The 56,530-nt window shown below is 65.8% G+C and carries 51 protein-coding genes and 1 tRNA gene (2 of these 52 running past the window's edge); 30 read left to right on the top strand and 22 right to left on the bottom strand.

The features are described 5' to 3' along the window. The 5 genes from DTS01S_RS03855 to DTS01S_RS03875 form a co-directional block, all read right to left on the bottom strand. Positions 1–423: the beginning of a prepilin peptidase gene (locus DTS01S_RS03855; RefSeq protein ID WP_016445609.1), read on the bottom strand. Its footprint begins 471 nt before the window's first position; the window shows 423 of its 894 coding nt (coding positions 1–423); the start codon lies at positions 421–423; the stop codon falls past the left edge of the window. After that, on the bottom strand, positions 423–1,640 hold the full coding sequence (locus DTS01S_RS03860) for a type II secretion system F family protein (protein ID WP_017405526.1): 1,218 nt from the start codon (positions 1,638–1,640) through the stop codon (positions 423–425). Before DTS01S_RS03860 ends, DTS01S_RS03855 begins: the two co-directional genes overlap by 1 nt. Before the next feature lie 38 nt (positions 1,641–1,678). After that, the gene (pilB, locus tag DTS01S_RS03865; RefSeq protein ID WP_017405527.1) at positions 1,679–3,421 is read right to left on the bottom strand and encodes a type IV-A pilus assembly ATPase PilB; all 1,743 of its coding nucleotides are present in this window, start codon (positions 3,419–3,421) and stop codon (positions 1,679–1,681) included. Between the two features lie 128 nt (positions 3,422–3,549). After that, positions 3,550–3,626 (bottom strand) — tRNA-Pro (locus tag DTS01S_RS03870). A gap of 31 nt (positions 3,627–3,657) precedes the next feature. After that, a complete protein-coding gene (locus DTS01S_RS03875; RefSeq protein ID WP_016451025.1) occupies positions 3,658–4,587 on the bottom strand; it encodes a polyprenyl synthetase family protein in 930 nt (309 codons plus the stop codon). Positions 4,588–4,817: 230 nt separating this feature from the next. Here DTS01S_RS03875 and rplU point away from each other — a divergent pair, with 230 nt between their 5' ends. From rplU to proB, 4 genes are all read left to right on the top strand, one after another. Next, a complete protein-coding gene (gene rplU, locus DTS01S_RS03880; protein WP_012207284.1) occupies positions 4,818–5,129 on the top strand; it encodes a 50S ribosomal protein L21 in 312 nt (103 codons plus the stop codon). Positions 5,130–5,144: 15 nt separating this feature from the next. Then, positions 5,145–5,402, top strand: a complete 258-nt coding sequence (rpmA, locus tag DTS01S_RS03885) for a 50S ribosomal protein L27 (RefSeq protein ID WP_012207283.1) — start codon at positions 5,145–5,147, stop codon at positions 5,400–5,402. Between the two features lie 149 nt (positions 5,403–5,551). Further along, the gene (cgtA, locus tag DTS01S_RS03890; RefSeq protein WP_016451026.1) at positions 5,552–6,667 is read left to right on the top strand and encodes an Obg family GTPase CgtA; all 1,116 of its coding nucleotides are present in this window, start codon (positions 5,552–5,554) and stop codon (positions 6,665–6,667) included. Between the two features lie 83 nt (positions 6,668–6,750). Further along, positions 6,751–7,899: a glutamate 5-kinase gene (gene proB / locus DTS01S_RS03895; RefSeq protein WP_016445651.1), complete on the top strand. Its 1,149-nt coding sequence runs from the start codon at positions 6,751–6,753 to the stop codon at positions 7,897–7,899. Positions 7,900–7,970: 71 nt separating this feature from the next. Here proB and DTS01S_RS03900 read toward each other — a convergent pair whose 3' ends face one another. After that, positions 7,971–8,657 (bottom strand): RNA pyrophosphohydrolase, encoded by a 687-nt coding sequence (locus tag DTS01S_RS03900; RefSeq protein WP_017405529.1) that lies wholly within the window; start codon positions 8,655–8,657, stop codon positions 7,971–7,973. Between the two features lie 93 nt (positions 8,658–8,750). Between DTS01S_RS03900 and DTS01S_RS03905 the strand changes: the two genes are divergently transcribed. Both DTS01S_RS03905 and DTS01S_RS03910 read left to right on the top strand, forming a co-directional pair. After that, complete coding sequence (locus DTS01S_RS03905; RefSeq protein WP_061287370.1) at positions 8,751–10,496, top strand: proline--tRNA ligase; 1,746 nt, start codon at positions 8,751–8,753, stop codon at positions 10,494–10,496. Next, complete coding sequence (locus DTS01S_RS03910; protein WP_016445654.1) at positions 10,493–11,146, top strand: lytic transglycosylase domain-containing protein; 654 nt, start codon at positions 10,493–10,495, stop codon at positions 11,144–11,146. Before DTS01S_RS03905 ends, DTS01S_RS03910 begins: the two co-directional genes overlap by 4 nt. Before the next feature lie 52 nt (positions 11,147–11,198). Here DTS01S_RS03910 and DTS01S_RS03915 read toward each other — a convergent pair whose 3' ends face one another. The 5 genes from DTS01S_RS03915 to hemA all read right to left on the bottom strand — a co-directional run bounded on the left by DTS01S_RS03915 (position 11,199) and on the right by hemA (position 16,626). After that, on the bottom strand, positions 11,199–12,572 hold the full coding sequence (locus tag DTS01S_RS03915) for a hemolysin family protein (protein ID WP_016445655.1): 1,374 nt from the start codon (positions 12,570–12,572) through the stop codon (positions 11,199–11,201). Between the two features lie 212 nt (positions 12,573–12,784). Then, complete coding sequence (grxD, locus tag DTS01S_RS03920) at positions 12,785–13,108, bottom strand: Grx4 family monothiol glutaredoxin (protein ID WP_012207276.1); 324 nt, start codon at positions 13,106–13,108, stop codon at positions 12,785–12,787. A gap of 116 nt (positions 13,109–13,224) precedes the next feature. Then, positions 13,225–14,082: a peptide chain release factor N(5)-glutamine methyltransferase gene (gene prmC, locus DTS01S_RS03925; protein ID WP_016445656.1), complete on the bottom strand. Its 858-nt coding sequence runs from the start codon at positions 14,080–14,082 to the stop codon at positions 13,225–13,227. Between the two features lie 10 nt (positions 14,083–14,092). Beyond that, positions 14,093–15,175 (bottom strand): peptide chain release factor 1, encoded by a 1,083-nt coding sequence (gene prfA / locus DTS01S_RS03930; protein ID WP_016445657.1) that lies wholly within the window; start codon positions 15,173–15,175, stop codon positions 14,093–14,095. A gap of 125 nt (positions 15,176–15,300) precedes the next feature. Further along, positions 15,301–16,626, bottom strand: a complete 1,326-nt coding sequence (gene hemA, locus DTS01S_RS03935; protein ID WP_061287371.1) for a glutamyl-tRNA reductase — start codon at positions 16,624–16,626, stop codon at positions 15,301–15,303. Between the two features lie 72 nt (positions 16,627–16,698). Here hemA and DTS01S_RS03940 point away from each other — a divergent pair, with 72 nt between their 5' ends. After that, entirely contained in the window at positions 16,699–16,974 is a 276-nt protein-coding gene (locus tag DTS01S_RS03940; protein WP_034364044.1) for a hypothetical protein, read from the top strand. Between the two features lie 55 nt (positions 16,975–17,029). On the opposite strand, the gene DTS01S_RS03945 is transcribed toward DTS01S_RS03940, so the two are convergent. Continuing rightward, positions 17,030–17,953, bottom strand: coding sequence for a LysR substrate-binding domain-containing protein (locus tag DTS01S_RS03945; protein WP_016445660.1), 924 nt, complete (start codon positions 17,951–17,953; stop codon positions 17,030–17,032). A 140-nt stretch (positions 17,954–18,093) separates the two neighbouring features. Between DTS01S_RS03945 and DTS01S_RS03950 the strand changes: the two genes are divergently transcribed. Then, a complete protein-coding gene (locus DTS01S_RS03950) occupies positions 18,094–19,086 on the top strand; it encodes a tripartite tricarboxylate transporter substrate binding protein BugE (protein ID WP_016445661.1) in 993 nt (330 codons plus the stop codon). Further along, positions 19,086–19,991: an N-formylglutamate amidohydrolase gene (locus DTS01S_RS03955; protein ID WP_061287372.1), complete on the top strand. Its 906-nt coding sequence runs from the start codon at positions 19,086–19,088 to the stop codon at positions 19,989–19,991. Before DTS01S_RS03950 ends, DTS01S_RS03955 begins: the two co-directional genes overlap by 1 nt. On the opposite strand, the gene DTS01S_RS03960 is transcribed toward DTS01S_RS03955, so the two are convergent. The 6 genes from DTS01S_RS03960 to ugpB all read right to left on the bottom strand — a co-directional run bounded on the left by DTS01S_RS03960 (position 19,988) and on the right by ugpB (position 27,676). Then, on the bottom strand, positions 19,988–22,414 hold the full coding sequence (locus tag DTS01S_RS03960; RefSeq protein WP_061287373.1) for a DUF3772 domain-containing protein: 2,427 nt from the start codon (positions 22,412–22,414) through the stop codon (positions 19,988–19,990). The genes DTS01S_RS03955 and DTS01S_RS03960 overlap by 4 nt on opposite strands. A 150-nt stretch (positions 22,415–22,564) precedes the next feature. Further along, positions 22,565–23,329: a glycerophosphodiester phosphodiesterase gene (gene ugpQ, locus DTS01S_RS03965; RefSeq protein ID WP_016445664.1), complete on the bottom strand. Its 765-nt coding sequence runs from the start codon at positions 23,327–23,329 to the stop codon at positions 22,565–22,567. Positions 23,330–23,419: 90 nt separating this feature from the next. After that, complete coding sequence (ugpC, locus tag DTS01S_RS03970) at positions 23,420–24,430, bottom strand: sn-glycerol-3-phosphate ABC transporter ATP-binding protein UgpC (RefSeq protein ID WP_034364052.1); 1,011 nt, start codon at positions 24,428–24,430, stop codon at positions 23,420–23,422. 85 nt (positions 24,431–24,515) lie between these two features. Next, on the bottom strand, positions 24,516–25,364 hold the full coding sequence (gene ugpE, locus DTS01S_RS03975; protein WP_016445666.1) for a sn-glycerol-3-phosphate ABC transporter permease UgpE: 849 nt from the start codon (positions 25,362–25,364) through the stop codon (positions 24,516–24,518). 2 nt (positions 25,365–25,366) lie between these two features. After that, positions 25,367–26,248, bottom strand: coding sequence for a sn-glycerol-3-phosphate ABC transporter permease UgpA (ugpA, locus tag DTS01S_RS03980; protein WP_016445667.1), 882 nt, complete (start codon positions 26,246–26,248; stop codon positions 25,367–25,369). A 123-nt stretch (positions 26,249–26,371) separates the two neighbouring features. Then, positions 26,372–27,676 carry a sn-glycerol-3-phosphate ABC transporter substrate-binding protein UgpB gene (gene ugpB / locus DTS01S_RS03985; RefSeq protein ID WP_012207263.1) on the bottom strand — a complete coding sequence of 435 codons (1,305 nt, stop codon included), beginning with the start codon at positions 27,674–27,676 and terminating at the stop codon, positions 26,372–26,374. A 421-nt stretch (positions 27,677–28,097) separates the two neighbouring features. Here ugpB and DTS01S_RS03990 point away from each other — a divergent pair, with 421 nt between their 5' ends. The 21 genes from DTS01S_RS03990 (at position 28,098) to DTS01S_RS04085 (ending at position 52,091) form a co-directional block, all read left to right on the top strand. Continuing rightward, on the top strand, positions 28,098–32,012 hold the full coding sequence (locus tag DTS01S_RS03990) for a DUF3683 domain-containing protein (RefSeq protein WP_061287374.1): 3,915 nt from the start codon (positions 28,098–28,100) through the stop codon (positions 32,010–32,012). Continuing rightward, entirely contained in the window at positions 32,012–32,467 is a 456-nt protein-coding gene (locus DTS01S_RS03995) for an HIT family protein (protein ID WP_017407144.1), read from the top strand. The genes DTS01S_RS03990 and DTS01S_RS03995 overlap by 1 nt, the downstream gene beginning before the upstream one ends. 10 nt (positions 32,468–32,477) lie before the next feature. Continuing rightward, positions 32,478–32,900, top strand: a complete 423-nt coding sequence (locus tag DTS01S_RS04000) for a gamma-butyrobetaine hydroxylase-like domain-containing protein (RefSeq protein WP_016445670.1) — start codon at positions 32,478–32,480, stop codon at positions 32,898–32,900. A 239-nt stretch (positions 32,901–33,139) separates the two neighbouring features. Beyond that, positions 33,140–33,871: a bifunctional demethylmenaquinone methyltransferase/2-methoxy-6-polyprenyl-1,4-benzoquinol methylase UbiE gene (gene ubiE, locus DTS01S_RS04005; RefSeq protein ID WP_012207259.1), complete on the top strand. Its 732-nt coding sequence runs from the start codon at positions 33,140–33,142 to the stop codon at positions 33,869–33,871. A 53-nt stretch (positions 33,872–33,924) separates the two neighbouring features. Beyond that, a complete protein-coding gene (locus DTS01S_RS04010) occupies positions 33,925–34,947 on the top strand; it encodes a Tim44 domain-containing protein (RefSeq protein ID WP_061287375.1) in 1,023 nt (340 codons plus the stop codon). A 30-nt stretch (positions 34,948–34,977) separates the two neighbouring features. Next, on the top strand, positions 34,978–35,616 hold the full coding sequence (locus DTS01S_RS04015) for a ubiquinone biosynthesis accessory factor UbiJ (RefSeq protein WP_026062830.1): 639 nt from the start codon (positions 34,978–34,980) through the stop codon (positions 35,614–35,616). Next, positions 35,613–37,178 carry a ubiquinone biosynthesis regulatory protein kinase UbiB gene (gene ubiB, locus DTS01S_RS04020; RefSeq protein WP_016445674.1) on the top strand — a complete coding sequence of 522 codons (1,566 nt, stop codon included), beginning with the start codon at positions 35,613–35,615 and terminating at the stop codon, positions 37,176–37,178. Before DTS01S_RS04015 ends, ubiB begins: the two co-directional genes overlap by 4 nt. Before the next feature lie 58 nt (positions 37,179–37,236). Further along, positions 37,237–38,685 carry a sodium:solute symporter family protein gene (locus DTS01S_RS04025; RefSeq protein WP_016445675.1) on the top strand — a complete coding sequence of 483 codons (1,449 nt, stop codon included), beginning with the start codon at positions 37,237–37,239 and terminating at the stop codon, positions 38,683–38,685. Between the two features lie 176 nt (positions 38,686–38,861). Then, positions 38,862–41,213 (top strand): DUF7933 domain-containing protein, encoded by a 2,352-nt coding sequence (locus DTS01S_RS04030; RefSeq protein WP_254787886.1) that lies wholly within the window; start codon positions 38,862–38,864, stop codon positions 41,211–41,213. 219 nt (positions 41,214–41,432) lie between these two features. Next, complete coding sequence (locus tag DTS01S_RS29400) at positions 41,433–41,750, top strand: FmdB family zinc ribbon protein (RefSeq protein WP_016445677.1); 318 nt, start codon at positions 41,433–41,435, stop codon at positions 41,748–41,750. Between the two features lie 16 nt (positions 41,751–41,766). Continuing rightward, positions 41,767–42,390, top strand: a complete 624-nt coding sequence (locus tag DTS01S_RS04035; RefSeq protein WP_047326753.1) for a DUF502 domain-containing protein — start codon at positions 41,767–41,769, stop codon at positions 42,388–42,390. Positions 42,391–42,431: 41 nt separating this feature from the next. Next, positions 42,432–44,234, top strand: coding sequence for an aspartate--tRNA ligase (aspS, locus tag DTS01S_RS04040; protein WP_016445679.1), 1,803 nt, complete (start codon positions 42,432–42,434; stop codon positions 44,232–44,234). 78 nt (positions 44,235–44,312) lie between these two features. Further along, positions 44,313–45,134: a CsgG/HfaB family protein gene (locus DTS01S_RS04045; RefSeq protein WP_046241038.1), complete on the top strand. Its 822-nt coding sequence runs from the start codon at positions 44,313–44,315 to the stop codon at positions 45,132–45,134. 8 nt (positions 45,135–45,142) lie between these two features. Next, positions 45,143–45,619, top strand: a complete 477-nt coding sequence (gene nudB / locus DTS01S_RS04050) for a dihydroneopterin triphosphate diphosphatase (RefSeq protein WP_046241037.1) — start codon at positions 45,143–45,145, stop codon at positions 45,617–45,619. 27 nt (positions 45,620–45,646) lie between these two features. Beyond that, positions 45,647–46,417 carry an endonuclease/exonuclease/phosphatase family protein gene (locus tag DTS01S_RS04055; RefSeq protein WP_016445682.1) on the top strand — a complete coding sequence of 257 codons (771 nt, stop codon included), beginning with the start codon at positions 45,647–45,649 and terminating at the stop codon, positions 46,415–46,417. A 129-nt stretch (positions 46,418–46,546) separates the two neighbouring features. Next, complete coding sequence (gene folE / locus DTS01S_RS04060; RefSeq protein ID WP_016445683.1) at positions 46,547–47,269, top strand: GTP cyclohydrolase I; 723 nt, start codon at positions 46,547–46,549, stop codon at positions 47,267–47,269. A 105-nt stretch (positions 47,270–47,374) separates the two neighbouring features. Next, positions 47,375–48,256, top strand: coding sequence for an EamA family transporter (locus tag DTS01S_RS04065; protein ID WP_016451038.1), 882 nt, complete (start codon positions 47,375–47,377; stop codon positions 48,254–48,256). 14 nt (positions 48,257–48,270) lie between these two features. Further along, positions 48,271–49,125: a DUF429 domain-containing protein gene (locus DTS01S_RS04070; protein WP_017406292.1), complete on the top strand. Its 855-nt coding sequence runs from the start codon at positions 48,271–48,273 to the stop codon at positions 49,123–49,125. 42 nt (positions 49,126–49,167) lie between these two features. Next, positions 49,168–49,812 (top strand): LysE family translocator, encoded by a 645-nt coding sequence (locus tag DTS01S_RS04075; protein ID WP_016445686.1) that lies wholly within the window; start codon positions 49,168–49,170, stop codon positions 49,810–49,812. Between the two features lie 97 nt (positions 49,813–49,909). After that, a complete protein-coding gene (locus tag DTS01S_RS04080; protein WP_026062612.1) occupies positions 49,910–50,935 on the top strand; it encodes an AraC family transcriptional regulator in 1,026 nt (341 codons plus the stop codon). A gap of 142 nt (positions 50,936–51,077) precedes the next feature. Further along, on the top strand, positions 51,078–52,091 hold the full coding sequence (locus DTS01S_RS04085) for a Bug family tripartite tricarboxylate transporter substrate binding protein (protein WP_016445688.1): 1,014 nt from the start codon (positions 51,078–51,080) through the stop codon (positions 52,089–52,091). Here the strand turns inward: DTS01S_RS04085 and DTS01S_RS04090 are convergent. The 4 genes from DTS01S_RS04090 to DTS01S_RS04105 all read right to left on the bottom strand — a co-directional run. Beyond that, positions 52,078–53,529 (bottom strand): amidase, encoded by a 1,452-nt coding sequence (locus DTS01S_RS04090; protein ID WP_016445689.1) that lies wholly within the window; start codon positions 53,527–53,529, stop codon positions 52,078–52,080. The genes DTS01S_RS04085 and DTS01S_RS04090 overlap by 14 nt on opposite strands. Before the next feature lie 100 nt (positions 53,530–53,629). Then, complete coding sequence (locus tag DTS01S_RS04095) at positions 53,630–55,123, bottom strand: ABC transporter substrate-binding protein (protein ID WP_017406290.1); 1,494 nt, start codon at positions 55,121–55,123, stop codon at positions 53,630–53,632. 136 nt (positions 55,124–55,259) lie between these two features. Further along, positions 55,260–56,102 carry an ATP-binding cassette domain-containing protein gene (locus tag DTS01S_RS04100; RefSeq protein WP_017406289.1) on the bottom strand — a complete coding sequence of 281 codons (843 nt, stop codon included), beginning with the start codon at positions 56,100–56,102 and terminating at the stop codon, positions 55,260–55,262. After that, positions 56,099–56,530, bottom strand: partial view of an ABC transporter ATP-binding protein gene (locus tag DTS01S_RS04105; RefSeq protein WP_061287376.1) — the 3' end only. It continues 624 nt past the right edge of the window; the window shows 432 of its 1,056 coding nt (coding positions 625–1,056); its start codon lies off the right edge, out of view; it ends in the stop codon at positions 56,099–56,101. The genes DTS01S_RS04100 and DTS01S_RS04105 overlap by 4 nt, the downstream gene beginning before the upstream one ends.

A 56,530-nucleotide genomic window follows, 5' to 3' on the forward strand; every position in this document is an offset into this window, starting at 1 on the left:
CCAGGCAGCGCCTGTGGGCGTGATGCCCCATTGCGCCGCACAGTAGGCAAACAGCGCGGCGCAGGCCAATTCCACCAGCGGATAGCGGATGCTGATCGACGCCTTGCATTCGGAGCACCGGCCCCGCAGCGCCAGATAACTGAGCACGGGAATATTCTCGTACCAGTGGATGGCATGGCCGCAATGCGGGCAGCGCGAGCGGGGGCGGCTCAGGCTCAGGGGCGCCTCGGCAGGCGGTGGCGCTGTGGCGGGCGATGGCGTGGCGGAGGATGAAGATTGCTCTTGCGCCCATTGGGCGCATTCCGCATTCCATTGCTGCTCCATCATGCGGGGCAGCCTATGCACCACCACGTTGAGAAAGCTGCCAACCAACAGGCCCAGCAGGCCGCCCAATGCAGCCTGCATCCAGAGTTCCAAAACCATCAGACCACCTGGCCCAGCTTGAAGATGGGTAGATACATCGAAACCACGATGCCGCCGATGAGGGTGCCCAGGAAAACAATGATGATGGGCTCCATCAGGCTGGACAGGCCAGCCACCATGTCATCGACCTCTTCTTCATAGAAATCGGCCGCCTTGCCCAGCATATGGTCGATGGAGCCGGATTCCTCGCCGATGGCGCACATCTGCAGCACCATGGAGGGAAAGACATTGGCATTGGTCATGGCCACGGTGAGACTGGTGCCGGTGGAGACCTCCTGCTGGATCTTTTCCGTGGCATTGGCATACACGGCATTGCCGGATGCGCCGCCGACAGAATCCAGTGCCTCGACCAATGGGACACCCGCGGCAAACATGGTCGATAGCGTGCGCGTCCAGCGTGCGACGCAGGATTTCTCGATCAGCACGCCAAAGACCGGCACCTTCAGCAGCGTACGGTCCATGAATTGCTGCATGCGCTCGTTGCGCTTCCAGGCCTGCATGAAGAAGTAGAGACCGCCGCCAATCACGCCGAAGATCAACCACCACCATTGGACAAAGACATCGCTGATGCCCATCACGAACAGCGTCGGCGCCGGCAGGTCGGCGCCGAATGAACTGAACACTTCCTTGAAGGCCGGGATCACGAAAATCATGATGATGGTCACGACGATGAAGGCCACGACGATGACCGAGATCGGGTACATCAGCGCCGATTTGATCTTGGACTTGATGGCCTCGGTCTTCTCCATGTACGTGGCCAGGCGGTCCAGCAGGGCTTCCAGGATACCGGCCGCTTCGCCCGCCTCCACCAGATTGCAGTAGAGGCTATCGAAGTACATGGGGTGCTTGCGATAGGCCGCGTTCAGCGAGGTGCCGGTCTCCACGTCGGCGCGAATATCGGCCAGAAGGCGCGTCACGCTGGGGTTGGTGTTGCCCCGTCCGACAATGTCGAAGGCCTGAAGCAGCGGGACGCCCGCCTTCATCATCGTTGCCATCTGGCGGGTGAACAGCGCAATGTCCTTGGGCTTGATCCTCTTGCCGCCGCGTGTGCGGCGCTTCTTGATCTTGCTGGGCAGCACGCCCTGGCGGCGCAGCATGGCCTGGACCTGGTTGATGCCCCCGGCCCGGGTCTCGCCTCGGATGATCTTGCCGTTGCGATCCTTACCTTCCCATTCGAAGACAAATTCCTTGATTCCCTTGGACGCGGCTGTGGCCATCGTGCTCCCTCGTTTGTTGTCTGCGCTGTCCGCGCTATTTACTCATTGGTGACTGCCAGCACTTCTTCGAGCGAGGTCAGTCCCTGTCTGGCCTTGTGCAAACCCGATCCACGCAGCGACCGCACGCCTTCGCGCTTGGCCTGTGCGGCGATCTCCAGTGCACTGCCGTCCTGCAGGATGATGCGCTGGATTTCCTCGCTGATAGGCATCACCTGATAGATGCCTACGCGGCCCTTGTAGCCGTTGTTGCATGCCGGACAGCCGACGGGCCTGTAGGTGACCCAGCTGCCGTCAATGTCCGCATCGTCGTAGCCTGCATCGATCAGGGCCTCCCGCGGAATGTCAGCCGGCTCCTTGCATTGAGGGCACAGGCGCCTGGCCAGGCGCTGGGCGGTGATCAGGATCACGCTCGATGCGATGTTGAAGGGCGCAATGCCCATGTTGCGCATGCGCGTCAACGTGGTCGGTGCGTCATTGGTGTGCAGGGTGGACAGCACCAAGTGGCCGGTTTGCGCTGCCTTGATCGAGATGTCGGCCGTTTCCAGATCGCGGATTTCACCGACCATGATGATGTCGGGATCCTGGCGCAGAAAAGCCTTGAGCGCAGTTGCAAAGGTGAGGCCGGCCTTTTCGTTCACATTGACCTGGTTGACGCCGGGCAGGTTGATTTCCGAAGGATCTTCCGCCGTGGCGATGTTCACGCCGGCCTTGTTCAGTAGGTTCAGGCAGGTGTACAGCGACACTGTCTTGCCCGAGCCGGTGGGGCCTGTGACCAGAATCATTCCGTAGGGGCGGCTGATGGCTTCAAGCAGGCGTGCCTTCTCCTCGGGTTCATAGCCCAGGGCGTCGATGCCCATCCTGGCCGAGCTCGGGTCCAGGATACGGATCACGATCTTCTCGCCGAAAAGCGTGGGCAGCGTGCTGACGCGAAAGTCGATGACGCGGTCCGGGCCGACCTTGAGCTTCATGCGCCCGTCCTGCGGGACACGCTTTTCCGAGATGTCCATGCGCGAGATCACCTTGATGCGCGAGGCCAGCTTCTCCTTGATGGCAATGGGCGGCGATGCAATTTCACGCAGCTCGCCGTCAATGCGAAAGCGCACGCGGTACTGGTGCTCGTAGGGTTCGAAATGCAAGTCAGACGCGCGCATGTTGAAGGCGTCGAGCAGCATTTTGTGCAGGAACTTGACGATGGGCGCATCTTCGACGTCTGCTGCGGCCGAGTTGTCCTTTTCCTCTGCCACCTCATCAGGCTTGAGGTCGCCGAACTCGAAGTCGCCGCTGCCGCCATAGCTGTCCATGGCCTCGCTGGCGCTTTTGTTCTGCTGCGTGATCAGCCGCTCCAGCTTGTCGGCCTCGACGATGATCCAGTCCACGCCCAACTGGGTGGTGAACTTGATCTGCTCGGCGGCTTCCTGCTGCGTCGGGTCGGCGGTGGCCACCGTGAGGCGGTTGCCGCGCTTGCTCAGAGGCAGGACGCGATAGGTGCTGATGATCTTGGCGTCCAGCAGATCCTGCGGCAGGCGCATGGCGTCGACCGCATCAAGATCGAGCAGCGGCGCGCTGAACATGGTGGAAACCGTCTCCGCCACTTCCAGGGCAGAGAGGGTGCCGGCGACGCTCAGTTCTGCAATGAACGAGGTGCGATTGGTGGCGGCCTTGCCGGCAGCCGCTTCCGCTGCCTGTTGCGATACCTTGCCTGCTGAAATCAGGGCCCGCCCGATGCCGGGAAGCGATGCGACAGCGGATGCATTCTTGAGCGAGGAGTCAGCAACAGCCATGTAGCAAGACGTGTGAGAGGAAAGGACATTTATCCTATCATCACTGAGCACTTGGAATGCCAGACACACTGTTACACGCCTGGGTCTTGAACCTGGCGCAAGGGTGTGATGGAGATGGAATGACCAGGTGGTCGGGGTGAGAGGATTCGAACCTCCGGCCTCTACGTCCCGAACGTAGCGCTCTACCAGGCTAAGCTACACCCCGTTGCTTTTGTAGAAAAAGCGAGCAGCCTGAATCAGGTGCGTCGCTCCAAAAGCTGAGACGCCAATTGTAGCAAACTTGCCGTATGCAAATTGCTTGGGAGCACATTTATTGCGTCGATGGCGCGGCGTGCCTCGGCATGTGCGGCCTCGCGTGCCACGTCCAGCGCACCTGTGCTGCGCACGATATCCACTACGGCGGTCAGTTGCTCGGTGGAGCCCTGTTCGATGGCGGCGCGCACGATGGCGGCCTGCTCAGGCGTGCCGCGTTGCATTGCGGCAATCAGGGGGAGGGTGCATTTGCCTTCGCGCAGGTCATCGCCCAGGTTCTTGCCCATTTCCTGGGCATCGCCTGCATAGTCGAGTACGTCGTCAATGATCTGGAAGGCCGTGCCCAGCGCCTGGCCATAGCTGGCGCAGGCCTGCTCGATTTCGCGGGGCGCGTCGGCCAGCACGGCGCCCAGCTGGGCGCTGGCCTCGAAGAGCTGGGCGGTCTTGGAGCGGATGACGTGCAGGTAGCCGGCTTCGTCCAGCGAGGCATCGTGCGTGTTGATCAGCTGCTGGACCTCACCCTCGGCGATCACGTTGGTGGCATCCGAGAGAATCTTGAGCACGCGCATGCTGCCGACTTCCACCATCATCTGGAAGGAGCGCGAGTGCAGGAAGTCGCCGACCAGCACGCTGGCCGGATTGCCGAAGGTCTCGTTGGCCGTCGGGCGGCCACGGCGCAGGGTGGACTCGTCCACCACGTCGTCGTGCAGCAGGGTGGCGGTGTGAATCAGCTCGACCACGGCCGCCAGGACATGCCTGTCCCTGCCTTCGTAGCCCAGCGCATTGCAGACCATGAGCAGCAGGGCCGGGCGAAGGCGCTTGCCGCCTGCAGCGATGATGTACTGGGAGATCTGGGCAATCAGCGGGACGGTGGTCGTCAGGCGCTGGGCAATCACATGATCCACCTCGCGCATGTCGTCAGTGATCAGGGCAAGCGGATTGGGGGTGGAGAGAGCTGTGGTCAAGGTACTGCGGGCGCCAAGTGGATCGTCAATTATAGGAAGAGCGACCCTGCCTGCGACCCGCTCTGGCGGTTGTTTGGGCGAAGGAGGGGAGCGCTTCATGCAAGGAATGTGAGTGCGTGCTAGAATCTCCGGCTTCCGTGGAAATTCGTTCGCGGAACTCTCAAATTCAAGAGGTTTAAATGTACGCAGTCATAAAAACCGGCGGCAAGCAGTATCGCGTTGCAGCTGGCGAAAAGATCAAGGTAGAACAGATTGCTGCGGACGTAGGCCAAGAAGTTGTGATCGATCAGGTTCTGGCAGTCGGCAACGGCGCTGAAATCAAGGTCGGCACACCTCTGGTGTCCGGTGCGTCTGTCAAGGCAACCGTGGTTGCTCACGGCAAGCACGACAAAGTGCACATCTTCAAGATGCGCCGTCGTAAGCATTATCAGAAGCGCCAAGGCCATCGCCAGCAGTTCACCGAGCTGCAGATCGTGGCGATCGCTGCTTAATCCAGGAGCTGAGTCATGGCACAGAAAAAAGGCGGCGGCTCTACGCGAAACGGGCGCGATTCCAAGCCCAAAATGCTCGGCGTGAAGGCTTTTGGTGGTGAGTTGATCACCGCCGGCTCGATCATCGTGCGCCAACGTGGCACCAAGTTCCACCCCGGCGACAACGTCGGCGTGGGCAAGGACCACACCCTGTACGCTCTGGTGGACGGCCACGTGTCGTTTGCTGTCAAGGGTGCACTGTCCAAGCACACGGTCAACGTGACGGCTGCCTAAGCTCTGTCACTTCGACGCTCGAAGCCCCGACCTGTCGGGGCTTTGTCGTTTCAGGAGGGCGGTGCATCGTGCGCTCGTCCCCTTTTCCGTCTCTGAGGTGTGGCCTGGGGCTGTCTGGTGCACACTGCTTTTTGTAAACTGGATGCCTCATGAAGTTCGTCGACGAAGCTTATATCGACATTGCTGCCGGTGATGGCGGCAATGGCTGCGTGTCATTCCGGCACGAAAAATACAAGGAATTCGGTGGTCCCGATGGAGGAGATGGCGGCCGTGGAGGCCATGTCTACGCGGTGGCCGACGTCAATCTCAACACCCTGGTGGACTACCGCTTCTCGCGTCGCCACGATGCCACGCGCGGCGAGCACGGCAAGGGCTCGGACATGTTCGGTGCCGCAGGCAACGACATCACGCTGCGCATGCCGGTTGGCACCATCATCAGCGATGCCGAAACCGGGGAGGTGCTCTACGAGCTGTTGACGCCCGGCGAGGTGGTGACCATTGCCAAGGGCGGGGATGGCGGCTACGGCAACCTGCGCTTCAAGAGCGCCATCAACCGCGCGCCACGGCAAAAGACGCCTGGCTGGCCCGGTGAGCGCAAGAACCTCAAGCTGGAGCTCAAGGTTCTGGCCGACGTGGGTCTGCTGGGCATGCCCAATGCGGGCAAATCCACCTTCATCGCCGCAGTCTCCAATGCGCGTCCCAAGATTGCCGACTATCCGTTCACCACGCTGCATCCCAATCTGGGCGTGGTTCGTGTTGCCGCCGAGCAAAGCTTTGTGGTGGCCGATATCCCCGGGCTGATCGAAGGCGCGTCGGAAGGTGCCGGCCTGGGCCACCAGTTCCTGCGTCACCTGCAGCGCACCCGATTGCTGCTGCATGTGGTGGACCTGGCGCCGTTCGATGACAGCGTGGATCCCGTGGCCCAGGCCAAGGCCATCGTGGGCGAGTTGCAGAAGTACGATGCCGAGCTGTACAACAAGCCGCGCTGGCTGGTGCTCAACAAGCTGGACATGGTGCCGGCCGAGGAGCGCGCCGCACGCGTCAAGGACTTCGTCAAGCGCTTCAAGTGGAAGGGTCCGGTGTTCGAGATTTCCGCCCTGACGCGCGAAGGCTGCGAAGTGCTGATCCGCACCATCTACAAGCATGTGCATGAACAGCAGCAGATCGAGGCCGGTCCCAAGGAAATCGACCCACGCTTCGTCGAAGTCGAGGGTGATGGCGTGGATCTCACCGACCCGCGTTTTGCTCCCCGCGATTCCGAGTAAGAGCGGCCTGTCCCACCCATTGCCTTGATCACAACAGCGGCGGGGTCTGCCTCGGCCTGCGCTGCAAGAATCACTATCCATCCATGTCTTCCAACTTGTTGCGTGATGCCCATCGCATCGTGGTCAAGGTCGGCTCCAGCCTGGTGACCAATGAAGGTCGCGGTCTTGATGAGGCCGCGATCCAGGAATGGAGCCGCCAGCTGGCGGCCCTGGTGCGCGGGGATGAAAGCCATGGAGGCCGGCGGCGCGAGGTGATCATGGTCTCCAGCGGCGCGGTGGCCGAAGGCATGAAGCGTCTGGGCTGGATTGCACGGCCCAAGGAGATTCATGAACTGCAGGCCGCTGCGGCCGTGGGGCAGATGGGCCTGATACAGATGTACGAGTCCAAGTTGCGCGAACAGGGCATGGGCAGTGCGCAGGTGCTGCTCACGCATGCCGACCTCGCGGACCGCGAGCGCTATCTCAACGCGCGCAACACCTTGCTGACGCTGCTGGAGCTGGGCATCGTGCCGGTGATCAACGAGAACGACACCGTGGTCAACGACGAGATCAAGTTCGGTGACAACGATACCTTGGGCGCTTTGGTTGCCAATCTGATCGAGGCCGATGCCCTGGTCATCCTGACCGATCAGCGAGGCCTTTACAGCGCCGACCCGCGCAGCAATCCCGATGCGCGTTTCATCGATGTGGCCAATGCCGGCGACCCGGCGCTGGAGGAGATGGCCGGAGGCGCGGGCTCGTCCATTGGCAAGGGTGGGATGATCACCAAGATCCTCGCGGCCAAGCGCGCGGCGGGCTCGGGTGCTTCAACCGTCATCGCCTGGGGGCGTGAGCAGGACGTGCTGGTGCGTCTGGCGGCAGGCGAGTCCATCGGCACGCTGCTCCTGGCGCAGACGCACAAGAACCAGGCGCGCAAGCAGTGGATTGCAGACCATCTGCAACTGCGCGGCTCCGTGTCCGTGGATGCCGGCGCCGTGGCCAAGCTGCGCGACGAAGGCAAGAGCCTGCTGCCCATCGGCATGGTGAATGTGGATGGCGAGTTCGCCCGTGGCGATGTGATCGCGGTGCGCGATGCCCTGGGTATCGAGGTGGCGCGCGGGCTGGCCAACTATGCAAGTGCCGAGGCGCGGCTGCTGTGTCGCAAAAGCTCGGTGGAGATCGAGCGCCTGCTGGGCTATTCCGCAGGCCCGGAGATGGTGCACCGCGACAACATGGTGATTGCGGGGCACTGAGGCGCCAGACCCTCAAGGCCAAGAAAAAGCGCACCCTCGGGTGCGCTTTTGCGTATGGCTCTGGCCCGGTTTCAGACCTTGCCTGGATCGGGTTGCAGGGCTTGCTGCCCCGACTGTGGATCAGGATCGAAACAGGCGCCAGGCGGCAACTCCATGCCGGGATTGACGCGAAAGCTGCCTGAGCGTGCTGGATGCAAACCCGGCGCAGTGTATGTCTCAGGACCCTGTTCATGGGCTTCCCTGGGGCGCATGCCGCTGCGCAGATAACGGTTGCGTTGCTGTTCGCCGCGGGGCAGGAACCGGGCCAGCTCGGTCAGGGCCATCTCATAGACGCCGCGCTTGAACTCCACCACCACGTCCAATGGCACCCAGTAGTCATTCCAGCGCCAGGCGTCGAATTCGGGGTGGTCGGTGGCACGCAGGTTCAAATCCCAGTCGTGACCCATGAGCTGCAGCAAATACCAGATCTGCTTCTGGCCTTTGTAGTGTCCGCGCGCATCGCGGCGGATGTACCGGTCTGGCACCTCGTAGCGCAACCAGTCCCGGGTGCGGGCGACCACGCGAACGTGGTTGGGCATCAACCCCACTTCCTCATGCAGTTCCCGGAACATGGCCTGTTCGGGTGTCTCCCCCCGGTCAATGCCGCCCTGTGGAAACTGCCAGCTGTGGGTGCGGATGCGTTTGCCCCAGAACACCTGGTTCTTTTGGTTGAGCAGGATGATGCCGACGTTCGGGCGAAATCCGTCCCGGTCAAGCATAATCGAACCCCAATTTTCTGAATTGTGTCCATTATGCACGGTGCCTTGCCAGCGGCAAGCACGCTGCCCCGATTCCCGCGAAGCCCCTGATCCATGAAAGCCTCCCAATTTTTCATCTCCACCCTCAAGGAAGCTCCGGCCGACGCCGAAGTGGTCAGCCACAAGCTCATGACGCGGGCCGGCCTGATCAAGAAGCTGGGTGCAGGCATCTACAACTACATGCCCATGGGGCTGCGGGTGATCCGCAAGGTCGAGGCCATCGTGCGCGAGGAAATGAACCGTGCCGGTGCCGTGGAGGTGACCATGCCCGTGGTCCAGCCTGCAGAGATGTGGGAGGAGACCGGCCGCTTCGAGAAGATGGGCCCCGAGCTGCTGCGCATCAAGGACCGCCATGGCCGTGACTTCGTGATCCAGCCCACCAGCGAAGAGGTGGTGACGGACATTGCGCGCCAGGAGCTCAAGAGCTACAAGCAGCTGCCCAAGAATTTCTACCAGATCCAGACCAAGTTCCGCGACGAGCGCCGCCCGCGCTTTGGCCTGATGCGTGGCCGCGAGTTCATCATGAAGGACGCCTATTCCTTCGACAAGGACCGTGATGCGGCCCAGGTCAGCTACCAGACCATGCGCGCGGCCTACAAGCGCATCTTCGACCGCTTCGGCCTGCAGTACCGTGCCGTGCGTGCAGACAGTGGTGCCATCGGCGGCGATCTGAGCGAGGAATTCCAGGTCATCGCTTCCACGGGCGAGGACGCCATCGTCTACTGCCCAAGCAGCGACTATGCCGCCAATATCGAAAAGGCCGAGGCCCTGGCGCCTGCGGACCCCCGTCCCGCTGCGGCCCAGGCGATGACCAAGGTGGCGACGCCCGGCAACAGCACCTGCGAATCTGTCGCAGCCCAGCTGGGCCTGCCGCTGTCGCAGACGGTGAAGTCCCTGGTGCTGGCCACCGACAAGCTCGACGACAAGGGCGAGGTGGCAGGCAGCCAGATCTGGCTGCTGCTGCTGCGCGGTGATCATGAAATGAACGAGATCAAGGTGGCCAAGGTGCCGGGCCTGGACGTGGGCTTCCGCTTTGCCACTGTGGCCGAGATCGAGGAGCACTTCGGTTGCCAGCCCGGCTACCTGGGCCCGATCGGCCTGAAGCAGCCCGTGAAGCTGGTCGTGGACCGCGAGGTCGCCGTGATGGCCGACTGGGTCTGCGGCGCGAACGAGGCCGACTTCCACATCACCGGCGTGAACTTCGGCCGCGACCTGCCCGAGCCTGATGTGGTGGCCGACCTGCGCAACGTGGTGGCTGGCGACAAGTCTCCTGATGGCGCAGGCGAGCTGGCCATTGAGCGCGGAATTGAAGTCGGCCATGTGTTCTACCTGGGTACCAAGTACTCCCAGGCCATGAACGCCACCTTCCTGGCCGAGAACGGCAAGCCCTCGCTGTTTGAAATGGGCTGCTACGGCATTGGCGTGACGCGCCTGCCCGCTGCAGCCATCGAACAGAACCATGACGAGCGCGGCATCATCTGGCCCGACGCGATTGCGCCCTTCACCGTGGTGGTCTGCCCCATTGGCATGGACCGCAGCGAACCCGTGAAGGAAGCTGCCGAGAAGCTGCATGCCGAGCTGCTGGCACTGGGTGTGGACGTGATCCTGGACGATCGTGGCGAACGTCCGGGCGCCATGTTTGCCGACTGGGAGCTGATTGGCGTGCCGCACCGCGTGGTGCTGTCCGACCGGGGCCTCAAGGAAGGCCAGGTCGAGTACCAGCATCGCCGCGACACGGAAGCGACCAAGCTGGCCGCCGCCGATGTGCTGGGCCATCTCAAGCAAAGGCTGGGCCTGTGAGCCAGGCGCCCGTGGTGACGCGACGCGATTGCCTGCGCCTGGCGGCTTCGCTGGGCTCGGCACCGCTGCTCGGCGGGCTGGCCGCGCCCGCCTGGGCCGGTGGCCAGCTGGAGGAGCCGCTGGCCGATTCGGTGCGCACTGCGCTGAGTTCCGCCGTCACGGGATCGGCGCCGCCCGAGCTGCGCTTTGCCTCCACCGAGGCCCGGCTGGACTACCTGCGCTGGCTCACGGCCAGCAGCGAGCGCCTGCGTTCGCGCAAGCCGGAGCTGGCGACGAGGCTGGAGTTCCTGCAAACCGTCTGGTACGAGTCCAAGCGTGCCGGCCTGGAAGTCTCTCTGGTGATGGGGCTGGTGCAGGTGGAGAGCGCGTTCCGCAAGTTCGCCATCTCCAGCGTGGGTGCACGCGGCTACATGCAGATCATGCCGTTCTGGATGCGGCTGATCGGCGATGGAGACATCGGCAAGCTGTTTCACATGCAGACCAATCTGCGCTTTGGCTGCGTGATCCTGCGCCACTATCTGGACCGCGAAAAAGGCGATGCCTACATGGCGCTGGGCCGCTACAACGGCAGCCGGGGACAGCCCCAGTACCCGAATGCGGTGTTCGCTGCGCAGCGGCGCTGGGAGATAGAGCCCTCGCGCTCGGCTTGAGGGCCGCGCAGCGCCGCCGAGCGGCTTCGCGGCTGCTGTTCTGCGTTGTCCGTCAGGACGACGTCTCCGACGACATGCTGGACACCTTGGCCACGGCCGCTGCCGTGTCGCCGGCGTTGGGCGGCGCGGCCGGGCTGCTGGCGGACATGCGCGTGACCAGCACCTGGTCGATGCGGTAGCTGTCCACGTCCATGACCTCGAAACGGTAGCCGCCCCATTGCACGGTGTCGGTGCGCCTGGGAATGCGGCGCAGCATCACCATGAGGAAGCCGCCCAGGGTCTCGTAGTCCTCGGCGTGGGGCAGCTCGTCGAGTTCCAGGGCCTGCATCACATCCTCGACCGGCGTGACGCCGTCGATCAGCCAGGAGTTCTCGTCGCGGCGCAGGATCTGCTCCTCGTCGCCCGGGCTGACCAGGCCGCCCATCACCGTGCTCATCACGTCATTGAGCGTGACCACGCCGACCACCAGGCTGTATTCGTTGACGATGACGGCAAAGTCCTCATGCACCTGGCGAAACTGCTCCAGCACCTCGGCCAGCGTCAGGCGGTCCGGCACGACCAGCACCTTGTGGACCAGGGAGTCGTCCATAAGCGACAGGGGCTGGTTGTTCAGCGCGCGCTGGAACAGGTCCTTGGCATCGACATAGCCGACGATGTGGTCGATGTCGCCATCGCAGACGGGGTAGGTGGAAAAAGGTTCTTCGGCAATGCGGACCCGGATCAGTTCGTCGGGGTCGTCACGGTGGAAGTAGGCGATGCGGTCGCGCTGCGTCATGGCCGAGCCGATGGTGCGCGAGTCCAGCTCGAACAGGTTGGCGATCACCTGCTGCTCCTTCGCGGCCAGCACGCCGGCGCGCGCGCCAGCTTCGGTCATGGCCAGGATGTCTTCGTGCGTGATGCGGTCGTCGCGCACCGTGGGCAGGCCTAAGAGCTTGGCAACGGCGTCCGCCAGGTGGTTGAAGCACCAGACCAGGGGCTTGAGCACGGCCATGCACCAGAGCATGGGGCGCAGCACGCGGATGGCCAGGGCTTCGGGCTCGGCCATGCTCAGGCGCTTGGGCAGCAGGTCGGCAAAGAGGATGAACAGCGAGGTGACGGTGGCGAACGAGAGCAGAAAGCCCACGGTCTGTGCCCGGCTCTCGGGCAGCCAGAGCATGAGCAATTCGGCCAGATAGGGCGTCAATGCCCCTTCGCCCACCACGCCGCCCAGGATGGCGACGGCATTCAGCCCAATCTGCGTGACCGTGAAGTACTCGCCCGGCTGGGCCTGCATCTTCATGACCTGTTCGGCGCGTGGCTCCCCGTCCTCCGCCATCTGCCGAAGCCGCAGGCGCCGCGAGGCGGCCAGCGAGATCTCGGCCACGGAGAAGAAGGCACTGGTCAGTATCAGTGCGACGATCAACAGCAGACTTTGGGACAGACTCATAGGCAAGGCGGAGAAGCGGGCGCAGGCGCGGTTTTCCGGATGTGAAAGATGTGTCCATTCGACCACACATCACATGCCCCTGGCCTTGTGGCAAGCCCGGGCAGTGCGCTGGCAGTCCGCCACGGGCGAAAAAAAGCCACCCAAGGGTGGCTTGATTCTGCGCAGCAGCGGGCGCAGGCGGGTTGCTGCGCGCGAGTCGCAAGCCTGCGAACTCAGGCCTTGGGTGCCAGCAGCTGCTGCAACTCGCCGGATTCGTACATCTCCATCATGATGTCCGAGCCGCCGATGAACTCGCCCTGCACGTAGAGCTGGGGGATCGTGGGCCAGTTGCTGTAGTCCTTGATGCCCTGGCGGATTTCCTGGTCCTCGAGCACGTTGACGGTGGAGATGTCCTTGGTCTCCACGCCGCAGGCCTTGAGAATCTGGATGGCGCGGCCCGAGAAACCGCACATGGGAAAGCTGGCGCTGCCCTTCATGAACAGCAGGATGTTGTTGCTTTTGACCAGTTGGTCGATGCGTTGCTGGGTGTCGCTCATCTGTGTGGTGCTCCGGGGTCGTGGTGGGCGCCGCAGGCGCGGCGGCATGGATGGGATTATTTCACTCTCGGCGCGGACTTTGAAAGCATGCGGGAATGCTGCGCCCGGACCCGAGCTCAGGCTTGCGCTGTCCATTGCCCGCCCGTGCAGCGGGCGATGCCGCCCAGGTCGTGGCGGTGTTGCACGCTCTCAAAGCCGGCGCTGCGCAGCAGGGTGGCCACGGCATCGGCCTGGTCCCAGCCATGCTCGAGCAGCAGCCAGCCGCCGCTGGCCAGCAGCGCAGGCGCCTGCGCGACGATGGCGCGGATGTCGGACAGGCCATCGGCGCCGCTGGCCAGAGCCGACAGCGGCTCATGCTCCAACGCCAGCAAGTGCGGATCGTCGTCGCGGATATAGGGCGGATTGCTGACGATGAGGTTGAACGGCGCCTGGCCTGCCAGCGGCTCCAGCCAGCTGCCATGCGCAAACCGCACGCCCAGCTGCAGGCGCGTGGCATTGGCGCTGGCCACGGCCAGCGCGTCGGCACTGGCATCCACGGCCCACACGGTGGCGCCGGGGCGCTGGCTCTGCAGGGCCAGGGCAATCGCTCCGCTGCCGGTGCCCAGATCCGCCACACGGCATGCGGGGCCGCTCGGGGCCTGGGCGGGTATCAGCTCCAGCGCCCAGTCCACCAGGGTTTCGGTATCGGGGCGAGGGTCGAGCACGCGTGCGTCCACGGCCAGATCCAGCCCGTAGAACTCCTTGTGGCCCACCAGGTAGGCGACGGGCTCCCCGCTCAGTCGGCGTGTGCACAGCGCGGCATAGACGCCGGCCTGGGGCGCGGTCAGCGCGTCCCCGTCGTGGGTGAGCAGCCAGGCGCGGCCGCCGGCCTGGCGTCCGAGCACATGCAGCAGCAGCATTTGCGCGTCGATGCGCGCAAGCCCCTGGGCCTGGGAGTGCTGCAGAGCCTCTTTGATGGTGGGTAGGTTGGCCATGGCCCGCGCCTCAGCTGTTGACCTGCAGCTCGGCCAGCAGTTCGGCCTCGCGTGCGGCCTGCAGCGCGTCGAGCACGTCGCCCAGGTCGCCTTCCATCACGGCCAGCAGCTTGTAGATGGTGAGGTTGATGCGGTGGTCGGTGAGCCGGCCCTGGGGGAAGTTGTAGGTGCGGATGCGGTCGCTGCGGTCGCCGCTGCCGATCAGGCCCTTGCGCAGCGCGGCCTCCTTGGCCTCGCGCTCGCTGCGCTCCTTTTCCTGCAGGCGCGCCTGCAGCACCTGCAGGGCCTTGGCCTTGTTGCTGTGCTGGCTGCGGCCGTCCTGGCACTCGGCGACGATGCCCGTGGGCAGGTGGACCACGCGCACGGCCGAGTCGGTCTTGTTGATGTGCTGGCCTCCGGCGCCGCTGGCGCGGAAGGTGTCGATGCGCAGGTCGGCCGGGTTGAGCGTGATGGCCTGGGTTTCGTCAGGCTCGGGCATGACGGCCACGGTGCAGGCACTGGTGTGGATGCGGCCCTGGGTCTCGGTGGCAGGCACGCGCTGCACGCGGTGGCCACCGGATTCGAAGCGCAGGCGGCCATAGACGTCGGTGCCTTCCACGCGCAGCACCACTTCCTTGTAGCCGCCCAGCTCGCTTTCGTTGGCGCTCATGATCTCGACCTTCCAGCCCACGGCGTCGCAGTGGCGCGTGTACATGCGTGCCAGATCGCCTGCGAACAGGGCAGATTCATCGCCACCCGTGCCCGCGCGGATTTCCAGGTAGGCGTTGCGCGCGTCGTCGGGGTCCTTGGGCAGGAGCAGGCGCTGCAGTTCATCTTCCAGCTGCACCAGCTCGATCTCTGCGCCGGAGATTTCCTCGCGCGCCATTTCCTCCATGTCGGGATCGTCCAGCATGTCCCTGGCAGAGGCCAGATCGGCCTCGCGCTGGCGGTAGCGTGCATAGCGGCCGGCAATGGCCGTCACATCTGCATGCTCGCGCGAGATGGCACGGTACTGCTTCATGTCGCCCATGATGTCTTCGCGCGAGAGCAGGAAGTCGAGTTCTTCAAGGCGCTGGGCGTAGCGCTCCAGTTGTTGGCGCAGAAAGTCTTGCATGGTGTGAGGCGATGGTGCGAAGGGCTGCGCGGGGCAGCGCTGCGGCGGGGGAACGAGGTGGCCGGAAGTGGGCCGAGGCGCCAGAGACCCGCGGGCGCGCGGCTCTCTGAAGGGGGCGAGCGTCGCTAGAGCGCCTTGTCGGGAGTCGTGCCGCGCGGACCGCCTGGCGCGGAGCGCAGGAACAGGCGCGAGACCGTGTCCATGGTCTGGGTGCGCTGGTCGGCGTCACCCTTGTGCAGCTCGGCCAGGGTGCCGTGCAGCATTTTCTGCGTGAGGCCGCGCGACAGGGCCTCCAGCACGGTGTCTATGTCCTCGCCCTTGGCCAGCAGCTTCTTGGCCCGTGCAATCTCCAGCGCACGCCATTCGTCGGTCTGGGTGTTGAGCTGCCGGATCAGCGGGACGACGCCGGCCTGCGGGCGGCGCTGGTCCAGCCAGTGCATGAAACTTTGCACGCCGTGGTCGATGATGACTTCGGCCTGCTCGACCGCTGCCTGGCGCTGGGCCTGGCCCGTGCGCACCACCGTGGCCAGATCGTCCACGGTGTAGAGGTAGACGTCGCGCAGGTCCTTGACCTCGGATTCGATATCGCGGGGCACGGCCAGATCGACCATGAACATGGGCCGGTGCTTGCGCCTCTTGAGCGCGCTTTCGACGGCGCCCAGGCCGATGATGGGCAGGCTGGAGGCCGTGCAACTGATCACGGCATCGTATTCATGCAGATGCTCGGGCAAGTCGGCCAGCCGCATGGTGCCGGCGCCAAACTGGGCGGCCAGCTTTTCGCCGCGCTCCAGCGTGCGGTTGGCGATCATGATCTGCTTGGGGTGGCGGGCCGCGAAATGGGTGGAGACCAGCTCGATCATCTCGCCCGCGCCCACGAACAGCACGCGGATCTGGGAGAGGTCTTCGAACAGCTGGCCGGCCAGCCGCACGGCGGCAGCGGCCATGCTGATGCTGTGGGCACCGATTTCGGTGGAGCTGCGCACTTCCTTGGCCACCGCGAAGCTGCGCTGGAACAGCTGGTTCAGCGTGCTGCCCAGGGCGCCTGCGTTCTCTGCGGCGCGCACGGCATTCTTCATCTGGCCCAGGATCTGGGCCTCGCCCAGCACCATGGAATCGAGCCCGCTGGCCACGCGGAAGGCATGGCGCGCCACATGGCCGTCTTCCAGCAGATAGGAGTGCGAGCGCAGCAGTTCGGACGAGATGCCGCCGCTGTTGGCCAGCCAGTGCAGCGTATGGTCCATGGCCGGCATTTCGGCCGCGCAGTAGATCTCGGTACGGTTGCAGGTGGAGAGAATGGCGGTCTCTATCGCACTGTGCTGGCGGCCCGGGCCGGTCAGCGATTCGCGCAGACCCTGCAGCGTGGGCACGATCTGGTCGAGCGCGAACGCGAAACGTCCCCGCATATCAAGCGGAGCCGTGTGGTGGTTGATGCCGAGTGCCCAGACTGCCATAACCCGGGATTATAAAATTTCGCGCAGTTTCAGGCATCCCTGAACACAACACCCTGGAATCGGAGCCCGCACATGGGATGGATTGCGAGTACGAATCATTGGCTGAACTTCCTGGCGCCTGCACTTTTCCTGTCGCCGGCCCTGATGTTGTGCGCGCTTTTGATCTATGGGAAATCGCAGCAATCCATGGCCTGGTGGTCACAGGTTGCTATCAATTTAATTGTTGGTGCACTGGTGCTGCTGGCGGGGCTGTGGTGGTTCGGGCGCGATGCAAAGATGGCCACCTATGCTGCGCTGGTCGTGGTGATGGCGCTTTGCCAGTGGGTGTTTTCACGCGGCTGGCGCTGATGGCTGACAGCAAAGATTGATGCAGATCAACGGAAGAGGGCGTTTCTCCTGGCGATCAGGGGCCTGAGACTGCGGCTGGAGGCACGGCGCCCGGCGCGGCCTGCTCCAGCAGCCATTCGCGGAACTGCGCAAAGGCTTCGGAAGGTGCCCGCGTGGCGGGACGGCACAGAAAGTAGCCGCGTTCGATGTGGACGGGCGCAGGCAAGGCAAGGGCCACGCGGCCGGCGGCCAGGTCTTCCTCGACCAGGCAGCGCTGCACCAGGGCCACGCCCATGCCGGCGGCCACGGCCTGTACCAGCAGGGCCACCAGCTCGAAGTCGGCTGCCGGTGCGGGGCAGGGTCCGGGCAGGTTCAGGTGGGACATCCAGCGGGCCCAGTTGCCCGGATAGTTGGTGTGGAACAGCAGCGGGCGTGCTAGCACGTCCCGGGGGCTGCGGATGGGCCGCGGGCCCTGCAGTTCTCTCGGATGGCAGATGGGCACCAGATCGCGGCCCACCACATAGTCGGCCACCACATGGGCGGGCCAGGGCTCGCTGCCCACGCGCAGCCAGCCGTCTATCTCGGCGGCCGACAGCGGATCGTCGCGCCGATAGGGCGCGAACGACAGGGCGATGCCCGGATGCAGGGCGTTGAAGTGCGGCAGGCGCGGAATCAGCCAATGGCTGAACAGCGTGGGCACCACCGACAGGCGCAGTTGCGGGCCGAAGTGGCGCCTGCGTGCGGCCGCGGATGCCGATTCGATGGCGTGTACGGCGGGCTCCACGGCCTGCAGGTATTCGCGGCCGGCTTCGGTCAGCACGCTGCGCCGGCCCTGGCGCTCGAACAGCGCAAAGCCCAAGTGCTCTTCCAGCCGGGCGATGGCGCGGCTGATGCCGCCCTGGGTGACATACAGCTCCCGGGCCGCCAGCGAGTAGCTGCCCAGGCGCGCCGCCGCCGCGAAGGCGTGCAGCTCGGAAAGCGAGGGGGAGTGCATGCGCATGACGGGCGCAATTATGACGGTTGGTCATGGTTGCTTGCCGTCTTGTCTCTTTTCGCGCGTGCGGCGGCTGTCCAGAATCAGCGCCTGTTCCGCAGAGCCCGTGCTTTGCCGCCACCCCCAACCAAGATAGGAAACATCCCATGGCAATGCGCCGCACCCTGTTGTCCAGCCTGGCCGCCTGCGCCGCCACCGCTCTTCTGGCTCCCGCCGCTTGGGCCCAGGGCCCGGCGGCCGACTATCCCAGCCGTCCGATCCGCCTGGTCGTGCCGTTCGGAGCCGGTGGCTCCACCGACATGGTGGCGCGCCTGCTGGCCGAGAAGATGAGCGTGATCCTCGGCAAGTCCGTGGTGGTGGACAACCGCGGCGGGGCCGGCGGCTCCATCGGCGCTTCCGAAATCGCGCGTGCCGCGCCGGACGGCTACACCATCGGCATGGCCACGGTGAGCACGCACGGCTCCAACCCGGCGATCTTCCGCAAGCTGCCCTATGACCCGATCAAGGACTTCGCGCCCATCACCAATGTGATGTCGGTGCCCAGCGTGTTCGTGGTCAACGCCAGCGTGCCCGCCAAGACCATGAAGGAGTTCATCGCCCTGGCCAAGGCCAACCCGGGCAAGTACAGCTTTGCATCGCCGGGCACGGGTTCGCTGGGCCACGCCAATATCGAGAACTTCATGAACCTGGCGGGCATCGACCTGCTGCACATCCCCTACAAGGGCGCGGGCCAGGCCATCACCGATGCGCTGGGCGGCCAGGTCAATGCCATGACGGACAACCTGCCCTCCACGCTGCCTCACATCAAGGACGGCAAGCTGCGACCTCTGGCGGTGCTGGCCTTCAAGCGCGCCGATGTGCTGCCCGACGTGCCCACGTACACCGAGCTGGGCTTTGCGCAGATGGGCGATGGCGGCTGGTTCGGCCTGGTTGCGCCGGCCGGCACGCCGCGCCCCATCATCGACAAGCTCAATGCCGCCGCGCACAAGGCCATGGCCATGCCTGACTACCTGGAAAAGCAAAAATCCATCTCGGGCGAATCCATGGGCAACACGCCCGAGGAATTCGCCAAGCAGATCAAGGCCGCCATCGAGCGCTACACGGCCGTGGCCAAGCGCGCCAACATCAAGCTCGACTGATGGACCGCATGGCACAGTCGGATTTTCTGCGCCCCCGGCCGGACACCCCGGTCGTGGTGCATCCCGCCACCGGCGAGGTGCTGCCCATCGTCTGCGACTCGCCGCACAGCGGCACCTCCTATCCCGAGGATTTCGGCCATGCCGTGCCCATGTCCCTGCTGCGCCGTGGCGAGGACACGCATGTGGCCGCGCTCTGGGACCGGTGGCCCGCGCATGGCGCGACGCTGATCGAGGCCACCTTTCCGCGCACCTACATCGACCCCAACCGCAGCGAGGCCGACCTGGACCCGGCCCAGATCGACGGCCAGTGGCCCGTGCCCCTGGCGCCCAGCGTCAAGACGCGCCAGGGCCTGGGCCTGATCTGGCAGCGCATCAGCCGCGACGGCGTGGCAACGCCGCTGTATGACCGTCCGCGCACGGTGGCCGAGGTGGAGCACCGCATCGCGCGCTACTGGCGCCCCTACCATGCGGCGCTGGCGCAGGCCATCAATGGCAGCGTGCAGCGCTTTGGCGGCGTCTGGCACCTGAACCTGCACTCCATGCCCAACGATGTCTACAAGCGCCTGGGCCGTACCGACGCGCCGCCGCTGGCCGACTTTGTGCTGGGCGACCGCGACGGCACGACCTGCGCGCCCGAGTTCATCCAGCTGGTGGGCGAGACGTTGGCGGGCTTTGGCTATAGCGTGGCCTACAACGAGCCCTACAAGGGCGTGGAGCTGATCGGGCGCATAGGCCAGCCGCACCTGGGCCGGCACAGCCTGCAGATCGAGATCCGCCGCCCGGTCTACATGGACGAGGACACGCGCGAGCCCAATGCGGGATTCGAGCCGCTGCGCGGCCATCTGCGTGAACTGATGGCCGTGGTCGCGGCGCATGTGCGATCGGAAATGGCAAGGCGCGGCTAGCCCGGGCTGGCCGGATCACCGGGCATGGTCGGCGTGCCCGGCGTGCTCGGCGTACCTGTCACCACGGGTGCCGCCACCGAGGTGGTGGCCGGTGGTGACAGGTACAGGCCTGCGCCCTTGAGCGAGGCCAGGATGCTGAACAGAACATCGCTGCGCACGCCACCCGCATTGCGCGGATTGCCGACGTAGCCGATGGCCAGGAAGGTCAGCGTGCCGTTGGCGATGCCTTCGAGCTGCACCAGGGGCTCGGGCGTGTCCAGGATGCCTTCATGCGCGCGAAAGGCTTCCAGGATCAGGGTGCGCATGCGCTCGGCATCGGTGTCCAGCGGTGCGGGAAGGCGCAGCAGCACCCGCCCGGGCGCGCCGGCCAGCGTCATGTTGCGCACGGTCTTGGTGATGAATTCCGAGTTGGGCACGATGACGGTGGAGCGGTCGCCCAGCTGGATCTCGGTCGCGCGCACGTTGACGCGGCGCACGTCGCCCTCGGTATCGCCCAGCACCACCCAGTCGCCCACCTTGACGGGCCGCTCGGCCAGCAGGATCAGGCCCGAGATGAAGTTCTGCACGATGGCCTGCAGGCCGAAGCCAATGCCCACCGACAGCGCGCTGGCCACCCAGGCGATGCGCTCCACGCTGATGCCCAGCCCCGCCAGCGCCACAGCCACCACGAAGATGCCGCCCACATAGCCCAGCAGCGTGGTGATGGAGCTGCGCATGCCAGGCTCCAGCGAGGTGTTGGGGAAGTAGCGGTCCGTCAGCCAGCGCTTGATCACGCGGATCACGATCAGGCCCGTGACGATCACGGCGAATGCGGTGAACAGGGCCTGCGGCGCCATGGTGAAGTCGCCCACCTTGAGGCTGTGGTTCACCGTGCTGCCGCGGCGAAACACCTCGTCCGGCCCCGTGCCCAGCGGGGCCAGCAAGGCGATCACCATGTAGAACAGCAGGGCCACGCGCAACAGTCCCGAGACCAGGACCGAGGCCTGGTCCAGCAGCCGGCCCTCGATGCCCAGGCCCTGGTTCAGCCGGGTGCCGAAGCTGCCCTTGGACGACAGAAGGGCCTCGCACAGATCGTCGCCGAGCTGGAACAGCAGGTAGGTGGTGGCAAAGACCACGCCGGTCCACACCATCTGGCGTGCCAGCGTGCCGGCAAGCGCCACATAGCCGGTCACGGCCAGTGCAATGGTGGCAATGCTGGCCACCGCCGCGCAGGCCACGAGCAGTCCCACCCACAAGGGCCGGGGCGGCGCGGGCTCCGCCTGGGCGCCGTCTTCCTGCGCCACTGGCGCCGGCGCGCGCAGATGCCGCAGGGCCAGCATGACCACGGCCGAAATCAGCAGGGCCGACAGGGCGTGCACCGTGACCTCGGCGGCCAGGCTGGCGCCGATGATGGCGTTGACCTCGGTCACCAGGCCGTTGATCGCGGCACCTGCCGCAATCCACCAGGGGTAGGGGCTGAGCCGCTCGGCCAGCTCGTCCGACACGCCGGGCAGGCGCCATGAGCTGCGCTTGCGCGACAGCAGGGTCTGGCCCAGCGACACCACGAAGGCGCCGAACAGCGTGACCTGCACGCTGGCCTTGGCCAGCGCGTCCAGCGATTCGCTGAAGCCATCGCCGGCCTTGAGCACGCTCCAGGCCAGCTGCGCCGCCAGGCCGATCAGCAGCGTGTTGATCACCACCGTGGCTGCCGCGCGCAGCGAGCGGCGCAGGCGGCCGCTGGGCAGGCGTGCGGGCGCGGCGCGCACCAGCAGGCGCTCGGCCAGCCAGGGGCCGAGCAGGGCGATCAGCAAGGCAGCGGCCAGGCTGGCGATAAAGCCGCCCCGGCGATCGGAGGCCAAGGTGGAGCTCACCGATTGGCGCAGCTCGCGCCCCAGCCCCTGCAGGCGCGCCGCGTCCAGGGGCGCGGCGGTGCTCAGATTGCGCCAGAAGGGGCGGCCCAGCGGTGAATCGGTGCGGGCCGTCAGCGCGGCCTGGAATTGTTCGCGGCGCTGGCGTATCAGCTCGTTGCCGCGCTGGTCGGCATCGACCGACACCAGCCGCGCGAGTTTGAGTTCGGAATCCACGGCACTGCGTTGCTTGGCCAGGCTGGCGCGCTGCTCGGCCACATCGGGCGCATCGGCGGGGGCGCCTTTTTCGGGCGCCGGTCCCAGGCCGGCCAGGCGCGAATCGATATCGGCCAGTTCCTCGGTGCGGCGGGCCGCCACCTGGTCGGCTGCCGTGCCAATGGCTGCAGCCTCGTCCAGCAGCTTGCGGCCGTCATCGTCCTCGGCCAGCTTGCGGGGAATGGCGTCCAGCTGCTTGCGCAGATCGTCTACGCTGGGAAGGGCGGGCCGGCCGTCTTCTGCGGTCGCGCCCGCGGCTGTGGCGCCGTCCTGGGCCTGGGCCGGGCCGGGTGCAGACAGGAGCAGCATCGCCAGAGCCATCAGCCAGATGGCCAGGCATGGGCGAAGGGCCTGTGCCCACGTGGGGCGCTGCGGAAGAGGGCTGCAGGGCGGTGTCATGGACGCACATTGTGCGGCGGGCCGCTGCAGCGGTTGTTTCCAAAGGTCCGGCCCCGCCAGCCGGCAGCCGTCTCAGCGCGATGCGGGACTGAACATATCGACACGGTCGGTGATGACGCCGTCCGTGCCCAGGTCGATCAGGCGCTGTGCGGCCCATTCGTCGTTGACCGTGTAGCTGCTGCAGCGCAGGCCCGCGCCATGCACCTTGGCGACCAGGGCTGCATCCCACAGCGCGTGGTTGAGCACCATGGCTGCGCAGCCCAATTCCAGCGCGGTGCGCAGGTCGGCGTCGCCCGTGGCGTCTGCCAGCCTGTCCACCAGCAGGCCGCGCGGAATGTGGGGCGCCGTGTCGCGTGCGCCCTTGAGGGCATCGGTCTTGAACGAGGTGAACAGCGGCGGGACCCGGTCCTGGGGCCAGATGCGGTTCATCAGCTCGCCCGTGGCGCGGCCCGTGGCCTCTTCCTGGCCGGGCGTGGGCTTGATCTCCACGTTCAGGAAAAAGTGGTTGGCCAGGCACCAGCGCGCCAGGGCTTCCAGCGTAGGCAGGGCCTCGCCCGCATATGCGCGCGAGTGCCAGCTGCCGGCGTCGAGCTGGGCGATCTCGCCCATGGACAGGTCGCCACCCGTGCCGTGGCCGTTGGTGGTGCGCTCCAGCGTGGCGTCGTGCATCAGGAACAGCACGCCGTCGGCAGACAGCTTGGCATCGCACTCGAACATGCGATAGCCGTGCGCGGCGCCCAGGCGGAAAGCGGCCATGGTGTTTTCGGGCGCCAGCTTGCCGGCGCCACGGTGGGCCACCCACAGGGGGTAGGGCCAGGATTTCAGGTTCTCGGTCATGGCGAGTCCGTCAAAAGAAGGGAGATTGGATGGAAAAAGAGAGCCTCTGGGGCTCTCTTGGAAAAGGTCGGAGAGCCGGCCTTCAGGGGATCAGATCCGCTTGCCGCTTTCTGCGTCGAACCAGTGCAGGCGACGCTCTTCGGAAGGACGCACGCGCATGGTCTCGCCGGACTTGGGGAAGGGCGCGCCTTCGTCGATGCGTACCGTCATCGTCTCGCCATTGAGCGAACCATAGACCAGGCGCTCGGCGCCCAGCATTTCCACGGTGTCCACCTTGATTTCCCAGCCGCCTTCGTTGACGACGACCAGGTGCTCGGGGCGGATGCCCAGGATGCGGCCGGTCGTGCCGCCGGGCGCGTTCTTGAGCAGGTTCATCGGGGGCGAGCCGATGAAGCTGGCCACGAAGGTGGAGGCGGGCGTGTGGTAGACCTCTTCGGGCGTGCCGAACTGCTCCATCACGCCGCCGTTCATGACGATCATGCGCTGGGCCAGGGTCATGGCCTCGACCTGGTCGTGGGTCACGAACAGGCTGGTGATGCCCAGCTCGGCGTGCAGCTTCTGGATCTCGATGCGGGTCTGGCCGCGCAGCTTGGCGTCCAGGTTGGACAGCGGCTCGTCGAACAGGAAGACCTTGGGCTGGCGCACGATGGCACGGCCCATGGCCACGCGCTGGCGCTGGCCGCCCGACAGCTGGCGCGGCTTGCGGTCCAGCAGGTGCGACAGCTCCAGGATCTTGGCGGCCTTGTCCACGCGGCGCTTGATCTCCTCGGGCGGCACCTTGGCGATCTTCAGGCCGTAGGCCATGTTCTCGTAGTTCGACATATGCGGGTACAGCGCATAGTTCTGGAACACCATGGCGATGTCGCGCTTGGCCGGTTCCACGTCGTTGACGACCTTGTCGCCGATCAGCAGCTGGCCGTCGGAGATCTCTTCCAGGCCCGCCACCATGCGCAGCAGGGTGGACTTGCCGCAGCCCGAAGGGCCGACGATGACGACGAACTCGCCGTCCTGGATTTCGGCGTTGACGCCGTGCAGTACCTGGTTGGCCGACGGGCCGTGGCCGTAGCGCTTGATCAGGTTGCGAAAGGAAATGGATGCCATACGAAGATTCTGGTTGAGTCGCAGAGCGAAGGGCGCTGGCGCTTGCTCTGCGGGGTTCTATACGGTGGGTGGGGCGGTGGACGGCTTACTTTTCGGTGTCCACCAGGCCCTTGACGAACCAGCGCTGCATCAGGATCACCACGGCAGCGGGCGGCAGCATGGCCAGCAGGGCCGTCGCCATCACCACGTTCCAGTCGTTGCCGGTATCGCCGCTGGCCACCATGCGCTTGATGCCGATGACCACGGGGTACATGTCTTCCGAGGTGGTCACGAGCAGCGGCCACAGGTACTGGTTCCAGCCGTAGATGAACTGGATCACGAACAGCGCCGCGATCGAGGTCTTGGACAGAGGCACCAGCACATCCTTGAAGAAGCGCATGGGGCCGGCGCCATCGATGCGGGCGGCCTCCACCAGCTCGTCCGGCACCGTCAGGAAGAACTGGCGGAACAGGAAGGTGGCCGTGGCCGAGGCGATCAGCGGAATCGTCAGGCCGGCGTAGCTGTTGAGCATGCCCAGCGTGGAGACGACTTCGTAGGTGGGGCCGATGCGCACTTCCACGGGCAGCATCAGGGTCACGAAGATCAGCCAGAAGCAGATCTTCTTGAACGGGAAGCGGAAGTACACCAGTGCGAAGGCCGACAGCAGCGAGATCGCGATCTTGCCCACGGTGATCACCATGGCCGAGACGAAGCTGATCCACATCATGCGTGCCACGGGCGCGCTGGAGCCAGGGCCCGAGCCGCCGAACAGCGCGGCCTTGTAGGTTTCCCAGAAGTTGCTGCCGGGCACCAGGGGCATGGGCACCTGGATGATGTCCTGCGGCGTGTGCGTGGAGGCCACGAAGGCCAGGTACAGCGGAAAGCCGACGATCAACACGCCCAGCACCATGATCAGGTGCGAGAAAAAGGTCAGAAGAGGACTGCGTTCAACCATGATCAGTACTGCACTTTCTTCTCAACATAGCGGAACTGGATCACGGTGAGTGCAACCACGATCACCATCAGCACGACGGATTGGGCAGCCGAGCCGCTCATGTCCATGGCCTTGAAGCCATCGTGATAGACCTTGTAGACCAGGATGGAGGTGTCCTGGCCCGGACCGCCCTGGGTCGTGGCGTCCACGATGCCGAAGGTGTCGAAGAAGGCATAGACCACGTTCATCACCAGCAGGAAGAAGGTGGTGGGCGACAGCAGCGGGAACTGGATGTCCCAGAAGCGGCGCATGGGGCCCGCGCCGTCGATGGCGGCGGCCTCGATCAGCGACTTGGGGATGGACTGCAGGCCCGCAAGGAAGAACAGGAAATTGTAGGAGATCTGCTTCCAGATCGCGGCGATGACGATCAGCGTCATGGCGTTGCCGGAGTTCAGCAGGTGGTTCCAGTCATAGCCGATCATGCGCAGCGCATAGGCCACGACGCCGATGGACGGCGAGAACATGAACACCCACAGCACGCCTGCCACGGCGGGCGCCACCGCATAGGGCAGCAGCAAGGCGGTCTTGTAGGCGAGCGCACCCTTGATCACGCGGTCCGCAAAAATGGCCAGCATCAGCGACAGCGCGATGCCGAACACCGCCACCAGCAGGGAAAAGATGGCCGTGGTCTTGAACGAGGCCAGGTAGGCAGGGTCATCCAGCAGATGCTGGAAGTTGGCGAAGCCCACCCATTCGGTGGAAAAGCCAAACGTATCCTGCGCCTGGAAAGACTGCACGATGGCCTGGCCTGCGGGCCAGAAAAAGAAGACCAGCACGATGACCATCTGTGGTGCTATCAGCAACCACGGCAGCCAGGCGGATCGAAAAAGAACGCGTTTTTCCATGACGGAACTCGGTAGAACAAAACAGCCCGCAAACCGGATGGCCGTGGGGCCGCCGGTTGCGGGCCTGTGATGCACGGTGCGGGCTGCCTGCGCAGCGGCCACACCGCAGATCACATGGGAGGATTACTTGTTGGCCCGGGCGAAGCGGCCCAGTTGCTCGTTGCCACGGGTGACAGCGGTGTCCAGTGCCTGCTGGGGAGTCTTCTTGCCGGTCCAGATCTGTTCGGTTTCCTCATCGATGATGGTGCGGATCTGAACGAAGTTGCCCAGGCGGATGCCGCGCGACTTGTCGGTGGTCTTGCGGATCATCTGCGTCACGGCGGTGTCGGTGCCGGGATGCTTTTCGTAGAAGCCCGAAGCCTCGGTCAGCTTGTACGCAGCGGTGGTCACGGGCAGGTAGCCGGTGCGCTGGTGGCTGGCGGCCTGGATCTTGGTGTTGTTCAGGAAGTTGAAGAAGTCAGCCACGCCCTTGTAGCGTTCGGCGCTCTTGCCAGCCATCACCCACAGGGAAGCACCGCCGATGGCCGTGTTCTGGGGGGCGCCCTTCACATCGGCGTAGTAGGGCAGCTGCGACTGGCCGAAGGCGAACTTGCCTTCCTTGACCACGCGGGCGTACAGGCCGGAGGAGCCCGTGATCATCGCGCACTCGCCGGAAGCGAAGGCGGCGTCGGGCACGTTGCCGCGGCCCTTGTAGACGAAGCTGCCGTCCTTGGCGGCCTTGGCCAGGTTCTCGAAGTGCTTGACGTGCAGCGGCGAGTTGAACACCAGCTTGGCATCGGTGCCGTCAAAGCCGTTGTTCTTGGTCGCGTACAGGGTGTTGTGCCACAGCGAGAAGCTCTCCAGCTGGGTCCAGCTCATCCAGCTCGTGGTCAGTGCGCAGCGGTGGCCCGAGGCCTTGAGCTTTTCAGCGGCGGCGAACACTTCGGGCCAGGTCTTGGGCGGCTTGTTCTCGTCCAGGCCCGCCTTCTTGAAGGCGTCCTTGTTGTAGTAGAAGATGGTGGTCGAGCTGTTGAGCGGGTAGCTCATCATCTGGCCGTTGGGGGCGGTGTAGTAGCCGGCCACGGCGGAGATGTACTCGCCCTGGTCGAACTTGAAGCCGCCGTCGTTCATGACCTTGGTGACCGGAACCACGGCACCCTTGGAGGCCATCATGGTGGCCGTGCCCACTTCGAAGACCTGCAGGATGTCAGGTGCATTGCCGGCGCGGAACGCGGCGATGGCAGCTGTCATGGACTCGTCATACTGGCCCTTGTAGGTCGGCACGATCTTGTACTGGGTCTGGCTGGCGTTGTACTCCTTGGCCAGGTCGTTCACCCAGTCGCCCAGGGCCGCGCTCATCGAGTGCCACCACTGGATTTCGGTTTGGGCTTGTGCCGAGATGGTGGTGGCCGCGATCGCGGCCGCCATGGCCAGTTGCTTCAGTTGCATGAGGACTCCTCTAGTTCGGTGACGGTTTCAGACCGCTGCCACGGTAAGGCAGGGGCATGACATGTCTGTGTCATTGTTTTCGGATGCTTCTTACCGCACTACAGGCCAAACCCGGTGAGCCGCTGGTCCCGTATGTCAGTCGTGTGACAAAAAATGACACGCGAAGCGGCGCTATTTTAGGTCAATACCATTTCGTTTCAAAAGCACGGGTTGTTCGTATTGGCTCGTTTGTGCTCTTTCTGTATGAGGCCTGTTCGCCGGGGCGTGTCTGCCCCGTGGTGTTGGCGAGGGCTGGCGTCTCAGGGCAAGACGGCGAGCAGCCCAGAGCCCCGTAGGAAGCGGGCCTTCGAGGGGCTCGCTTAAAATTGCGCTCCCACTTGGCTTAGCGGCGCCCCTAGAGCGCCAGACACGGTCTACCCCCATGAATGTACCGATTGCGTTGGCGGCCCTGCAGGCACAGGCAGCCGAACCTGCACGTCTGCGAGAGATTCCCTACAACTACACCTCGTTTTCCGATCGCGAGATCGTGATCCGCCTGCTGGGTACTTCCATGTGGGATGTGCTCAACCAGCTGCGCCAGGAGCGGCGCACGGGCCGCTCAGCCCGCATGCTCTACGAGGTGCTGGGGGACATCTGGGTCGTCCAGCGCAATCCCTACCTGCAGGACGACCTGCTGCACAGCCCCGATCGCCGCAAGGCGCTGGTGGAGGCCCTGGAGCACCGCCTGGGCGAGATCGACAAGCGCCGTGCTCCGCAGCAGGACCCCGTGCGCGATGCGCTGGTGGGCCAGCTGGTGGATGCGGCGCGCCGCGCCGTGCATGAGTTCAACGCCACCTTCGTCGAGGCCGAGCAACTGCGCCGCCGGGTGCAAAAGAGCCTGGGCCGCCACACGGCCAAGGACAACATCAAGTTCGACGGCCTGTCGCGCGTGGCCCATGTGACGGACGCCACCGACTGGCGCGTCGAGTATCCCTTCGTCGTGCTCACCCCCGATACCGAAGCCGAGATGGCCGCCCTGGTGCGTGCCTGCATCGAGCTGCGCCTGACCATCATTCCGCGCGGCGGCGGCACGGGCTACACGGGCGGCGCGATCCCGCTGACCTGGCGCAGCGTGGTGATCAACACCGAAAAGCTCGAGGCCATGACGGAGGTGGAGATGCGCCGCATCCCCGGCGTGGACCACGAGGTGCCCACCATCTTCACCGAGGCCGGAGTGGTCACGCAGCGCGTGGCCGATGCGGCCGAGCGCGCGGGCTTCGTCTTCGCCGTGGACCCCACATCGGCCGAGGCCTCGTGCATCGGCGGCAACGTCGCCATGAATGCGGGCGGCAAGAAGGCCGTGCTCTGGGGCACGGCGCTGGACAACCTGGTGTCCTGGCGCATGGTCACGCCCGATGCGCAGTGGCTGGAAGTCACGCGCGTGGGCCACAACCTCGGCAAGATCCATGACGCCGAGATGGCCAGCTTCGAGCTGCAGTACTTCGAGGCCGACGGCAAGACCCTCATCCGCAGCGAGCGGCTGGACATTCCCGGCCAGAAATTCCGCAAGGAAGGCCTGGGCAAGGACGTGACCGACAAGTTCCTGTCGGGCCTGCCCGGCATCCAGAAGGAAGGCTGCGACGGCCTGATCACCAGCGCGCGCTGGGTGGTGCACCGCATGCCCGAGCACACGCGCACGGTCTGCATGGAGTTCTTCGGCAACGCCAAGGACGCCGTGCCCAGCATCGTCGAGATCAAGGACTTCATGTTCGCCGAGCAAAAGCGCTCGGGCGTTCTGCTGGCCGGCCTGGAGCATCTGGACGACCGCTACCTGAAGGCCGTGGGCTACGCCACCAAGAGCAAGAAGGGCAACGGCCATCTGCCCAAGATGGTGCTGCTGGGCGACATTGCCGGCGACAACGCCGACGATGTGGCCCGCGTGGCCGCCGAGGTGGTGCGCATCGCCAACTCGCGCAACGGTGAAGGCTTCACCGCCGTCAGCGCCGAGGCGCGCAAGAAATTCTGGCTGGACCGCAAGCGCACGGCCGCCATCTCGCGCCACACCAACGCCTTCAAGATCAACGAAGACGTGGTGATCCCGCTGCCCCGCATGTGGGAGTACACGGACGGCATCGAGCGCATCAACATCGAACTGTCGCTGCGCAACAAGCTCAAGCTGTGCGACGCGTTGACGGACTTCTTCCAGCACGGCGACCTGCCCCTGGGCAAGCAGGACGATGCGGGCGACATCCCTTCGGCCGAACTGCTGGAGGACCGCGTGCAGCAGGCCCTGGCCCTGGTGGCCGATGTGCGCACGCTGTGGCAGGGCTGGCTGGACAACGTGGAAAACCTCTTCCAGCAACTGCAGGATCACACGCTGCGCGCGAGCTGGAAGACCCAGCTGAAGGCGCCCATGGCCCAGATCTTCGCGGGCGCGGCCTTCCAGCCGCTGCTGGCCGAAGTCAATGCCATTCACCAGCGCGTGCTCAAGGGCCGTGTCTGGGTGGCGCTGCACATGCACGCCGGCGACGGCAACGTGCACACCAACATTCCGGTCAACAGCGACGACTACGAGATGCTGCAGACCGCCCATGAGGCCGTGGCGCGCATCATGGTGCTGGCCCGCCATCTGGACGGGGTGATCTCGGGCGAGCACGGCATCGGCATCACCAAGCTGGAATTCCTCAGCGACGACGAACTGGCGCCCTTTGCCGCCTACAAGCAGCGCGTGGACCCCGAAGGCCGCTTCAACAAGGGCAAGCTGATCCGCAACGAGAAGCTGCAGGCCGTGGTGGGCCAGAGCCATGACGGCCGCTCGCCGCGCGAATCGCTGATGTTCGCCGACCTGACCAACGCCTACACGCCCAGCTTCGGCCTGATGGGGCACGAGTCGCTGATCATGCAGCAAAGCGACATCGGCGCCATTGCCGACTCGGTCAAGGACTGCCTGCGCTGCGGCAAGTGCAAGCCCGTGTGCGCCACCCATGTGCCGCGCGCCAACCTGCTGTACAGCCCGCGCAACAAGATCCTGGCGACCTCGCTGCTGGTCGAAGCCTTTCTGTACGAGGAGCAGACGCGCCGCGGTGTGTCGCTGCGCCACTGGCAGGAGTTCGAGGACGTGTCGGACCACTGCACGGTCTGCCACAAGTGCTTCAACCCCTGCCCGGTGAAGATCGACTTCGGCGACGTGACCATGAACATGCGCAATCTGCTGCGCAAGATGGACAAGAAGAGCTTCCGGCCCGGCAACAAGCTGGCCATGGCCATGCTCAACGCCACCAATCCGGACACCATCAAGTTCATGCGTTCGGCCATGGTCGGCGTGGGCTTCAAGGCCCAGCGCCTGGCCTCCGACGTGCTCCACAGCCTGGCCAGGAAGCAGACCCAGCATCCGCCGGCCTCGGTGGGGCGCGCGCCGCTCAAGGAGCAGGTGATCCACTTCGTCAACAAGAAGCTGCCGGGCGGCCTGCCCAACAAGACGGCGCGTGCCCTGCTGGACATCGAGGACAAGGACTACGTGCCCATCATCCGCAGCCCGCAGACCACGAACGCGGACACCGAGGCGGTGTTCTACTTCCCCGGCTGCGGCTCCGAGCGCCTGTTCAGCCAGGTGGGCCTGGCCACGCAGGCCATGCTCTGGCATGCCGGCGTGCAGACCGTGCTGCCACCGGGCTACCTGTGCTGCGGCTATCCCCAGCGCGGCAGCGGCCAGTTCGACAAGGCCGAGAAGATGATCACGGACAACCGCGTGCTCTTCCACCGCGTCGCCACCACGCTCAACTACCTGGACATCAAGACCGTGGTGGTCAGCTGCGGCACCTGCTACGACCAATTGCAGGGCTACGAGTTCGGCAAGATTTTCCCGGGCAGCCGCATCATCGACATCCACGAGTACCTGCTGGAAAAGGGCGTGACGCTGCAGGGCAAGGAGGGCTACCTCTACCACGACCCCTGCCACTCGCCCATGAAGCTGCAGGACCCCATGAAGACCGTCAAGGCCCTGGTCGGCGACGGCGTGATCAAGAGCGAGCGCTGCTGCGGCGAATCGGGCACGCTGGGCGTCACGCGCCCCGACATCTCCACGCAGATCCGCTTCCGCAAGGAAGAGGAACTCAAAAAGGGCGAGGCCGCGCTGCGCGCCAGCGGCGCCCTGGCCGAGAAGGACAACGTGAAGATCCTCACCAGCTGCCCCAGCTGCCTGCAGGGCCTGTCGCGCTACGGCGGCGACATGAACAACGGCCTGCTGGAGGCCGACTACATCGTGGTCGAGATGGCGCGCCAGATCCTGGGCGAGAACTGGATGGCCGAATATGTTCAGCGCGCCAACGCCGGCGGCATCGAACGGGTTCTGGTCTGATGGCTGCTTCCGCTTCCTGCCCCCTGTGCGCCACAGAAGGCGGCCTGCCCGTCTGGCGCGGCCGGCGCCTGCGAGTGATCCGCGCCCAGGAAGAGGGCTTCCCGGCCTTCTACCGCGTGGTCTGGAATGCGCATGTGGCCGAGTTCTCCGACCTGGATGCCGCCGACCGCCAGCACTGCATGGATGCCGTGGTCGTGGTCGAGCGCGTCTTGCGTGAGCGCCTTGCGCCGGCCAAGATCAACCTGGCGGCGCTGGGCAACATGGTGCCGCACCTGCACTGGCATGTGGTTGCGCGTTTCGAATGGGACAGCCATTTTCCGGGCTCGGTCTGGGCTGCTGCCCAGCGCCCGCGCAATGGCGAGCGCGAGGCCGAGGTGGCAGCGCGCTTGCCAGCCATTGACACGGCGCTGTCGCAGGCACTCGATGCCTGGCAGCAGCACCCCGCCACTGAATGAGGAGCACCGCATGGCCGGCCTGACCCCTGACACCCCAACTCCCGAAGCCCTGACCGTGCACGGCGCATCGCGCGTGCTGGAAGTGGCCTATTCCGACGGCGCAAGCTTTCGCATTCCCTTCGAGTTGCTGCGCGTGTACTCCCCCTCGGCCGAGGTGCAAGGCCATGGCCCGGGCCAGGAAGTGCTGCAGACCGGCAAGCGCGACGTGGCCATCACGGCCATCGAGCCCGTGGGCAACTACGCCATCAAGCCTTTCTTCAGCGACGGGCATGAAAGCGGCCTGTACACCTGGGAATACCTCTACGAACTGGGCCGCCGCCAGGACGAGTTCTGGACCCAGTACCTGGACCGCCTGCAGGAATCCGGCATGGACCGCGACACCCCCATGCCCGGCAAGGCCGGCGGCGGCGGGCACGGCTGCGGCAGCCACTGACGCAGTACGCACGCAGGGGCCGGGGCGCGGCGTCTGCCGCGCCGTTCCCACAGCGCCACATTCAGGACCTTTGCACAGCACAGGGTTATTGGGGGTGGTGCTATATTAAAAATAGCTTGAAAGTCTTTGTTTGAAGGCGTTTCAAGCTGTTTGTTCTTGATAACCCTTGCCCGGCAAAGCCCGTGGCCACACGGGGTTGTCGCTGTACGCATTACTACTGCTTGCTTAGCATCGTTGTTATGAGCACCACACATTTCGGATTCCAGTCGGTGGACGAGCGCGAGAAGGCCAGCCGCGTGCGCGGCGTGTTCGACTCGGTCGCTTCGCGCTACGACGTCATGAACGACCTGATGTCGGGTGGTCTGCACCGTGCCTGGAAGGCCTATACGGTGATGGTGGCCAATCTCAAGGAAGGCGACAAGGCGCTGGACATCGCGGGCGGCACGGGCGATCTGGCCCTGGCCTTCGCCAAGAAGGTCGGCTCCACCGGCCAGGTGGTGCACACCGACATCAACGAAGCCATGCTGCGCGTAGGCCGGGACCGGCTGATCAACAAGGGCGTGATCCTGCCCACCATGGTCTGCGATGCCGAGGCCCTGCCGTTTCCGGACAACCATTTCGATCTGGTCAGCGTGGCCTTCGGCCTGCGCAACATGACGCACAAGGATGCGGCGCTCAAGGAAATGAACCGCGTCCTGCGCCCCGGCGGCAAGCTGCTGGTGCTGGAATTCTCCAAGGTGGCCAAGCCCCTGGAGAAAGCCTACGACTGGTACTCCTTCAAGATTCTTCCGGCCATGGGCAAGCTCGTGGCGGGCGATGACGCCAGCTACCGCTATCTGGCCGAGTCCATCCGCATGCACCCCGGCCAGGAAGATCTCAAGCGCCTGATGCAGGAATGCGGCTTCGGCCATGTGGACTATCACAACATGACGGGCGGCATTGCCGCGCTGCATGTGGGAATCAAGTGCTGAGCGCGTGAGGTGCTCGGTGAGGTGACGGCAACACGATTATTCGAGGAGATGACATGAAAAAGCTATGGTCTATGGTCTTGGTCGCAATGCTGGTGGTGGTCCACGGCACGGCCGACGCCAAGCGCATGGGCGGTGGCGGATCGGTGGGCAAGCAGTCGAGCAACGTGACGCAGCGTGAAGCCGCGCGCGCGCCGACACAGAACACGCCGCCGCAGAACGCCGCCACACAGAACGCTGCAGGCAAGCCGGCCACTGCACCGGCAGCTGCTCCCGCCAAGAAGCCCTGGGGCGCCATGCTTGGCGGCCTGGCCGCTGGCCTGGGCCTGGCCTGGCTGGCGAGCTCGCTGGGCCTGGGCGCCGCCTTCGGCCAGTTCCTGCTGATCGGCCTGCTGGCCCTGGTCATCATGGTGGTGGTGGGCATGGTCATGCGTTCGCGCCGTGCAGCGGCTGGCGGGCAGCAGGCATCGTCCAGCCCCTTTGCCTTCCAGAACGCAGCGCCTGCCGGTGCCGGCAATATCGGTGGCAACGTGGACAGCGCACCGCTGGCACGCCAGTACAACCCCGAGAAGGTCGGCAACGACGCATCGGCCCGTCCCTGGGAGCAGAACCATCAGCCGGCCGCCCTGGCTGCAGGCTCGGGCTCCGGCGTGCAGATCGGCTCGGCCCTGGCAGGCTCGCAGAACTGGGGTGTGCCTGAAGGCTTCGATACCGAGGGCTTCCTCACCGCTGCCAAGCGCAACTTTGTCACGCTGCAATCGGCCTGGGACCGCTCCGACATCGCGTCGCTGCGCGCCATGATGACCGACGAGATGCTGACCGAGATCCGTGGCCAGCTCAGCGAACGCGAGGCCCAGCGTCCCGGCCAGCCGAACCAGACCGACGTGGTCATGATCGACGCCCAACTGCTGGGCATCGAGGACCTGGGCAATGACTACATGGCCAGCGTGGAATTCTCGGGCATGATCCGCGAGGACGCCTCGGCAGGTCCCACGCCCTTCCGCGAGGTCTGGAACATGACCAAGCCCAAGAGCGGCAGCAGCGGATGGCTGGTCGCCGGAGTCCAGGCATTGCAGTAATTCCTCTCACTTCGGGAATAATCGGGGACTATGGCAACACAGTCCCCTTTTTCTTTCCTGAACGGCCTCATGGAACGCGTGATGGCCGGCCCGCAACCGCCGCAATGGCTGGTCAGCGAGGTGCATCAGCGCATCGTGCTGTTCCTCAACCATGTGCTGATGCAGGAAAAGGAGGCCACCGAGCGCCTGGTGCGGCAAAAGGGCCGCGTGGCGCGCGTGCAGTGGCGCGGCTACTCCATGGCCCTGCAGATCACGCCGGCCGGCCTGTTCAACGTGGCGCCTGAAGACGCGCAGCCCGATCTGCTGCTCGAAGTGACCGAGACCTCCGCACTGGCCCTGGCCCAGGTGGCCCTGCGCGGCGACAAGCCCTCCATCCGCATCGAAGGCGACGTGCAACTGGCCGCCGACATCAACTGGCTGGTGGACCACGTCGAATGGGATGTGGAGGAAGACCTGGCCCGCATCATCGGCGATGCGCCCGCGCACACCGTGGCCAAGGTGGCCCGCAGCGCTGCCCAGGCACTGCGCCAGTTCGTGGGCGCCCGCATGGCCGGCAAGCCCGATGCCGATGCCCCCGCCCCTGAAGCCGCACGTTCGGCAGCGCCCGCCAGCGCGCCCGTTGGTTCCCCCGTGGTGTCCCTGCCCGGTTTCGAGAACGACAAGCCATGAGCCGGTTTCTTCGCGGGCTGACCATCCTCTGGGTGGTGTTCCGCTACGGACTCGACGAGCTGGTGCTGTCGAGCTTCGAGCATCCCTGGATGCGCCGCGCACGCGCGGTGCTCACCCTGGGCCGCCGGCTGGACAAGCCGCGCGGCCAGCGCCTGCGCGAGGCGCTGGAGGAGCTGGGCCCCATCTTCGTGAAGTTCGGTCAGGTGCTGTCCACGCGCAGCGACCTGATGCCGCCCGACGTGGCCGAGGAGCTGGCCCGGTTGCAGGACCGCGTGCCGCCCTTCGATTCGCAGATTGCGGTGGACACCATAGAGCGTGCCTTCCGCAAGAAGCTGGACCAGATCTTCGTGAGCTTCGAGCGCGAGCCGGTGGCCAGTGCCTCCATCGCGCAGGTGCACTTTGCCGTGATCAGCGACCGCAACGGCGTGCAGCGCGATGTGGCCGTCAAGGTGCTGCGCCCGGGCATGAAGGCCGTGATCGACAAGGACCTGGCGCTCATGCACATGATGGCGCGCTGGGTCGAGCGGCTGTCGGCCGACGGCAAGCGCCTCAAGCCCCGCCAGGTCGTGGCCGAATTCGACAACTACCTGCACGACGAGCTGGACCTGATCCGCGAAGCCTCCAACGCCGCGCAGCTGCGCCGCAACATGGAAGGCCTGGACCTGGTGCTGATCCCCGAGGTGTACTGGGATTTCTGCCGCAACGACGTGATGGTCATGCAGCGCATGAAGGGCGTGCCCATCAGCCAGGTCGAGCGCCTGCGCGAGGCCGGGGTCGACATCCCCAAGCTCGCACGCGACGGCGTGACCATCTTCTTCACCCAGGTGTTCCGCGACGGTTTCTTTCACGCCGACATGCACCCGGGCAACATCATGGTCAGCCTGGAGCCCGAGACCTTCGGGCGCTATATCTCGCTGGACTTCGGCATCGTCGGCACGCTGACCGAGTACGACAAGGAATACCTGGCGCAGAACTTCACGGCGTTCTTCCGTCGGGACTACAAGCGCGTTGCCGAGCTGCACATCGAAAGCGGCTGGGTGCCGCCGAGCACGCGCGTGGACGAGCTGGAAGCCGCCATCCGCGCGGTGTGCGAGCCGTATTTCGACCGTCCGTTGGCAGAGATCTCGCTGGGCATGGTGCTGATGCGCCTGTTCCAGACGTCGCGCCGCTTCCATGTCGAGATCCAGCCGCAGCTGGTGCTGCTGCAAAAGACGCTGCTCAACATCGAAGGCCTGGGCCGCCAGCTGGACCCCAATCTGGACCTGTGGAGCACCGCCAAGCCCTTCCTCGAAAAATGGATGCTGGACCAGATGGGCCCGCAGCGGCTGTGGCGCGAGCTGCAGGCCGAGGCGCCGCGCTACGCCAAGCTCATTCCCGAGCTGCCGCGCCTGATCCATCGCCGGCTCACGCGCAACTCCGGCGAGCACGACGAACTGCTCAAGGAACTGCTGCAGCAGCAAAAGCTCACCAACCGCCTGCTTCAGGCCATCGTCAGCGCGGGCATAGGCTTTGTGATCGCGCTGATCCTGCTGCAACTGGTGGTGCGCCTGCGCTGGTACTGAGAACACCGACGGGTTTCAAGCCCTCTGACTTTTCCCACTTTGAATCAGGAGTGCCAGCGTGCTGCTCTCAATGGTGATCGCCTACCTGTTCGTGACCATAGCCATTGGCCTGTGGGCGGCCAGGCGGGTCAAGAACACGGCCGACTTTGCAATTGCCGGGCGCCATCTGCCCATGTACATGATCATCACCACCACGTTTGCCACGTGGTTCGGCTCGGAGATCGTGCTGGGCGTGCCCGCCAAGTTCATCGAGGGCGGCCTGCGCGGCGTGGTCGAGGACCCGTTCGGCGCGGGCATGTGCCTGATCCTGGTGGGCCTGTTCTTCGCGGGCAAGCTGTACCGCATGACGCTGCTGACCATCAGCGACTACTACCGCCACCGCTATGGGCGCTCCATCGAGATCGTCTGCTCGCTGATCATCATGCTCAGCTACCTGGGCTGGGTCTCGGCCCAGGTCACGGCGCTGGGCCTGGTTTTCAACCTGCTGTCGGGCGGTACGGTCAGCATTCCCGTGGGCATGGCCATCGGCGTGGTGTCCATCCTGGCCTACACGCTGTTCGGCGGCATGTGGTCGGTGGCCGTGACCGATTTCCTGCAGATGATCATCCTCGTGGTCGGACTCGTGGTACTGGCCTGGTTTGCGGGCGACATGGCCGGTGGTGCCGACAAGGTCATCGACCTGGCCGTGAGCCGCGACTTGTTCCAGTTCTGGCCCGAACCCAGCTGGCATGACATCCTCTTCTTCTTTGGCGCGGCCATCACCATGATGCTGGGCTCCATCCCCCAGCAGGACGTGTTCCAGCGCGTGATGTCGGCCAACAGCGAAAAGGCCGCCACGCGCGGTACCGTCATCGGCGGCACGGCCTATATCTTCTTTGCCTTCGTGCCCATGTTCCTGGTGACCAGCGCGCTGATCATCATGCCGCAGGAGGCGGCGGAACTGCTCGGGCAGGACCCGCAGAAGGTGTTGCCCACCCTGGTCATGGACAAGATGCCCTTCGTCATGCAGGTGCTGTTCTTTGGCGCGCTGCTGTCGGCCATCAAGTCCTGTGCCTCGGCCACGTTGCTGGCACCCAGCGTGACTTTCACCGAGAACATCTGGCGCCAGTTCCGCACCCAGGCCAGCGACCGGGAAATGCTGCTGGCCATGCGCATCAGCGTGCTCGTCTTCAGCATCTGCGTGCTGGCCTACTCGATCAAGATGGAAGGAACGCCCATCTATGAGTTGGTCTCCAGCGCCTACCAGGTGCCGCTGGTCGGTGCCTTCGTACCCCTGGTCTTCGGGCTGTACTGGAAGCGCGCCACCACGCAGGGCGCCATTTGCGCCGTGGCACTGGGCATTGGCGTGTGGGTGGTCTTCATGGCCACGCCGGCTTTGCACGAGGCATTTCCGCAGCAATTGGCGGGACTGCTGGCGGCTGTGACGGGGATGTTGGCCGGGTCACTGGCACCCCAGTGGCTGGCCAATCGCAGCGCAGACATTCTTGAGTTCAGGCCCGAAAGGTAAACGCATGCCTGAATGTGACCTGGAAAACAATTGATCACAATTATCGATAGTTATTTTCTATAAAGTTGGCGCTTGGGATCATGGAGGTCCCAAGATGCTGACATGTGCGGTATGAAGCACAGATCCTGACAGTACGGCGGACCTCCGAAATCAAACGCTTGGGAGGAAGCACTGTCATGAGAACACTGGAACTGATTGCGAAGACTTGCCGGCTGAGGCTGCGGACTGCTGCCGGCGTCCGATTGCGATGGGGAGGGCTTGGAGGCGCCTTGCTTGTGCCAGCCCTGTGCGGCCAGGTGGCAATGGCTGCACCGAGGATCCCGGTCGCGCCGGTCATCGTCTGGAGCGAGGATTTCGAAAACCCGCAGACACCCCCCATCGCCACGGAGGGGCGGGATCTGCTGGCCTACCAGGGCGCAGCCCCTGCGGGGCAGATGTATACCGCCGACTCGCTCTACCAGATGAGTGCCAACCAGTGCAATGGCATAGTCACGTCCTTCAACCAGGATCCAACTTCGGCGACGATGAGTGCGGCCTGCGGTTCACAAGGCAATTGGAACAGCCTGCAGCAGATGGCGGAGGTCGCAGGGCGCTATCAGGGCCAGAGTGCGGCGGATGCGGTCAAAAATCACGTCATGGCGATGCTTACAGCGAATGGGACCTATCCTGCTGGCGCAATTGCCTTTCGCACCAAGGCCAATATTCCGCAAAGTTCCGACAGCAGGTTCCTCACGGCCCGTGCCGATGTGGTGGCGAACTTCTGCTCGTCAGGATTCGTCGCTCCGTTGCTGCGTTTTTCTCTTGTCAATGACGCTAATGCGGAACTGCCCATCTCCATGAACGCTGTCGACCCATGCGTGGATGGTGTGTCGTTCAATACGATACCTATCGGTATTGGGATCATCCAAACGGCCAAGGCCCAGACAGTTACCTCTCCCGGAGCCCTGCTCTTCAGCGGGAACTCTGTCGGGTTTGTTCTCCGCAATGAACAGACCAGCTCCATGGGCAACGATTCGTCGATCGACAACGCGCAGATCATCGACGTGACGCCGCAGCTGGACAAGGCCTTCTCGCCTGCCAGCATCCAACTCGGGCAGGTCTCCCGGTTGACCATGACCATCACCAATACGACCGATCTGCTGCGCAAGCAAGGCTGGTCGTTTACCGACAACCTGCCTGCAGGACTGGTTGTCGAGGGCAATGCCAGCACCACCTGCCCCGGCACGAACGTGCAGGCAGCAGCAGGTGGCAGTACCGTGACCGTGTCCAACGGAGACCTGGCCCAGGGCGCCGCCTTTTGCGAGGTGAGCCTCGACGTGCGTCCGACCGCGACAGGCAGCTTCACCAACGGTCCTTCCAACCTCTCCCTGATCGGCCTGAACCAGCCGGCCACACTGGTTGTGCTGGCGGTTGAGCCAACGGCCGACATGCAGGCCACCTCCATCACGCTTCCCACGACCATGACGGTGGGCGCACCAGTATCCGGCAGCTTCAGCTGCACCAATGCCGGTCCCAGTGATGCCACGGCGGCCTCGTGCGTGATCTCCGGCCTGCCCGCCGGGGCGACCACGTCCTGCACACCCAGCGTTCCTACAGGATCGCCGCTGGCTTCGGGCTCCGTCATTGACTGCACGGTGGCCTTCACACCCACAGCGGGCGGAATATTCACGGCCCTGGTCACTGCCGGCAGCGGCACGCCGGATCCGATGCCTGCCAACAATACGACCTCGCGCTCCTACAGCGTCGGGGAGCGGGCCGACATGCAGGCCAGCGCCATCACGCTTCCCGCGACCATGACGGTGGGCGCGCCGGTGTCTGGCAGCTTCAGCTGCACCAATGCCGGCCCCAGTGAGGCCTTGGCGGCCTCGTGCGTGATCTCCGGCCTGCCCGCCGGGGCGACCACGTCCTGCACACCCAGCGTTCCCACGGCCTCGCCATTGGCATCGGGCGGCAGCATTGCCTGCACGGTGCAGTTCACGCCCACCACAACGGGCACCATCGCGGCCTTGGTGACGGCGAGCAGCAGCACGGTGGATCCGGTGCCGGCCAACAACACCAAGGCCCACCCCTTCAACCCCGTGGAGCGGGCCGACATGCAGGCCACCAGCGTCACGCTGCCGGCCACCGCCAACGTGGGTGTTCCCGTGAAGGGCTCTTTCGTCTGCACGAATGCCGGCCCCAATGCGGCGGCCTTTGCCAATTGTTCCATCGCAGGGCTGCCGGCAGATGCCAGCACCTCATGCACGCCTGCGGTGCCGACAGGCACGCCGCTGGCCTCTGGCGCAAGCATTGCCTGCACGGTGAGCTTCACGCCCACCACGCAGGGCAGCCTCACAGCCACCGTGACGGCGGTCAGTGGAACCACGGACCCGGAGCCGGCCAACAATTCGCGTGACCAGGAGTTGGTGGTTGCTGCCGCGTTGGCGCCGGAGCCGGTCCCCGCCACCGGGGTACCTGCCCTGGTGCTGATGGGCCTGGCCGTCATGCTGGCGGGCCTGGGAACGCAGCGAGGCCGGGTACGGCGCTGAGCACGGATGCGGCAAGCCCCCGGCAGCGGGGGCGGTCGGGCCTGATGGAATGCCAGTCTCCGCGACTGGCATTTCTCATTGGAGGCCACCAGTTGCCGGCCCTGTACGCGCGCCTTGTGGCCTGCCCCGCCTGGGCCATTGGGCTTGAGACAGCCGCAGTATCGGACGGATGCCTATAATCGAAAGTTTTGCATCTTCCCTCGTATTAGCATTAGCGCCATGCCTATTTATGCATACAAGTGTGGCTCCTGCGGTCATGCCAAGGACGTGCTGCGGAAAATCTCGGATGCCCCGCTGACGACCTGTCCGGCCTGCGGGGCCGAGACCTTCTCCAAGCAGCTGACAGCTGCCGGCTTCCAGCTCAAGGGCTCGGGCTGGTATGCGACCGACTTCAAGAACAGCGGTGGCAAGAGCGCCGCCGCACCGGCTCCCGCAGCCGATGCTCCTGCCTCGGATACTTCTGCCGCACCAGCGGCAACTGCGTCCGCGCCCGCTGCGGCCCCTGCATCTGCCTCCGCGCCCGCAACGGCCCATTGATCAAGGCTTGCATTTCATGTCCGCTCTGCGCAAATGGCTGTTCGCCGGCCTGCTGGTGATCGTTCCGCTGGTGATCACGCTGGGCGTGCTCAACTGGATCATCGGCACGCTCGACCAGACGCTGGCCATCCTGCCCGAGGCCTGGCATCCGGATCGGTTGCTGGGCTTCCATATCCCCGGCTTCGGTGTCGTGCTGACGCTGCTGATCCTGCTCGTGGTCGGTGCGGCGGCCAGCAACTTCATCGGCCGCAAGCTCGTGTCCTGGGGCGATGCGGTGGTCAGCCGCATTCCTGTGGTGCGCTCCATCTATTCCAGCGTCAAGCAGGTGTCCGATACCGTGTTCTCGGACAGCGGCAATGCGTTTCGCACCGCCGTGCTGGTGCAGTGGCCTCGTGAAGGCGTCTGGACCGTGGCCTTCGTCACTGGCTCGCCCAGCGGGGAGGTCGCCGCCTACCTGCGCGACGAATACCTGAGCGTCTTCGTGCCGACCACGCCCAACCCGACGGGCGGCTATTTCGTCATCGTTCGCAAGAGCGATTGCATCGAACTGGAAATGAGCGTGGATGCCGCGCTCAAGTACATTGTTTCCATGGGCGTGGTGACTCCACCGGATCTCGCAGTGCCCGCGGAACCCAAATAACAAACTGTCGCGCCCTTGCCGGGCGCAGGAAGCTTTTCATCATGGCCATGCGCTCCCACTACTGCGGTCTCGTGACCGAAGCCCTGATGGGCGAAACCGTTACCCTGTGCGGCTGGGTGAACCGTCGCCGCGACCATGGCGGTGTGATCTTCATCGACCTGCGCGACCGCGAAGGCTATGTGCAGGTGGTCTGCGATCCCGATCGCGCCGAGATGTTCAAGACCGCCGAAGGCCTGCGCAACGAGTTCTGCGTGCAGGTCAAGGGCCTGGTGCGCGCACGTCCCGAAGGCACGACCAACGACAAGCTCAAGAGCGGCCAGATCGAAGTGCTGTGCCATGAGCTGAACGTGCTCAACGCCTCGGTCACCCCGCCGTTCCAGCTGGACGACGAGAACCTGTCCGAGACCGTGCGCCTGACCAACCGCGTACTGGACCTGCGCCGCCCCTACATGCAGCGCAACATGATGCTGCGCTACCGCACGGCCATCCAGGTGCGCAACTTCCTGGACAAGGAAGGCTTCATCGATATCGAAACGCCCATGCTGGGCAAGAGCACGCCCGAAGGCGCGCGCGACTACCTGGTGCCCAGCCGCGTGCACGACGGCGAGTTCTTCGCCCTTCCGCAGTCGCCCCAGCTGTACAAGCAGATGCTGATGGTGGCCGGCTACGACCGCTACTACCAGATCACCAAGTGCTTCCGCGACGAAGACCTGCGCGCCGACCGCCAGCCCGAGTTCACGCAGATCGACTGCGAGACCTCGTTCCTGGGCGAAGAGGAAATCCGCGCCATCTTCCAGCGCATGATCACCGAGGTCTTCAAGACCCAGCTGAACGTGGATCTGGGCGAGTTCCCGATGATGACGTACCAGGAAGCGGCCTTCCGCTTCGGCTCGGACAAGCCCGACCTGCGCGTCAAGCTCGAGTTCACCGAACTGACCGAGGTCATGAAGGACGTGGACTTCAAGGTGTTCTCCACACCCGCCACGACCAAGGGCGGCCGCGTGGTGGCACTGCGCGTGCCCGGCGGCTCGCAGATCTCGCGCGGCGAGATCGACCAGTACACCGAATTCGTCAAGATCTACGGCGCCAAGGGCCTGGCCTGGATCAAGGTCAACGAAGTGGCCAAGGGCCGCGATGGCCTGCAGTCGCCCATCGTCAAGAACCTGCATGACGCAGCCCTTGCCGAAATCCTCAAGCGCACGGGCGCACAGGACGGCGACCTCATCTTCTTCGGCGCCGACAAGGAAAAGATCGTCAACGACTCCATCGGCGCGCTGCGCCTGAAGGTGGGCCACAGCGATTTCGGCAAGGCCAACGGCCTGTTCGAGGACCGCTGGGCGCCGCTGTGGGTGGTGGACTTCCCCATGTTCGAGCACGACGAGGAAAACGACCGCTGGGCGGCCGTGCACCACCCGTTCACCTCGCCCAAGGATGGCCACGAGGAACTCATGGTCACCGATCCGGGCAACTGCCTGGCCAAGGCCTACGACATGGTCCTGAACGGCTGGGAGCTGGGCGGCGGCTCGGTGCGTATCCACCGCGCCGACGTGCAGAGCAAGGTGTTTGACGCGCTCAAGATCTCGCCCGAAGACGCTCGCGCCAAGTTCGGCTACCTGCTGGACGCGCTGCAGTACGGCGCCCCCCCGCACGGCGGCCTGGCCTTCGGCCTGGACCGCCTGATCACGCTGATGACGGGCGCCGACTCCATCCGCGACGTGATCGCCTTCCCCAAGACGCAGCGCGCCCAGGACCTGCTGACGCAGGCACCTTCGCCCGTGGACGAAAAGCAGCTGCGCGAGCTCCACATCCGCCTGCGCAATCCGCTGGCGGCCACGCAGGGCTGAGGAGCAGGCTTCACGGCTTGACAGGAACGGCAGGAGCTGGCGCAGCTTCTGCCGTTTTTCTTTTTGCGGAGAGCTTTCATGCGTTTTCAAGGCATCGCATCGGTGGCGCTGGCGTTGGCGGTGTCGGCAGGGCTGGGCCTGTCCGGTTGCGGCGAGAAGAAGACCGAGCTGGGACAGGGCGGTTCGGAGATCACGGGCTCTGCCGGGCCGCTGGGGGCGAACAACGGGTCGCGCGAACTCGTGCGCTGCGATGCGCCCGTGGCCACGCTGGCCCTGGCCGAGAATCCCAACGGCTACGTCATGGGCTCGGGCTATCAGCTGCCGGCCTCGCCCGTTCCGCTGGTCAAGCTGCTGGCCCAGCAAAGCGGGTGCTTTCGCGTGGTGGACCGGGGAGCCGGCCTGCGCGGCACGGTGCAGGAGCAGGACCTGAAGAATGCCGGCGTGCTGCGCGAGAACTCCACGGTACGCAAGGGCCGGGGCTACGAGGCCCAGTACACGCTGACGCCCAGCCTGACCTTCAGCGAACAGGACGCGGGCCGCGGGCTGGCCGGCGTGGTCGCCATGATCCCGGTGCTGCGAGACATTGCAGGGCTGGCCGGCCTGGTCGAGCAGGTCAAATTCAAGGAGGCGCAGACCGCGCTGCTGCTGTCGGACAACGAAACCACCGAGCAGGTGGCCGCTGCCACGGGCGCAGCCCGCACCACCGATCTGGGCGTGGGCGGCATGGTGCTGGGCCGCCTGGGCGCTGCGGGCGCGGGCTGGAGCAATACCAACGAGGGCAAGGTCATCGCCGCTGCCTTTCTGGATGCGCACAACCAGCTGGTCTTCCAGGTGCGCGCGCTGCAGGCCAAGGAGCTGCCACCGCCGGTGGCCACCAAGGCTGGGCAGGGCAGGAGCTGAGGCCAGCCATGGCCGGCCACAAGATCCCCGAGTCGGTGCTGGTCGTCATCCACCGTGATGACGGCCAGGTGCTGCTGATGCGCCGCACCGCTGCGGCGCCTGAGGGCGGGGAGTTCTGGCAGTCGGTGACGGGCAGCAAGGACCATGAGGGCGAGTCCTGGCGTGAGACCGCGGTGCGCGAAGTGCGGGAAGAAACCGGCATCGATGCCGAGGCGCCCGGCTGCCTGCTGCAGGACTGGGCGCTGGAGAACATCTACACCATCTACCCTGCCTGGCAGCACCGCTATGCGCCCGGTGTATGGCACAACCGCGAGAGGGTTTTCGGGCTGCGGATTCCGTCCTACACCCCTGTGTTCTTGAATCCGAGGGAACATACCGCATCTGCTTGGCATCATTGGCGTGAGGCTGCCCAGCGCTGCTATTCACCGTCCAATGCGGAGGCCATCTTGCTGCTTCCACGTTTTTCCCCAACGAAGCCGGACTGAACCCTTCACCTGCGTTCCCGAACCGCCATGACTGAAAACGCGAATTCCCATCAGGTGGACCCCGGCCCGTCGATACTGCGCGTCGCGACCTACAACATCCACAAGGGCGTGCAGGGCATGGGTCCCGCGCGCCGCCTTGAAATCCACAACCTGGGCCACGCCGTGGAGCAGCTCGATGCCGACATCGTCTGCCTGCAGGAAGTGCGCAAGATGAACCACAAGGAGGCCGCGTACTTCGAGCGCTGGCCCCAGGTCTCGCAGGCGGAGTATCTGGCTCCCCTGGGCTATGAGGCCGTCTACCGCACCAACGCCTACACCCGCCACGGCGAGCACGGCAACGCGCTGCTGACCCGCTGGCCCGTGGTGGGCCACCAGCACGAGGACATCTCCGACCACCGCTTCGAGCAGCGTGGCCTGCTGCATGTGGAGGTGGAAGTGCAGAACCGGCGCGTGCACACCATCGTGGTGCACCTGGGGCTGATCCCCGGCAGCCGCGTGCGCCAGGTCTCCCAGCTCAAGCGCTTCATCGAGCGAGAGGTGCCGCCCGGCGCGCCCGTGGTGGTGGCTGGCGACTTCAACGACTGGGGTGGCCAGATCAAGCGCATGCTGGGCGGTTTCGGCCTGTACGAATACGACGAATTGCCCAGCGTGCCCACCTATCCCTCGCGCCTGCCGCTGGCCCAGCTGGACCACGTCTATGTGCGCGGCCTCACGCCGCTGGGCCTGCATGTGCCCAAGGGGCGCATCTGGTGGCGCATGTCGGACCATCTGCCGCTGATTGCGGAATTCCGCCTCTAGCCCTGGCCGCTCTGACACACGCCACTCTTTTGCTATTGAATTGATAGCTTTCGGGGCGGGCAGAACCTGCGTTTGGGTGGAAAATCCCTTGCGTGCCATGCTGCGGGTTTCGCTGTTACCATGCCAGCCATGTTCAGAGAACTCGTCGACATGAAACAAGACAGCCAGGCCGAGGGCACCCCCGTCTCGGTCAAGATCCGCGAACGACTGAAGCAGGCGCAAAAGCGCTTTCATGCGAACGACAACATCTCCGAATTCATCGAGCCCGGTGAACTCGAGCAGCTGCTCGACGAAGTCCAGGAAAAGATGCAGGGCGTGCTCGACAGCATGGTCATCGACACCACGCACGACCACAACACGCGCGCCACGGCGCGCCGCGTGGCCAAGATGTATGTCAACGAGGTGTTCCGGGGCCGCTATGTGGCGCAGCCCGCCATCACCGAATTCCCCAACGCTGAGCACCTCAACGAGCTGATGATCGTCGGCCCGATCACGGTGCGCAGCGCCTGCAGCCACCATCTGTGCCCGGTGATCGGCAAGATCTGGATCGGCGTGCTGCCCAACAAGAACACCAATGTCATCGGCCTGTCGAAGTACGCGCGGCTGGTGGACTGGATCATGGGCCGTCCCCAGATCCAGGAAGAGGCCATCATCCAGCTGGCCGACCTGATCCTCGACAAGACCCGCCCCGACGGCCTGGCCGTGGTCATGGAGGCTTCGCACTTTTGCATGTCCTGGCGCGGTGTGCGCGAGATGGACAGCAAGATGCTGAACTCCGTCATGCGCGGCGCCTTCCTCACCAACCCGGAACTGCGCCGCGAGTTCCTCTCGCTGGTGTCCAGCCGCAAGTAAATCCCCGGGGTGGCGTCCCCGGACGCCTCACACAACACCCCAGGCTGCGCAGTGCGCGGCCTTTTTTCTTTCCCGCGCCCCGCCCCGCTTTCCCCGGACCTGCCCATGTCGCTGCAAGCCTTTGCCCTGATCATCATTGCCGGCCTCATCCATGCCGGCTGGAACATCGTGGCCAAGAAGGCGGGCGGTGACTCGCGCTTTGCCTTCTTCACCTCGGTCATCATGATGGTGATCTGGGCGCCGCTGGGCTGGTGGGTGGGGCGCGATGTGGTGCCCACATGGGGCCGCAACGAATGGCTGGTGGTGCTGGCCAGCGGCCTGCTGCACGTGGCCTACTACGTGACCTTGCTGCGCGGCTACCGCAGCGCCGATCTCACCGTGGTCTATCCGCTGGCGCGCGGCTCGGGGCCGCTGCTGTCGTCCATGGTGGCCATCCTCTTTCTGGGTGAGCGGATTTCCTCGTTGGGCGTGCTGGGCATTGCCGGCGTGGTGGTCGGCGTCTTCCTGATCGCGGGAGGCCCCGGCCTGCTGCGCGCGCGCCATGATCCCGAAGCCCGCGAACGGCTCAGGATGGGCCTGTGGTACGGCCTGCTGACGGGCGCCTTCATCGCCAGCTACACCGTGGTGGACGGCTATGGCGTGAAGCTGCTGCTGATGTCGCCCATCCTCATCGACTACATGGGCAACTTCGTGCGCGTGTTCCTGCTGGCGCCCGTGGTGCTGCGCGACCTGCCCACGGCCCGGCATCTGTGGCGCGCGCAGTGGCGCTTCGCGGCCCTGGTGGCGCTGATCAGCCCCATCGCCTACGTGCTCGTGCTCTACGCCATGCAGGATGCGCCCATGTCGCACGTGGCGCCTGCGCGCGAAGTCTCCATGCTGTTCGCGGCGCTGATCGGCGGGCACATGCTGCGTGAAGGCGATCGCCTGGCACGCATTGCGGGCGCCGTGTGCATTGCCGTCGGTGTGACGGCGCTGGGCCTGGGCTGAGCACCATGGCGGCAATGCGGGTACTGGGCTGCGATTTCAGCAGCCGACCTACGGCGCGCAAGCCCATCACCATGGCCCTGGGCCGCCTGCTGGCTGGCGACACGGTGGTCCTGCAGGATTTGCTGGAGTTCGCCTCGCTGGACGCATGGGCCGCCTGGCTGGCCCGGCCTGCCGATTCGGCGCAGTCGGCCTGGGTGGGCGGTTTCGACCTGCCTTTTGCCCTGCCGCGCGAACTGGTGGAGCAGCTGGGCTGGCCCACGGAATGGGCGGCCTGCATGGACCACTATGCCGGCCTCACGCGCCAGGCCATACGCGAGCAGTTCAAGGCCTTTTGCGCGGCGCGGCCCGCAGGCGGAAAGTTCGCGCACCGGGCCACGGACGGGCCTGCCGGTGCCAGCCCTTCCATGAAATGGGTGAACCCGCCCGTGGCCTACATGCTGCATGCCGGGCTGCCCTTGCTGCGCGCGGCCGGCGTGCACCTGCCGGGCCTGCAGCCTCCCGGCAAAGGCGATGCGCGCCGCGTGGCGCTGGAAGCCTACCCGGGCATGCTGGCGCGCGCCGTGATCGGCCGCCTCAGCTACAAAAGCGACGAACCCGCACGGCAAACGCCCGAACGCCATCAGGCGCGCGTGCAATTGCTGGCGGCGCTGGAGCGCGGCGACAACCCGCTGGCGTTGCGCCTGCGTATCGACGCCGAAGAAACCCGCAACCAGTTGCTGGCGGACGGCAGCGGAGACCGGCTGGACGCCGCAATCTGCATGCTGCAGGCCGCCTGGGCTGCGGCCCGCCATGCGCAGGGCGATGCGCTCTACGGGTTGCCGCACGACCTGGACCCGCTGGAAGGCTGGATCGTCACGGCCCAGGCCTGATCTGCGCTGCACTGAAATACTCGAATCGGGAAGAGACAAGCGATGCCCACCTTTGAAACCTTGCTGGCCTTTTTCGGCGTGGCCGTGCTGCTGGGCCTGAGCCCGGGGCCTGACAACCTGTTCGTGCTCATGCAATCGGCCCAGCGCGGCTGGCGCGTGGGCCTGTGCGTGGTACTGGGTCTGTGCCTGGGGCTGGTGGTGCATACGGCGGCGGTTGCGCTGGGTTTGGCGGCACTGGTGGCTGCGTCGCCCCTGCTGTTCACCGCCATCAAGCTGTGCGGCGCCGCCTACCTGGCCTGGCTGGCCTGGGGTGCGCTGCGCGCCGTGGCCCGGCCGGGCGAGATGCCGCAGGCCGGCGCAGCTGACCCGCTGACCCCCGCACGGGCGCTGCGCTGGGTGGGGCGTGGCGTGGTGATGAACCTCACCAACCCCAAGGTGCTGATCTTCTTCCTGGCCTTTCTGCCGCAGTTCGCGGACCCCGCGCGCGGCGGCGTGGCCACGCAGGTGATGGTGCTGGGCTGCGTGTTCATGCTGGCGGCGCTGCTGGTGTTCGGTGCCATCGCATGCTGCTCGGGCTGGTTCGGCGTGCTGCTGCAGCGATCCGTGCGTGCGCAGAACTGGCTCAACCGCGTGGCCGGGCTGGTGTTCCTGGGCATGGCGGTGCGGCTGGCGCTGGTGCAGCGCTAGGGCCTGTTCACACTAATGCGGGGCCGTGGCACAGTCCCTCCATGCTTTTTCGCTCACGCCCCTTGGCGCCATGAGCAGCGGCGTCCTCATCAAACCCATGCCACAGACCACGGCCCACACCATTGCCATCGTCCAGGTCCTGCAGATCGTGCAGGGCGTGCAGCGCAATGGCATGGATGTGCCAGCCATCCTGCGCCGCGCCGGCATTGCGCCTGCTCTGCTGGATGCGCCGCTGTCGCGCGTGACCCAGGCGCAGTACGCGGCGCTGATCCGCGTGCTGCGCCGCGTCTGCCGCGACGAGCTGTGGGGCCTGTGCCGCCATCCGCTGCCCGTGGGCAGTTTTGCCCAGGCCTGCCGCACCATGCTGCCCTGCCGCACGCTGGGCGAGGCATTGCAGGCCGGGCTGCGTTTCTACCGCCTGGTGCTGCGCGACTTCGCGCCCCGGCTGCAGGTCGTGGACGGCGTGGCCCGCATCGCCATGGTGTCGCTGCGCGAGCGCGATGCGCCGCTGGCCTATGCCGAGCGGTCCTTCTGCTTTCTGGGCTATGGCGTCATGTCGTGGCTGGTGTCGCGCAGGATAGAGCTGACGGGCGTGTGCGCGCCGGCCGGCGCCAGCATGCCGTATGGCACGGAGGCGCAGCGCCTGTTCCTGGCGCCGCTGCAGCGCGACCGCGACTTCACGGGGCTGGAGTTCGATGCGCGCTGGCTGGAGCTGCCCGTGGTGCAGACCCCGGAGAGCCTGGCCGAATTCCTGGACCAGGCGGCCATGGGCCTGGTCATCCGCTACCGCGACCGCACGCGCCTGGGCGAGCGCATCCGCCGCCTGCTGCGCCGCGATCTGGCGGGCGAGCTGCCTTCGCTGGAGCAGGTCGGCGCCGCGCTGTCCATGACGCCGCAGACGCTGCGCCGCCGCTTGCGCGACGAAGGCCTGGGTTTCCAATCTCTCAAGGACGACCTGCGCCGCGACGCGGCCATCGAGCTGCTGAACCGGCCGGAGCTGACGCTGGCCGATATCGCCGCGCGCGTGGGGTTTGCCGAGGCCAGCACCTTCCACCGCGCCTTCAAGGGCTGGACCGGCCTGCCGCCGGGCGCCTACCGGCAGGCCCAGCATCGCGGCCGCTGATCTTTTTTGCCAATCATTTTGAGACGATCGGCGATTGGTGGCTGAAGGCCTGGTGGCCACACTGTCCATGGACCCTGCCACTGCGGCAGGGCACACCGCCCCGCCAACGAGGGCGGAGCACCGAAGGACAAGGAGACAAGCCATGGAATCGAGCCGACGCGGCTGCCTGCGGGCGGCGCTGGCATGCGCTGCCAGCGCCTCACTGGGTGCCGCCCTGGGAACGGCATCGCCGATCGCCTTTGCACAGCCGGCAGGCGGTGCCTACCCGTCCAAGCCGCTGCGCATGGTGATTCCCTACCCGGCAGGCGGTGGCACCGACATCATCGGGCGCATCATTGCCCAGCAACTGAGCCAGGCCTGGGGCCAGCCCGTGGTGGTGGAGAACCGGCCGGGCTCCAGCGGCATCATCGGCGGCGACGTGGTGGCCAAGTCGCCGCCAGACGGCTACACGCTGCTGCTGGGGATCACGGCCATGATCCAGTCGCCTGCGCTGTACGCCAGGATGCCCTATGACGTGCTCAAGGACTTTGCCCCCGTATCGCAGGTGGCCCTGTCCTCGGACCTGTTCGTGGTGCCGCGCGACGTGCCGGCCACGACGCTGCAGGAGTTCATCGCCCTGGTCAAGGCCCATCCGGGCAAGTACAGCAACGGCAACTACGGCAACGGCACCTCCTCGCACATGCATGGCGAGCTGCTGCGCGCCAGGGCCGGGCTGGACCTGGCGCTGATTCCCTACAAGGGCGCGGCGCCGCTGGTCAACGACGTGCTGGGCGGGCAGCTGTCGTCGGGCTTCATCGATGTGTCCTCGGCCAATGCGCACCTGAAGTCGGACAAGATCCGCATCCTGGCCATCACCGGCATGCAGCGCCACCCGGCGCTGCCCGAGGTGCCCACGTTTGCCGAGCTGGGCCTGGCCGGCTTCGAGGCCAATGGCTGGTTCGCCACCTTCGTGGCGGCGGGAACGCCCCGGCCCATCGTGGACCGGCTCTCGGCGGAGGTGCGGCGCATCGTGGCCACGCCCGAACTCAGCGGCCGCCTGGCCTCCATGGGCCTGCGCCCGGTGGGCGGCACGCCCGAGGAATTGGCCTCCGTCATGGCGCGCGACATGCCGCGCTGGGCGCGCATCGTGAAGGAGGCGGGAATCAGGCTGGAGTAGCCGATGCAGTCTGCGCCCGGTCCTGGCCCGACTGAACGGGCTGTGGCCAGGCGGGCTGGGGTGGGCGCAACTGCTCCAGCACCCGGCTGAGCCGGAGCACGCCCAGGTCGTCGAACCGGCGGCCTGCGATCTGCACGCCTATGGGCAGCTGCCCGTCATGCCCGCAGGGCACGGATGCGGCGGGCTGTTCGGACATGTTGTAGGGCACGGTAAAGGCAATGTGCTCCAGCGGCCGCAGCGGGTCGTTGGTGGGGCTGGGCAGGTGGGCCGGGAAAGCCGTGATCGGCGCCACGGGCGACAGCACATAGTCGTAGGCCGCCGTGGCCCGCACCGTGGCCGTGCGCAGAAGGTGCGACTGCTGGCTGGCCACGAACAGCTGCGTGGCTGTCAGTGGCGCGGCACTGTCGGCCCATTCGCGGATGAAGGGCAGGATCACGCGGCGCTGCGCATCCGTCAGCGACTGGATTTCCACATGCGATCGCATGCGCCAGAAATGGTCGAGGCCGTCGAGCATGTCGCGGGTGAGCCAGGGCTCGATGCGCTCGATGTGCGCGCCGGCCGATTCCAGCCAGGCCGCAGCCTGCTCCACCACGGCGCGCACGCGGGGCTGCAGGGGCAGGCCGCAGCCGGCATCCAGCAGCAGGCCTATGCGCAGGCCGCGCACCTGGGCAGGGTCCATGTCGAAGCTGTGCCATGCAATCTCCTGGTGCGGCAGGCCCATGCTGTCGCGTGCATCGGGCAGGGACAGCACCTGCATCATCAGCGCGGCGTCGGCCACGCTGCGGGTCATGGGACCTGCGCAGCGGCCGGTGTAGGGCGGGTCGATGGGCACGCGGCCCAGGCTGGGCTTGAGGCCGAAGATGCCGCACCAGCCCGCCGGCAGGCGGATGGAGCCGCCGATGTCCGTGCCCACGTGCAGCGGCCCGTAGCCGGCCGCCGCAGCGGCGCCCGCACCGGCGCTGGAGCCGCCCGGCGTCTTGTCCGGATCCCAGGGATTGAAGGTGTTGCCGTGCAGCGAGGACAGGCCGGACGACAGCATGCCGTAGTCGGGCATGGTGGTCTTGGCGAAAAGGATGGCGCCTGCCTCGCGCAGGCGTGCAGCGGGTGGGGCATCCAGCGGGGCCGCGACCTGCGGCATGGCGGCCGTGCCCACGGGCGTGGGATCGCCGCGCGTGGCGATGTTGTCCTTGACCGTGGCGGGAACGCCGTCGAGCAGGCCGGCCGGCTCGCCGCGCAGCCAGCGGGCCTCGCTCTCGCGGGCCCGGGCCAGGGCGGCCTCGGGGCGCAGCAGGTAGGTGGCGTGCAGGGCCGGCTCCCAGCGCTGCACATGGGCCAGCAGGTCGTGCATGACCTCGACGGGCGAGAGGCTGCGGTCCCGGTAGGCGCGCAGCAGCGCATGGGCGGGCAGGTCGTGCAGGGCCTGTGTCGTTCCAGTCATCGCGGCTTCCTCGAAGATGGCGGTTCTTGCGGCAGATCTGGCGCAGTGTGGCCCGGTGCCACCGGCGCGCCTGTCGCCTGTGGCTCAGCCTGTGCGCGGTTCAGGTGGCCCAGGACAGTGCGGAGAGATCGTTGACGAAGACGGGCATGTCCTTCCACAGTCCGCGCAGGTTCTTGTTGGCCACGGTGACCCATTGGGGCGTGTAGAGGAAGGCGTGCACGCAATCCTGGGCCAGCAGGCGCTGCGCATCGCCCAGCAGGCGCGAGCGGTCGGCGGGGCGCGAGGCGTTCTTGATCTTGTCGTACAGCTCGTTGAACTGGGACGACTGGTAGCCCCAGTAGTAGTCAGGCTTGGCGAAGTTGCCCAGGTCGAAGGGCTCGACATGGGAGATCAGCGTCAGGTCGTAGTTCTTGAGCGTGTAGGTGCCCGACAGCCACTGTGCCCATTCGACGTTCTGCAGCTTGGCTCGGATGCCGATCTTGGCCAGCTGCGCGGCAATCACCTCGCCGCCCTGGCGCGCGTAGGGCGTGGGCGGCAGGGTCATGGTCAGCTCCAGCGGCGTCTTGACGCCGGCCTCGGCCAGCAGCGCCTTGGCCTTTTCCACGTCGAAGGGGTTGATGCCCGTGGTGTCCACGTAGCCGAAGGCCGTGGGCACGTAGTAGCTGCCAATGGGCAGGCCGTAGCCGTCGCCCGCGCCGTCGATGACGGCCTTGCGGTCGATGGCGGCGGCGATGGCGCGGCGCACCCGCGCATCGTTCAAGGGCTTGCGCGCGTTGTTCATGGCCAGGATGGTCTTGGCCCGCGAGCCGCTGACCACGACCTGGAAGCGCCCGTTGGCCTTGAACTGGGCCACGCTGCGCGGCGTGACGCGCGGGAAGGCGTCGACATCGCCGGCCAGCAGTGCGGCCACCTGGGCTGCAGGGTCGGAAATGAAGCGGAAGGTGGCACGGCGAATGCGCAGGCCGGGGGCCGTGCGGTACCGGGGCCAGGCCGTGAGCGTGACCGAGGCGCCCTTGCTCCAGTTGTCCAACTGGTAGGGACCCGTGCCCACGGGGCGCGTGGCGTTGGTGGCAGCGCTCTTGGGCTCCACGATGATGGAGGTCGCCTGCCCCAGCACGAAGAGGAAGTCGGGGTCGATGTCCTTGTTGGTGACGACCACCGTGTGGTCATCCACCACGCGCGTGGACAGGGCGGCGAAGGTGCGCTTGTCCTTGTTGGTGCTCTTGTCGTCGCCCGCACGGTCGAAGGAGTACTTCACGCTGTGGGCGTTGCAGGGCTCGCCGTTCTGGAAACTCACACCCTTGCGCAGGCGGAAGGTGTAGGTCTTGAGGTCGGGCGAGACCTCCCAGCTTTCGGCCAGCAGCGGGGAGACGCTGCCGTCCGGATTGATCTTGGTCAGCGTCTCGAACAGGTTGTAGAGCACGATCTCGCCAATGGACGATGCGGCGCCGGCCGTGGGGTCCAGCCCCGGCGGCTCCAGCGTCATCGCCAGCGTGACACTGTCCTTGCGGCCCTGGGCCAGCGCAGGCCAGGGCATCAGCAGGGGCAGGCCGGCAGCAGCGGAGCTGGCCAGCAGGGAACGGCGATTGAACATGAACAGGTCTCCGGAAATTCTTGCAGATGGGTCATGGGCCGCTGGCTGCGGCCTGCAGCAGTGTTTTTACACCAGGGCGCGCGTGCGCGTGGCCATGAGGGCCCGGTCCGCGCCGGTGGTTGTCAGCTTTCGGCTTTCAGGCGCGGTGCTGCAGGGCAATGCGTGGCACGGCCCGTACCAGGGCCTGGGTGTAGGGATGCTGCGGGGCGTGGAACAGTTGCTGCGGAGCCCCGCGCTCGACGATGTGGCCTTCGCTCAGCACGATGGCGTCGTCGCACAGGTGCTGGACCACGGCCAGGTCGTGGCTGATGAACAGGTAGGACAGGCCCAGCTGCTGCTGCAGATCGCGCAGCAGGTTCAGTACCTGGGCCTGCACCGAGACGTCGAGGGCGCTCACGGGCTCATCGGCCACGATGAGGCGGGGCCGCGTGACCAGGGCGCGTGCAATGGCGATGCGCTGGCGCTGGCCGCCCGAGAATTCATGCGGGTACTTGTCCAGGTCCTGCACGCGCAGCCCGACCTGCTCCAGCGTGGCGCGGGCCAGGTCGCGCCGGGCTGCGCGCTCGGGCGGTGCAGGCTGGGCGGTCAGGGGCTCGCAGACGATGTGTTCCACCGTCATGCGCGGGTCCAGCGAACCGTAGGGGTCCTGGAACACCATCTGGAAATCGCGGCGCGCCATGCGCAGTGCCTGGTTGCCGAGCCGGTGCAGATCCTGGCCCAGCAGCTGCACGCTGCCGGCGCTGGGCGTGTCCAGAGCCATGACCAGGCGTGCCAGCGTGGACTTGCCGGAGCCCGACTCGCCCACCACGCCCAGGCTGCGCCCCGCCGTCAGCGTGAAATCCACGCCGCGCAGCGCATGCACCTGCTCCGGCGCGCGCCACAACGAGCGGCGTGGCAGACGGTAGCTGCGGGCCAGGTCCGTCACCTGCAGCAGGGGCGGATCGGCAGCGGCCGGTGCCTGGCGGTCGTGCTCCGTCATGTGCTGCGGCCCTGCGTATGCATGCCCGGCGCAATGGCCTCGGAGCGCAGGCAGCGCACCACATGCGGCTGTGCCCAGGCCTGCAGGGCAGTGGGCGTGGGCCGCTGCGGGCGCTCCAGGACCAGGGCGCGCGGGCGCTCGCTGTGGCAGGTGGGCTCGGTATAGCTGCAGCGGCCCGCGAAGGCGCATCCGGCTGGCAGGTCCACCAGCTCGGGCACGGTGCCGGCAATGGTGGGCAACCGCGCCGGCGGCTGGTGGCCTGGTCCCGAAGGCTCCAGCTGCGGCCTGGCGGCGAACAGGCCGCGCGTGTAGGGATGGGCGCGGCGCGCGAAGATGGCCTCGGTCATGCCGCTTTCGACCACGGTGCCGCCGTACATCACCTGCAGCTGCTCCACGTTTTGCGCGATCACTCCCAGATCGTGCGAGAT

This window comes from Delftia tsuruhatensis NBRC 16741, from assembly GCF_001571325.1.
In the GTDB taxonomy this organism is placed as follows: Bacteria; Pseudomonadota; Gammaproteobacteria; order Burkholderiales; family Burkholderiaceae_C; genus Comamonas; species Comamonas tsuruhatensis.

Excerpts from the sequence above, each read along its gene's own strand:
- DTS01S_RS04090 (WP_016445689.1), bottom strand. The coding sequence starts at position 53,529 with ATGACTGGAACGACACAGGCCCTGCACGACCTGCCCGCCCATGCGCTG.
- DTS01S_RS04045 (WP_046241038.1), top strand. The coding sequence starts at position 44,313 with ATGCGTTTTCAAGGCATCGCATCGGTGGCGCTGGCGTTGGCGGTGTCG.
- DTS01S_RS03950 (WP_016445661.1), top strand. The coding sequence starts at position 18,094 with ATGGCAATGCGCCGCACCCTGTTGTCCAGCCTGGCCGCCTGCGCCGCC.
- grxD (WP_012207276.1), bottom strand. The coding sequence starts at position 13,108 with ATGAGCGACACCCAGCAACGCATCGACCAACTGGTCAAAAGCAACAAC.
- ubiB (WP_016445674.1), top strand. The coding sequence starts at position 35,613 with ATGAGCCGGTTTCTTCGCGGGCTGACCATCCTCTGGGTGGTGTTCCGC.
- DTS01S_RS03945 (WP_016445660.1), bottom strand. The coding sequence starts at position 17,953 with ATGCGCATGCACTCCCCCTCGCTTTCCGAGCTGCACGCCTTCGCGGCG.
- DTS01S_RS03990 (WP_061287374.1), top strand. The coding sequence starts at position 28,098 with ATGAATGTACCGATTGCGTTGGCGGCCCTGCAGGCACAGGCAGCCGAA.
- DTS01S_RS04010 (WP_061287375.1), top strand. The coding sequence starts at position 33,925 with ATGAAAAAGCTATGGTCTATGGTCTTGGTCGCAATGCTGGTGGTGGTC.
- DTS01S_RS03905 (WP_061287370.1), top strand. The coding sequence starts at position 8,751 with ATGAAAGCCTCCCAATTTTTCATCTCCACCCTCAAGGAAGCTCCGGCC.
- nudB (WP_046241037.1), top strand. The coding sequence starts at position 45,143 with ATGGCCGGCCACAAGATCCCCGAGTCGGTGCTGGTCGTCATCCACCGT.
- DTS01S_RS04030 (WP_254787886.1), top strand. The coding sequence starts at position 38,862 with ATGAGAACACTGGAACTGATTGCGAAGACTTGCCGGCTGAGGCTGCGG.
- prmC (WP_016445656.1), bottom strand. The coding sequence starts at position 14,082 with ATGGCCAACCTACCCACCATCAAAGAGGCTCTGCAGCACTCCCAGGCC.
- ugpE (WP_016445666.1), bottom strand. The coding sequence starts at position 25,364 with ATGGTTGAACGCAGTCCTCTTCTGACCTTTTTCTCGCACCTGATCATG.
- pilB (WP_017405527.1), bottom strand. The coding sequence starts at position 3,421 with ATGGCTGTTGCTGACTCCTCGCTCAAGAATGCATCCGCTGTCGCATCG.
- DTS01S_RS03960 (WP_061287373.1), bottom strand. The coding sequence starts at position 22,414 with ATGGCTCTGGCGATGCTGCTCCTGTCTGCACCCGGCCCGGCCCAGGCC.
- DTS01S_RS04080 (WP_026062612.1), top strand. The coding sequence starts at position 49,910 with ATGCCACAGACCACGGCCCACACCATTGCCATCGTCCAGGTCCTGCAG.
- DTS01S_RS04100 (WP_017406289.1), bottom strand. The coding sequence starts at position 56,102 with ATGACGGAGCACGACCGCCAGGCACCGGCCGCTGCCGATCCGCCCCTG.
- DTS01S_RS04085 (WP_016445688.1), top strand. The coding sequence starts at position 51,078 with ATGGAATCGAGCCGACGCGGCTGCCTGCGGGCGGCGCTGGCATGCGCT.
- proB (WP_016445651.1), top strand. The coding sequence starts at position 6,751 with ATGTCTTCCAACTTGTTGCGTGATGCCCATCGCATCGTGGTCAAGGTC.
- cgtA (WP_016451026.1), top strand. The coding sequence starts at position 5,552 with ATGAAGTTCGTCGACGAAGCTTATATCGACATTGCTGCCGGTGATGGC.
- DTS01S_RS04055 (WP_016445682.1), top strand. The coding sequence starts at position 45,647 with ATGACTGAAAACGCGAATTCCCATCAGGTGGACCCCGGCCCGTCGATA.
- ugpQ (WP_016445664.1), bottom strand. The coding sequence starts at position 23,329 with ATGACCGAGAACCTGAAATCCTGGCCCTACCCCCTGTGGGTGGCCCAC.
- DTS01S_RS29400 (WP_016445677.1), top strand. The coding sequence starts at position 41,433 with ATGCCTATTTATGCATACAAGTGTGGCTCCTGCGGTCATGCCAAGGAC.
- DTS01S_RS03875 (WP_016451025.1), bottom strand. The coding sequence starts at position 4,587 with ATGCGCGAGGTGGATCATGTGATTGCCCAGCGCCTGACGACCACCGTC.
- DTS01S_RS04000 (WP_016445670.1), top strand. The coding sequence starts at position 32,478 with ATGGCCGGCCTGACCCCTGACACCCCAACTCCCGAAGCCCTGACCGTG.
- rplU (WP_012207284.1), top strand. The coding sequence starts at position 4,818 with ATGTACGCAGTCATAAAAACCGGCGGCAAGCAGTATCGCGTTGCAGCT.
- DTS01S_RS03995 (WP_017407144.1), top strand. The coding sequence starts at position 32,012 with ATGGCTGCTTCCGCTTCCTGCCCCCTGTGCGCCACAGAAGGCGGCCTG.
- DTS01S_RS04075 (WP_016445686.1), top strand. The coding sequence starts at position 49,168 with ATGCCCACCTTTGAAACCTTGCTGGCCTTTTTCGGCGTGGCCGTGCTG.
- DTS01S_RS03915 (WP_016445655.1), bottom strand. The coding sequence starts at position 12,572 with ATGAGTCTGTCCCAAAGTCTGCTGTTGATCGTCGCACTGATACTGACC.
- DTS01S_RS03940 (WP_034364044.1), top strand. The coding sequence starts at position 16,699 with ATGGGATGGATTGCGAGTACGAATCATTGGCTGAACTTCCTGGCGCCT.
- DTS01S_RS04070 (WP_017406292.1), top strand. The coding sequence starts at position 48,271 with ATGCGGGTACTGGGCTGCGATTTCAGCAGCCGACCTACGGCGCGCAAG.
- DTS01S_RS03955 (WP_061287372.1), top strand. The coding sequence starts at position 19,086 with ATGGACCGCATGGCACAGTCGGATTTTCTGCGCCCCCGGCCGGACACC.
- DTS01S_RS03900 (WP_017405529.1), bottom strand. The coding sequence starts at position 8,657 with ATGCTTGACCGGGACGGATTTCGCCCGAACGTCGGCATCATCCTGCTC.
- ugpC (WP_034364052.1), bottom strand. The coding sequence starts at position 24,430 with ATGGCATCCATTTCCTTTCGCAACCTGATCAAGCGCTACGGCCACGGC.
- DTS01S_RS04065 (WP_016451038.1), top strand. The coding sequence starts at position 47,375 with ATGTCGCTGCAAGCCTTTGCCCTGATCATCATTGCCGGCCTCATCCAT.
- aspS (WP_016445679.1), top strand. The coding sequence starts at position 42,432 with ATGGCCATGCGCTCCCACTACTGCGGTCTCGTGACCGAAGCCCTGATG.
- DTS01S_RS04095 (WP_017406290.1), bottom strand. The coding sequence starts at position 55,123 with ATGTTCAATCGCCGTTCCCTGCTGGCCAGCTCCGCTGCTGCCGGCCTG.
- folE (WP_016445683.1), top strand. The coding sequence starts at position 46,547 with ATGTTCAGAGAACTCGTCGACATGAAACAAGACAGCCAGGCCGAGGGC.
- ubiE (WP_012207259.1), top strand. The coding sequence starts at position 33,140 with ATGAGCACCACACATTTCGGATTCCAGTCGGTGGACGAGCGCGAGAAG.
- ugpB (WP_012207263.1), bottom strand. The coding sequence starts at position 27,676 with ATGCAACTGAAGCAACTGGCCATGGCGGCCGCGATCGCGGCCACCACC.
- hemA (WP_061287371.1), bottom strand. The coding sequence starts at position 16,626 with ATGGCAGTCTGGGCACTCGGCATCAACCACCACACGGCTCCGCTTGAT.
- DTS01S_RS04015 (WP_026062830.1), top strand. The coding sequence starts at position 34,978 with ATGGCAACACAGTCCCCTTTTTCTTTCCTGAACGGCCTCATGGAACGC.
- rpmA (WP_012207283.1), top strand. The coding sequence starts at position 5,145 with ATGGCACAGAAAAAAGGCGGCGGCTCTACGCGAAACGGGCGCGATTCC.
- prfA (WP_016445657.1), bottom strand. The coding sequence starts at position 15,175 with ATGCAAGACTTTCTGCGCCAACAACTGGAGCGCTACGCCCAGCGCCTT.
- ugpA (WP_016445667.1), bottom strand. The coding sequence starts at position 26,248 with ATGGAAAAACGCGTTCTTTTTCGATCCGCCTGGCTGCCGTGGTTGCTG.
- DTS01S_RS04035 (WP_047326753.1), top strand. The coding sequence starts at position 41,767 with ATGTCCGCTCTGCGCAAATGGCTGTTCGCCGGCCTGCTGGTGATCGTT.
- DTS01S_RS03860 (WP_017405526.1), bottom strand. The coding sequence starts at position 1,640 with ATGGCCACAGCCGCGTCCAAGGGAATCAAGGAATTTGTCTTCGAATGG.